Here is a 54,444-nt window from a genome sequence, read left to right as displayed (position 1 = left end):
TCGGGAGCTTGGGCTTCGCCAGGTCGATCCGGTACAGCCACGCCCACCGCTTCCCGCCGCGGCATTCGATCCGGGCGACAGGCTCGGCTCCTCCGGGGCGGAGTCCCATCTCCCGCAGCTGGCGGCGGGTCGCGAGGTTCGCGCGTCCGGCCTGCTTCCACCGGAAGACCGGCATGGAGCCGTCGCCGGGGTCATAGGGGTCGACGTCGACCAAGTCCTCGTCCTGGTCGTCCATCACCTGCTCCAGGTACCGGGCAGCCGTGCGGGCCGCTGCGGGTAGCGGGGTCCGGGGCGCTGCGGGCAGGGCCGGCCGATCCGTCGGCGCGGGCGGGGGATGAGCACGAGCGGTCTCCTCCAGTCGTCGGGCGGGCAGCGCTGCGCCCCGCCGACGTGGTGCGGGTGTCGGCGGGGCGCGGCGGGTGGTGCGGGCGGGTTATGAGGCGAGGCCGTGGGTTGTGCGGGTCGAGTGCTCACCGGGCGCGGGCGTGCTGTGGCCCGGCCGGGGCGGGGCCGGCTGCTGCTCGGGGGCGCCTGCCAGGTGGGTGCCGATCAGGTAGCCGATCAGCAGCCCGCCGATGCCGAAGACCTTGTGGCGGGTGGCTTTCCACTAGGTCGAGGCCGCGGGCTCGGTGAGCACTCCTATGACGGTCAGCGGTTTCGCCAAGACGGCGTCTCCTTCTCTCCTGGGTGTCGTGGTGGTGCGTGCGGCCGGGCGGCCTGTCCGGTCCTCGCCCAGCCCCGTGTGGGGTGGGCGAGGGCCAGGCGGGGCGTCAGGTCAGCGGGCGCGGCGGGTGCGCAGTCGGCGGGTGGTCCACTGCCGCAGCCGGTCGAGGCGGGTGGGGTGGGTGTGCCGCCAGGCGCTGGGGAACACGCCGTCCTCGGTCGGGAACGAGCCTGTGGCGCCGCAGGAGCACAGCCAGAAGTACGGCTCGTGGCGGCCATGGAAGGTGGCGATGTCCTTCAGCTGCATGGGATGTCCCTCCGGGGTTCGGTTCAGCGCTGGAGCGGGTGGACGTTGTCGGGGGCGTCGTCGCCGGGTGGGGTGGGGGCGGGCAGGGTGGCGTGCAGGTGCAGCGCGGGGCTGAACTGGGGCTGAAAGTGCGGCGGGTGGTTGTGGACGATCGGCCGCAGGCTCAGGCCGCGCAGGGCGAACATGCTGGCGAGCGCCCACATGAGGGCGGCGAGGCCGGTGGCGGCGGCGCGGCCTCCGGCCGGGGTGGCGGACCAGATCATGGCGAGGGAGCCGGTCCCGAACAGCGCCCAGGCGATGCGGGCTCCGGCGTTGCCGAGGAACCCGCCGACCAGGCCGACCAGCCCGGTCAGCTGCCAGAACGTGTACAGGGCGGCCGGGGCGACGGGAAGGTGCGCGGCCTGGTCGGCGAGGAACACCCTGATCGGGTGGTCGACCGTGCCCCACAGGCCGCTGCCGTCTCCGGCGCCGGAGGCCGGGACGTCGGACAGGCCCTTGAGCGCGGCGGAGGTGATGTCGCCGGCGGCGTCCAGCATCAGCACGATGAGGCTGAGTCCACCGAATAGGAGGGCGGCCTTGATCCAGGTGGCGATCTCGTACCAGCTGACGTTCCGGGCCTGGCCGACCTCCTCCCACCGCTGGTGGAGGAAGCCGCCCTCCTTCCAGGACGCCTTCCACGCGGCGCGCAGCCACGCGAGCCGCCCGGTGCCGTGCTGGCCGTCCAGTTCGGGGGCCGGCGGCTCGGGCGGCAACTGGTTGAACAGGTCGAGGAAGGACGGGTTGTCCTGACCGTTGATCGGCTGCTTGTCGTTGTGGGTCATGGCGTGGCTGCTCCCTCTGCCGGAAGTCGGGTGGTGGTGGGTGGGTCAGTGGATCTCGTTGCGGGTGCGGGCGAAGAACGCGCCGCGGGTGGTGCTGTTGTTGTGGATCTCGGTGTGGTGGGTGACCGGGCCCTCGTAGACGTTCTTGGTGACGGCCGCGCGGGCCTTGCTGATCGCGCCGCCGACGGCAGTGGCGGCCATGGCCAGGCCCGCGAACGGCAGGGTGACCATGAGGACCCCGGCGAGGCTGACGGAGGCCAGGCCCTGCAGGACGAGCCAGGCGCAGCAGCCGAGGCCGACGGACCCGGCGCCCACGCCGATGCTCGCGACGGCGATCCCGGCCGCCCAGGCCGGGACGATCCGCTGGTCGGGCTGCGGCACGGGCGGGGTGGTGCCGAAGGCCGGCGGCACGGTGTCGTCGCGGTAGGAGGTGGGGTGCTGCCGTACGGGCTTGCCCGCCCACTCGTCGAGCAGGCGGCGGGCTTCGGCGGCGGCTTCGGACTCGGGCAGGCCGGACTGGGTGGTGTGCAGGGGGTCCATCGGGGGGTCTCCGATCACGCGGAAAGGGGCGCGCCCTCCTGGCCGTGGTGGCGGGGAGGGCGTGGGGGAGTGGTCGCGCGCAGCGGGGAAGGGCGTCGCCGGAGTGGTGTCCGGCGGCGCCCTTCGGCGTTGTGCAGCAGGTGGTTTGTGGCTGGCGGGTGGGTAGTCACCGCCCGGCGCCCCGGGCATCCTCGATCCGGCGGCGCGGTGGAGGGATTCGGGTGGAGTTCGTCTTCGATTGCGGTTGGTGCGGCGGGGACAACTACTTCATCGGCAGGCAGGTCGGCTTCTGGGTCGACAAGTGGGAGATCCCCTCGGAGTGGGACTGCCGCTTCTGCGACGGGCTCAACTACAGGCCCGACCCGCCGTGGACCGAGGCGTAGGTCAGAAGCTGGCGAGCAGTCCGGCGATCCCGGCCAGGCCGGTGTTGATGGCCGGGGCCAGGCCGGTGGCGGCGAGGGTGAAGCCGAACAGCGTGCAGGTCAGCGCAGGGCCGAAGCGGACGTGTCCGCCCTTGACCAGGACGACGACGATGATGGCGAGCAGCGCGGCGGCGGAGATGGACAGGGCCACGGCGGGTGTACTCCTTCGTGAAGAACGGGGGGCCGGCCGCCGTTCGGGCGGGCCGGCCCCTGGGTGATGGGCGGGGTGGTTCAGGCGTCGGTGAGGCTCTTGATGGCCTCCAGCGCCTGGCGGGGGGAGGTGACCGCGTCGCGGCGCGCGGCGGACTTCCCGCCGCCACGGCGCGGGCCGCCGCCGCCCTTCTTGGGCGCACCGTCGTCCTCGCCGTCCTCGCCGTCCTCGCCGTCGTCCGGCTTGTCGCCGAACTCGCCGGGCCGGGGCGGCTCGGTCCAGTCGAACCACAGGTCCCGCGCTTCGAGCTCGCGGATCTCGTAGTCGGTCAGGGTGGCGATGACGTCGGGGAAGTAGTCGTCGAGGCTCTTCTTGAAGTCCATGAGCAAGGTGCGCAGGACCTCGGGCTGCTTGGCTTCGACGATCCAGCCGGCGCCGCCGGTGTTGGAGTTGGCGGGCGGTTCGGGCTCGCCGCGCATCACCCGCTCGATCCGGCCCGCCTCCTCGGGGGAGAAGGAGCGGGGGAGGGGGTCGGGGGTGTTCTCGGACGGGATCCCGAGGGCCTTGAACATCGCGCCGACCTTGCCGGGGGCGACCTTCAGGACGACCGGGATGCAGTTCTCGCGCAGGTTCTCGCACAGCAGCTGGGTGAAGCCGTCCTGCACGTAGATGGACTGGCCGGCCACCTTGATGCCGATGCCGTACTTGCGGCCCTTGACCGACACCTTCTCGGCAAGGTCCATGATCTCCGCGCCGTAGTCGCCGTGGCGGGCGGCGGAGAGGAACTCGTCGAGGTAGGCGGACAGCATCCGGTAGGGGCAGCCCGGCAGGTTCGGGTCCCAGTCGTAGACGCGTCCGTCCTCCCACGGCATCTCGCCGCGGATCTCCATCAGCGCGTCCAGGGCCCGCAGGAGCCGGATCATGTAGAGCGCGCCGACGCCGTAGCGGTCGGTGTACTCGCCCAGCTTGGCGGCCTTCTCGTCAGGGGCTTCCGCCGCCAGCCACACCACGGCGCCGAACAGGGCGTCGGCTGCGACGTGCAGGCCCATCAGCTGGGTCTTGCCGCCGCCGGACGGGGCGACGAACAGGCCGTGGGCGGCGCCGCGGTCGGTGTAGACGCGGTTGCGGGCGGGCTGGCCGTTGCCGAGGAAGCCGGTTACCCACCGGCCGTCCTTGTCCGGGGTGAGCAGCTCGCGGGTGGCGGGGAAGATCTGCGCCAGCGGGCTGGAGTCCCACAGGGAGACCAGGATCTGGTTGCCGTCGATGGTGACGAACAGCCGGCCTTCGTCGTACTTGGTCTTCAGCGCGGCCGCCAGGGCGTGCTGGTTGACGCGCGGCTCGCCCGCCTCGTCGGGGACCTGGGCGATGTAGTGGGTGACCCGGCGGGCGTGGTCGCGGACCTCCTTGACGAACTCCGAGCCGGGCACCGGGCCGCTCGCGATCCGGTCGGCCCACCACTCGTGGGCGGTGGGGGTCTTGCGGCGCCGGTCGTTGGCGTCGGGGGTGACGTGGACTTCCCGCCAGGCGGGGCCGCCCTCGCGCCCGGCCTGCCGGACGATCTCCTTGATGGTCACGTCGGTGACGTCGACGCTGAACGCGGCGGCGATGTCGTCCTCCTTGAGGCCGGAGATGGCCCGGCCGGCCTCGGAGGCGCGCAGCAGCAGCGTGAGGTCGTGGGGCATGCCGTCGTGCGGGGTGGCCTTGACGACGATGGTGCGGCCGGGCATGCCGCGGTTCTCCCACAGCCAGCGGACCTGCCGGGTGAAGGAGTCGGCGCCGTCGTTCGGCTGCGCCGGGGACGGCTCGGGCGCCGCGGGCTGGAGCTGCGGGGTGGGGGCCGGAGCGGCGAGCGCGGGCCGGTGGCCCCTGCGGGTGTGCCGGGAGAACGGCATCACGAGCAGGCCGGCTGCCGCCCACCCGGCCGCCAGGAGGGCGTCCAGGCAGTAGGGACCCCAGCCGATCGTGTTCCGGGCGGCGACGTCGATGGCGGCGGCGGCCACGAGCGGCGACCAGCGCAGGATCTTGCGGCCCGCGCCGGTCTCGTCGCTCTTGTAGGCGAGGAACCAGCCGCCGACGCCGGCGGCGCCCGCCAGCTGCACGACGGTGTTGACGGGGCTGTCGGGGTAGAGGTTCGGGGCCGCGGCGAGGACCGGGGCGGCCAGGGTGTAGAGGGTGCGCTCCAGGGCGACGCTGCGCGGCACGGACACGGGGTGTTCCCTTCGGGAGTTGGCGATGGGCGGCCCGCCGTCGGTGGCGGGCCGCCCATCAGGGGTTTCGGCGGTGTCGGGGGTCAGTGGGCGAAGAAGCCCGGCTTCGGGGTGCGCTCCCTGCGGCCGGAGCGGACGGTGTCCAGGCCCTCGTACAGCCGCGCGTGCGTACGCCGCGCGTCCGTGGCCAGGCCGGACACCTCCTGAGCCGTCTCGTGGAGCTTCTGGACCTCGGTGGCGGCGCCGCCCAGGGCGACGGCCACCTGGTTGGTCATCTCGATGAACTTGCGGTCGAGTTCGGCGTTGGCGATGTCGACGGCCAGGCCCTCCGTGCGCTGGGCGTTCTGCCGCATGCGGCGCAGCAGCTGCTCCAGCTCGTTGCCGGCCAGGTCCATCGCGGTGCCCAGCGTCTTGAGCTTCTGCTGGACGGCCTTGTAGCGGTTGTCGCCGTCGGTGCGGGCGGCAGCGCCGCCGCCGGTGGTGGGCGCGAGGTCGCTCACGGCGGATCTCCCTTCTCTCAGTCGTGGTGGGCGGCGGAGGAGGCGTTGGCCAGGCCCGCGTCGTCCATGGCCTGGATGTCCTGGCCGTAGACGCGGCCGACCGACATGGCGGCGATCCGGGCGGCCTCGGAGGCGATCTCGCACTCGGTGGCGCACCGTTCGGCGAGCTGCTTCATGCGGTCCGCGGCGTCGGCCAGGTCCGTGATCTGGTCGACGACTTCGGTGGCGATGTTGTGGTCGCCGACCAGGTCGGCGGCCATGTCCCGCAGGGCGTCGGCGACCTTGCCGAGCGCGACGGCCAGCTCCTGGGCGCGGTCCTTGTCGAGCGCGGCGGCGATCGCGATGTTCACGATCTCCATCAGGTACTCGCCGAAGGTGATGTCGGTGCGGTGCTGGGCGGCCATGCCGGTCTGGCCCGACGTGGGCCTGCTGACCTCCGATGCCACGGGGTCCTCCTGTGCGGTGGGTCGGGTGGTGCCGGGACGCTGGGTGTGGGGCTCCGGAGCAGGCGGCAGGCCAGCCGGACGGGAGACGTAGGCGCCGAAGGGGTCGGTCGGATCGTCGACGACGATTGCGTCAACGACGTCTTCCTCAGCCGCTTTCGGGGGGTCTGACGGCCCGTCCGGTCGGTCGGGGCGATCCATCGTGTGGCCGAGGTCCTCGGGCCTCACACTGCGTGGCGGCTCCTCCGGATCGGGGTCCGGCGCAGCGCCGGTCTTGCCGAACCGTTCCTTGAGCCGTTCCTTGAAGGAGCGCTTGTCGTCCGTGCCCGGCGGGTCCTTGACGTCGTCGGGCTTGGGGGCGTCGGACGTCCCGGTGCCGTCCTTCGGGTCCGTGTCACCGGAGCCCTCAGAGGGCTTCTCGCCGGTCTTCTTGCCGTCGTCCGGCTCCTTGGTCGCGGAGTCGTCCTTCGTGCCGTCAGCGGCCGTTTCAGGGCCGTCCTTGGGCATCTTCTTGGTGGTGGCCTCGGAGTCCTTGTCGCTGGTGGAGTCCTTGGCCTTGCCATCGTCCTTCGCGGCCTTGTCCTTCTCCGCCGCGCGGCGCTTGTCCCAGCGGCGCTGCGCCTCCTCCGCCACGGCCGCACCGAGGGTGGTGCGGTCGTCGGCGGCCTTGGCGGCCTCCCGCTTCGCCTTCCGCGCGGCCTTCCGCTCGGCTTTCGCCCGGCGGCGTTCCTCCCGCGCCGCCTGCTGGTTGGCGCGGTCCTGGTCGCGGTCCTTGCTGCGGTCGGCGAGGTTCGCGGCCTGGTCAGCGCTGCGCCGTTGCTGCCGGGCGGCCTGGCGGGCGGCGGCGCGCTCCTGGCGGCCGCGGGCCCGTTCGGCCCGGGGGCTGGAGGCCGGCGAGTTCTGCGTCCTGCCACCGTCGCCCTTCGAGCCGCCCTTGCCGCCCCCGGAGCCGCCCGAGCCGTTCTTGCCGCCGGAGCCGCTCGAACTGCCCTTGCCGGACCCGGACTTGCCGGAGCCGCCAGAGCCGTTCTGACGGCCTTTCGGCCCCCCGGACGACTCATTGCCCTTGGAAGGGCCCCCACGACCGCCAGCGGAGCGATCAGGGCCCTTCCCGGTGCCCTTGGGGGAGTTGCCGCTCCCGGTGCCGCGACCGGTGCCGCCGGACCCGTTCGTTCCCGAGCCACGGCCGCCGCCGGAGTTGCTGCCGCCTCCGCGTGAGCCGCCCCCGCCGCCGGCCTTCGAGCGGCCGCCCTTGTCGGCGCCCATGCCGGAGCTGGAGGACCGCGCCGCGTCGGCCTTGCCGCGCGCCGCCGCTTTGTCGGCCTTCGCCTTCATCTGCGCCGTGTGGAGTTTGGCGTTCTGCTCCATCATCGCGGTTTCCTGGGCGGTGCGGGCTTCCAGAAGCGCGGCCTTACGCGCTATTTCAGCCTCGCGGAAGGGCGCTTCCCCGGCGTGCCGGTCCCGCGCCACTTCCAGCCGGTATTCCAGCCAGTCACCGAGGCGATCGGCGAGAGAACGAGGCTGCTCGTATTCGCCTTCCTCGTATTCTCCGTCGTCGGAATCCGGCGCGTCGGGCATTCCCGTTTCCCGCAAAGCGGTTTCCGGGGAAATAGGGCCACGAACAGGCGGGAGTTCCATTGTCGTCTCCGCCGGTGACTCCGGCGGAACAACGCTGCCAGAGCCACTGTCGGGCGGTTCGGAATAAAAGAGATCCCCGCCGTCGGGAGCGTCCGGCATTCCGCCGGAATCGCTGCCCCGGGTGGGGAGGCTGATCACGTTGCTGTCGGTGTCGTCGGACACGCGACCCCTCCTCCTGGGCTTGACAGTCGGCACCGGCCTCGCGTACGCGCGTGCGCGGCACGCGCGGCACGCGTCACGCGTTGGGATTGCCGAAGGGCCGTCCCCGGGAGTCGGAGACGGCCCTTCGTGCGGGTTGCGGGGAGCTAGCCGTTGTGACGGCCGTAGACGTTGTGCAGGGCGAGCGCGACCTCACGGATGAAGTCCGTGTTCCCGTTGCGGTAAGCCTGCGTGCCTCGGATATTTACGAGCCGAAGCCAGTAGTAGAAGTTGCCGAGGTCGTTTCCGTGCTTGGCGATCAGCTCTCGCTTGATTTTCCGCTCATGTTCCGCACGGTTGAAATCTTTCCGCTCTGCTTTCGTGAGCGGGCGACCGGCACTCACGCCGACTCCCTGCGGTCCAGGTTGTAAATCGACGTGGGGCCACCATAGCCCATATTCGGGCTCTGCGCACCCGACTGCCCCGGGTTTTCCGGGGCCGCCTGGAGCGGCGGGTTGTTCTTACGCGCCTTGATCTGCGCCTTTTCCTTCCGGTTCTTCTTGACCTCCTTCACCTTTTCGTCGTGAGCGTGGCGCTTGTGGGCGCTCTTTTCCAGTCCCGAACTAATGCTCTTGAGGTTCTTGAGGATGTCGTTCAGGGACTTTTCCACCGGGAAGGAACGCAGGAAAGCCTGGCCCATCTTGTCGCCCTCCACGCGGGTCCCGCGGCAGTGCACGCGGGTCTCGCGCTGGAGGATCTCCAGCTTGGCCTGCATGTCCAGGACGACCCTGTTGAAGTCCGCGAGGTAGTGCGCGTAGGCGGCGGGGTTCTGCGCGATCTCGCGCAGCGCCGCGTTCGGGTCGTCGAAGAAGGGCTTGTCTTCGGTGCTCACGGGGTCCTCCGTGGGGTCGGATCTGCGTACGTGGGGGCTGGTGGTGCTCGTGCGGGCCTGGCCCGCCGTACCCGCTCGGGGGTTGCGGGTGCGGTTGAACTGGCCTGCCGGCCGTGGCCGTCACCGGTCCGCGCGAGGCGCGGTCCGGTGGCGACCATGAGCGGCAGGGCGTCGTGCGGGCGGTCCGGTCAGCGGACCGTGTGCTGCTTCAGGGCCACGGCGATCTGTCCAGCGCGGTCCGTGGCGATGGTGCCGCCCTCGGTCCGGACCGCCTTGGCGATGTTGGTCCGGTTCAGCGGCTCACCGTCGGTCCGGAGCCGGTCCAGCGCGGTCCGCTCCAGGTCCGTGAGCGTGATGACCGTGAGGTCCGGACCGCCGTCCCCGCTACGGTCCGGACCGGAGACGCCTTCCGGGCCTTCCTGGTCGGCCGGTCCGGTGCGGTCCGGCTCCTGCGGCCCGGGGGCGACGTCGTCGGTCCGGACCGTCACCCCCCGGCTGGGCGCCGGGCTCTGGGTGGCGGGCACGGTCCGGGGCCCACGGTCCGGACCGGAGTCGGTCCGCAGGTCAGCGCCCTGCGGACCGGCCGGACCGGCCTCCAGGGCGAGCGCCGGTCCGCCGGTCCGGTCCGTGGCCCCTACGGTCCGGACCGGACCGTGGACCGCGTTCCGGTCGGCCGGACCGGAGCGGACCGCGTACCCGCCGTGCTGGACCGGGCGGACCGCAGCGGGGCTTTCCAGCGGTCCGTTCCGGTCCGTGCGGGTCAGGGTGAGCACGGTGGGGATGGCTGCCGGTCCGTGGTCGTGGGCCCCGATGCGGGGGACGACGACCCGGTGCAGGGCCAGACCGGTCCGGACCGCCTTGCGGTCCGCGAGCTCCGCGCCCGCTGCGGTCCAGGCCCGGTCCAGCGTGGTCAGACGCGGGTCGGTGATCGCCAGCGACCATGCGGTGAAGGAGTGGACCGGGTAGCGCAGCCAGCGGACCGCCCCGATGGACGGGCGGGCCTTGGCGACCTTGCCGTCCTCACGGAGCTTGCGACGGTGGATCAGCGAGGCGTACAGCTCCCACAGCACCATCCCGACGATGCTCATGGCGGCGAACGCCACCGCCTTCGGGGTGAAGTGCCAGTAGGTGATCTGCTCTGTCCAGATCTCCTTCTTCGCGTCCCAGACCCGGCTGCCGGCCACCGGCTGCCCGGAGGCGTGCCAGAAGTTCATGACCGCCGCCCCCAGGGCGAAGATCCAGGTGGAGACCCGGTAGAGGGTTCCGGCGTCGCCGCTCTGGCGGGCCTGGTGGTACATCCAGCCCACGAACGCCGTCGACAGCTCCCAGGCGGCGGCGAACAGGATCGTGAAGGGGACGACCCAGCCGAGGATGTCCTCGGCGAAGCCGGCCTGGCCCGTCCACGCCACGGCCATCGGGGCGGTGATCGGACCGATCACCATCAGGCGTTCGGCGTTGACCTTCACGAACTGCTTCACGCGGTCGGTCACGGACGGCTTCCCGCTGCGGGCCGCGGCCCGCAGCTCACGGGCCTTGGCCCGGCGGGCCTCCTTCGCGTCCCTGCGCTCCCCTTTGGCCTGGAGCTTGAGGCGCTTGCGCTCCAGCGCCCGCTCGGTGCGGTCGGTGGCGCGCTTCATCCGGGCGGCGGCTTCGGCCACCATGTCGTCGGCGGCCTTCAGCGTGACCTCCGCGTCCGCTTCCCGCATCCGGGCCTGCGCCAGGGCCTCCTCGGCTGCCTTCAGCTCCGCGTCCCGCTTGGTGCGGGCCGCGGCCAGGATGCGGTCGGCTTCCTCGCGAGCGGTACGGGTCAGCCGCTCGGCGTCCTCAGCCGCCGTCGCCCGCAGCCGGCCGATGTCCTCCTGGGCGAGCGCGCGCGTACGAGCCGCATCCGCGCGGGACGCCTCCCGTTCGCGGGAGGCGTCCTCACGCAGCTCGGCGGCCGCCTTCTCCGCTTCGGTGCGCACCTGCACGGCCTGGGCGTCCGCGCTCTCGCGCAGCCGGTCGGCCTCGCCGCGCGCCCGCTGAAGGAGCTGGTCGGCGTCGGTGGTGGCCCGGGTGCGGGTTTCCGTCGCGGTGCGCTCCGCCGCCGCGAGCAGCTCGGTGCGCGCGTTCTCCGCGTCGGCGAGGGTCTGCGCGGCGGCCTGAGCGGCCTCTGTGCGGACCTGCTCCGCCTGCGCGGCCGCCGTGGTGGCGACCTCATCCGCCTGGCGGCGCGCGTCGGCGAGCAGCTGCTCGGCAGCCGCGTTGGCGTCGGCGAGGACCTTCTCGGCCTCGCCGGCCGCCGCCGCGGTGATGGTGTCGGCCTCCGCACGCGCATCGGCGAGCAGCTTCTCCGCCGTCGCTTCGGCGGCGGCACGAACGCCGTCGGCGTCGGCGGCCGCCGTGGTGGCGGCCTCCGTGCGGACCCGGTCGGCGTCCGTCGCGGCTGCGGCCAGGAGGCGGGACTGCTCCGCGGTGGCGGCCTCGGTGATCGAGGCGGCCTCGGTGTGCGCGCCGTCCAGCAGCTCGGTGCGGGCGCGCTCCGCGTCGGCGAGGATCCGCGCGACGTCGTCGGCGGCCAGGTCCCGAAGGTCGGCGGCGCGGTCGGCAGCGTCGGCCAGGACCGGGTCGGCCTCCGGGAAGACCAGCGGCACCGTCTCCTCGGGCGCGGCAGCCTGGGCGGGGACGAAGGCCGGCGACGCCGGTGCCTTGGCGCGCCCGTTGCGGGGCTTCGGGTTCGCCGCGGGGCGCCGGCGGCGGGTGGCGGGCTTGGTGGCCACGGAAAGTCCTCTCTCTTCCGGGCGCCTCCGAGAAGGGGCACCGTGGATCTACGGCGGTGGGTAAGGTCGTCACCAGGCCCTCCGGGACCCCGGCAGCTCTAATGCCGGGGACTCGGAGGGCCGGTGTGCTGGGTGGTCAGCGCCGGGCGGGCAGCGCGTCGGCGTCCGACATGAGGTACTGGCGCAGCCAGGCGACGGCGGCCGGGGTCATCGCCCCGGTGTCCGTCTCGTTCAGCGGCGCGGAGTCGATGTCGTGCATCGCGTCGGTGGCCGGGAGCAGCCGCATGTAGTCGCGGCTGGCGGCGTGGATCGGGCGGCCCGACGGGAGCGGCGTGAGGTCGTAGGTGGCGCCGCCCACGCAGATCCGGTCGATCCGGCAGACGAAGGTGTGGCGGGGCTGCCCGGTCCAGAACAGTTCCGGGTCGCGGTACAGGACGTACTGGCCCCGCTGGAACGTGACGGCGGGGGTGGTGCTCTGGGTGCTGTTGCGCACGGCAACTCCTGGCGGGTCAGGTGGTCCGGACTGTCCGGCTCCCAGTCACCGCCCGACCCGGCCGCCGAAGCGGTCGGCGCGGGCGGATCAGGCAGCCGTCAGGCCAGAGCCGCGAGCGGCCGGTGCGGGGCGATGACCTGGCCGTCGGGGAGCAGCTCGCCGGTGTCCTCGAAGACCACGACGGCGTTGCATAGCAGGCTCCAGCCCTGCTCCGGGTGAGCGGCCACGACGTGCGCGGCCTCCCGGTCCGGGCTGTCGGCGGTCGGGCACGCGGGGTTGTGTGTGCACAGCGAGTCCGGCAGCCGGGTGGTGCTGGCGGTCGTCGCGGTGTCGAGCGGGGTGCTGCTACGCATGGGCTCTCCTACGGGGGAAGCCCGAGATGGTCTCCCGGGCTGGAGGCGTGCGGAAGGCCGGCCGCCCGTCCTGCGGGCGACCGGCCTGGTCGAACAGCGCCAGGCGGGAGTGGAGTTGGACTTCCGTCCCGCCGTGCGGTCAGCCTCGCCGCTGCTTCTGCTGGGCGAGGTAGGCGTCCTGGAGCCGGGCGAACGACTCGTACAGGCCCTGGCCAGCGGCGCACCGCGCGCCGGGCGAGCACCTGGTGCAGGTCTCGCCGTGCGCGCGGCTGGCAGCCGCGGCCCTCATGTAGCGGTCGTACAGCGACTCAGCCACGCGAGCGCCGGCCGAAGTCGTGATCGGAGTTGGTCCGGCGGAGGTCGTCCTCCAAGCGCTTCTGGTCGGCGTCCGTCATGCCGCCACCTTCGCGTCCCGGGCCCGGTTCCGAGCGGCGCGACGCTTCATCGCCCGCCGCTCGTCCTCGGACAGCCCGCCCCACACGCCGTCGTCCTGGCCGGACTCCAGCGCCCACTGCAGGCACTGCTCCATGACCGGGCAGCGGCGGCACACCGACTTGGCCTCCTCGATCTGCAGCAAGGCGGGGCCGGTGTTGCCGATCGGGAAGAACAGCTCCGGGTCCTCTTCGCGGCAGACCGCGTTGTGACGCCAGTCCATGCCGGTCACCGCCCCTCGCGGACGCGGCGCAGGGCCTCGTCCATGATCGGGTCGGAGTCGCCGTCGTTCCGTGCGATGCTGGTAGGCATCAGGTCTCCAATCGGGTCCTGGACAGCCCCGGGGGTCTCAAGTCGCCGGGGCTGTCGCCGTATTGGCTGTCGTACGAGCAGCCACGGCCCCGGCCGCCCCTCGCGGGGTGGCCGGGGCCGTGGTCGTTCGTCCGGAGCAGGTCAGCTCGCGCGGCGCTCGGGGTGCAACGTCTTGAGCGGCACTGGCGGCGCTCCCAGCGGCGCGGCACCGACGGGCAGCTGCGCGCGGCGGGTGTCGGTGTCGCGAACCGCGGACTCGGCCGCCGCCCACTGTTCCTTGCGCAGCCGCCACAGGGGCCGGTCGTTGCCACGCTTGTCGTCCGTCGGTGCCTGCCTCTGCGCGGCGATCTGGCTGACGGCCGGGGCGACCGCGACCTTGGGCTTGCGCCGCACGGTGGTCCGGCGGCGGTGACCGGTCTCCGCGTGACCGTCCTCCAGGCGCTCCTGCCACTTCTTCACCGACACGTCGACCGTGACCAGGCGGTTGCTGCCCAGGCGGCAGCGGACGGCCGGAACCTCGAACGCGCGGCCGGTGTCGTGCGGCACGAGCTTGGGCTTCCTGGTCTGGAGGCCGGTGATCGGCACCCACGTCTCGCAGTCGGGGCAGACCAGCGACGCGCAGGCGGGGCGCAGGTCGTACTGGTGGGGCTTGAGGGTGGAGAGGGCGAGCGCCGGGCGGGCGCTGACGGTACGGGAGCGGGTCCGGCTCTTCCGGGGGCGGGCGGTGCGCTCAAGGGTCGAAGCAGACATCTGAACTCCTCATGGACGGAGCGGCAGGGGGAGCGTCGCGATGCTCTCTCCGCCCTCCGGGCCGCACGGCACAAGGCCGGCGTCCCGCAGGACAGACAGCGCACAGCGCTGCGACGTACAAGCAGTCGTCGTGCCGTCAGGCTCCGGGGGAGTTCGATGGTGCTCTCGCGTCCTACGGAGTGACCCGAGGACTACCCCGCCGCCCCGAAGGGCGGACGACTACTGCGGTCTTGCAGTGGCACAAGGGGCGTAACCCCTGCTCAACGGAGCGTTAGGGCTATCGCTATCGCCTAGTAGAGACCACGACGGGCTACCGAGTCAATAGCGATAGCTCTATTCGTGTCGATCGGTTGTGCTCGCACATCGCCGCCTGATAGAGCTAGCCCTAGAATCAGATCCCGCGTAGCACTCTGAAAGGTGGCTCCGATGCCCGTCTCGTATCGCGACATCGCCGCTGACCTGCGACAGCAGATCGGCGAGGGGCGATACATGCCGGGCGACAAGCTGCCGATGCTCACCGAGCTCCAAGCTCATTACGGCGCTGGCTACCAGACCGTGCGAAGCGCCATCTCGCTCCTGGAGCAAGAGGGTCTGGTCGTCGCGGTGCGCCGCCGAGGGACCATCGTGCGAGAGCGCCCTGAGAAGCGGCGCATCACCCGGTCCCGTCAGGTCTTCCGCGATGAGATCGGTTACTACTTCGATCAGACTGCCCAGCCGTGGGTGGCCTTGGCGCCGCCCACCCTGCGTTGGGACATCGTTCCGGTTGATCTCGCTGGCCTCATGGGCCTCCCCACCGGATCCGAAGTCCTCGTTCGTGACCGCGTGATGGGCGACCCCGAGAGCAGAATGCCGAAGCAGTTGGCGACCAGCTATTTGCCGGCCGACCTCGCTCGAGGAACTCGGCTCGCGGAGGCCGACACGGGGCCCGGAGGCATCTATGACCGCCTGGAGGAGATGGGCCACCGCCCCCTCCGCTGGAGCGAAGGTGTCTCCGCCCGGATGCCCTCGCCCGAAGAGGCGGAGGCGCTGAACCTCCCAGCCGACGTTGGCGTTCCGCTCCTGCGTGTCGTACGAGTCACGACCAGCGCCAACGGCGAGGTTGTCGAGCTGAACGACACCCGGATGAGCGCCGAGGAGTTCGAGATCGGCTACTCCATCCGACGCCACGCGAGTGCTCGACTCGCTGATGACGACGGAGATGGTGACGACGACCGCTGATAGCACCTCACGTGCCATGGTGTCCCTCCCGTCGGCTGATCTCGTGAGGGCCATCACACTCGGGCCAGGCAGGACGAACCATCACAGGGGCTTGTCGAAGCCTGTACGCACCGCCATTCACGCGTTTTCAACATCCGCGTATACATGCGATTTGCAGCCTGAGCCCTAGGCTCGCGGCCATGACGATGACGGAGGGGCAGAGGGTGGGGAAGCAGCGAGCTGGGTGGAGACCGGACCGGCTGCGGGAGCAGCGCGAGGCCCACGGCCTGACCTTGGAAAAGGCCGGTGAGCGCCTCCGGGCGGTTGCCGAGCAGGCCAAGCTCAAGGGCATTCCCGCTGCGAATCCCCAGACGTTGTGGCAGCACGAGCAGGGCGAGGTCTACCCGGGCCCGCACTACCGGCGCGCCTACTGTCTCCTCTACCGGGCTACCGAGCCCGACTTGGGTTTCCGGGCCGCTCTGCCTGGTGAGGAGACGTCCTTCAAGCTCACGCCGATGGACGACCGCCTCAACGGCTCACATGTTCTGGCTGTTGAGCGCGCGATTCATCGCATCGCGCCGGGCTCGGAGGAAGCCGACCACTTCGACTTGCAGCAGCGGATCATCGACGCGTGGAAGCGCCGGCACACGGGCGGCGACCCCCACCGCCCGGTGCTCATCCTGGTCGGCGGATTCGCCGGCAGCGGGAAGACCGAGCTCGCCCGCTTCTTCGTTCAGCTCACTGGCTGGCCTCTGCTCGACAAGGACCCGCTCACCCGCCCGCTCGTGGAACGCCTCCTGGTGGCACTGGGCGGCGACGCGAACGACCGGCACACCGATCTCTACCGGGAGAAGGTCCGGCCAGTGGAGTACGACTGCCTGATGCAGTCGGCCATGGCCAACATCAAGTGCGGCATCTCCACCGTGTTGACCGCCCCGTTCATCGCGGAGATGACAGACCCGGCCTGGATGCAGCGCCTGGCCAATCGCGCGGGCTCGATGGGTGTCGACGTCTTCCCGGTATGGGTGCGCTGCGACGAAGAGTCGATGCGCGAGTACATCGGATTCCGCTCTGCGGCCCGGGACGCGTGGAAACTCCAACGGTGGGACGAGTACATGGCCACCATCGACCTCGACCTTCGCCCGGCGGTGCCGCACCTGGTCGTCGACAACCGGCTGGGCACCGCAGTCACGCTCGCGGACCAAGCCCGGCAGGCGATGGGGGCGATGTACACGTGACCGGACGTCAGGGCGTGATCCTGTACGGCCCGCCGGCGTCGGGCAAGGACAGCGTCACCGCCGCGCTCACCGAGCTGAACTCGAAGTACGCGCAGTTCGCGCGGCTCAAGGTCGGGAGGGGCAAGTCGGCCGGCTACCGGATGGGCACAGCGGAGCAGCTGCACGAGCTCGAGGCCGCGGGCGACGTGGTCTACGCGAACGCGCGGTACGGCAACACGTATGTGATCGACCGGCCGGGCGTCGACGCGGCGTTCGCGGCCGGGGTACCTGTAGTGCACCTCGGGCAGATCGGCGGCATCCGAGCGCTGGTCGACGACTACCCGGCTGATTGGTCGGTGGTGCTGCTGTGGTGCCCGCGTGAGGCGACCGCGCAGCGATCGGCGGGGCGCGGTGACGCCGACACCACGGCGCGCCTGGCGGCGTGGGACGCGACCCGCGAGGACCTGGACACGCACCCGGGCATGGTCTGGGACCTGACCGTGGACACCACGGCGGCGACGCCGCAGGACGCGGCGCGGCTCATCGACCAGCTGCTGATGCGGCGGGCGGGAGCGGCGACGGCATGAGCGCGGGCTACGGCTGGGCGAGTCGGTCCAGGGCATCGGTGAGCGTGAGCTCGCCGTCGTCCTTGACGTCGTGCCACCGTGCCAGCGTGGTCGCGGCCGCGCGCAGCATCTCCGGCGGGAGGCCGGCGGCCGCGAGCGCGTCGGCGGCCTCGTCCAGCTCTGGGCCCCAGCGCCAGGCGCGCGCCGCCGTCTTGGCCACGTACTGCGGTTCGGACAGGTACGAGTCGGTGCGCCGCGAGGCGACCTCGATGAGCTCCTGGTCGACGCCGTGCTCGCGCGCCATTCCGACCGCGAGCGCCACCAGGACCCGCGACGTCTTCTGGAAGCTGGCGTACGACAGTTTCAGCGCGGACGCCTTGCCGACCTCCGTGCCCAGCACCTTCGTCCGCACTGCGGTGCCCGCGAAGAGGGCCTCGATCCGCGCGGTCGTATCGGCGGGACCGGAGACATACAGCGTTGGGGTTTTCCCGCGAACCGGCGGGGAGCCCACGACGCCGCCGTCCACGACGATCGATTCCGGTTCGAGCAGCGTGGTGATCCTCTTTGTCCGCTCGGGGTTGATGGCGTTTGCCTCTACGAACACCCCAGTGAAGCCGTACTCGGCAACGTCGTGGGCCAGGTCCTCGGCGGCGGCTGGCGGGCAAAGGCTGATGACGATGTCGCTGCGGTCCAGCAACTCGGGCAGCACGGCCACCGGCGTCAGGCCGAACTGCTCGGCGCGCGCTGCGGAGGCGGCGCTGCGCCCGGCCTCGCACCAGAGGACCTCGGACGCGTTCACCGCGGCGCAGGCGGCGACGGCGGCGCCCATGCTGCCGGGGTGGAGGATGCCGACTGTCGGCTGGTCCACGGTGCTACTCCGTCTCGTTGAGCAGGATGGTGATGGCGTCGGTGACGTCGTCGACGACGTGGTGCGCGGCGGGAAGGTCGTCCGGCCATGGACGGCCGCGAAGCCAGATTGTGCGCAGGCCGGCCTGGAGGCCGCCGCCGATGTCCCCGGCCGGGTTGTCACCAACCATCCAGCCGCCATCCAGGAGGTTCGCGCCGCAGCGAGCGGCTGCGAGTTGGAAGAGGCGCAGGTCCGGCTTGCGAATCTCCAGGTCTCCCGAGACCGCAACACCGTCGACCAGGTCGGCAAGGCCGGTCGCGGCGAGTTTGGCGCGCTGGATGTCGCCGGCCCCGTTGGTAATGATGCCGATCGTCCACGCGGCCGCGCGCAGTCGGGTCAGGCCCTCGAGGACCTCTGGTCGGCAGGTGACGATGGCAGCCATGAAGTCGACGTACTCCTGCCACAGCTGCTCGGCGGGAACCTCCAGGTCGAAGGCTTCTTTCAGCCGGGCGAAGTCGGCGGCATTCGCCCGGTCGGCCAGCTCGCTACGCAACCACTGTTCGGCGTCCGGAGCGAGGTCGTGCGTCTGGCACAGGCCGGTCACAGCGTCGCTGAACGCCGCCTGACGGTCGGCCAGCGTGCCGTCCAGATCGAAAAGCGCGAGGCGGGACATGGGCACGGACCCTACCGGGCCTGGCGTAGAACACAGTTCGCGGTAACAACGCATCCTGCTCCGAGATCACGTAGTGTATCTTTTCTCGATACGTTGCCTGAGATGGAGGCTGGAATGCCGGATCCAATGCGTCGAGTCGATGCCTTCATGGATGCCGACACGCTTCCGCCGCCTCGCGTTCGGCAGCAGCTGCGCCGCGCCGGAGGACTCACTCAGGCGGAACTCGCTGAGGCCCTGGGCGTTCAGCGTGTCGCGGTCGCACGGTGGGAGGCAGGACTTACCCAGCCCCATCGCAACAATCGCCTGAAGTACGCCGCGTTCCTTCGCCAGCTAGCCGAGGAACACCCGGCCGCTGTACAGGAGGTGCTGGGTGAGGACTAACCTCCCGCCCGGTTTCGGGTACGCCGACTCCACCTTCGATTTCGAGGGGGTCGGGGTGACGTAACCGCCACCGGCCGCGCGCGCCAGAAGGCGGACTGACAATCCACCGGCCTCGCGCGGCCCTTCATTCCCGACCGGGCTTGACACCCCAGTCGGCTGCTCAGTCCCGGTTGACGCCGGTCCTGGGCTTCGGCTCATCGAGCCACTTCTTCACCTAGCAAAACCCCGCCTGACAAGCGGGTCAGGCCCCTTTGACAAGGGCCACCGAGCAAGACCCCGGTCGCTGACAACGGCCGGCGTATCGCCCACCGCGGGGCCTCTGTGACAGGGGGCCCTGCGGTTCACCAGAACCGAGACGAGAGGAGGAATCTCCCCCCACCGCCGGCCGTGAGGCCGTGGTGGTGCTGGTCCTGTGTGTGCCCGCTCCTCACGGAGGGGGCGCGCCCACCCATCTGCTGAGACATGCACCCGGCGATACGCCGAGTGATACAGAGAGGCGGTCGTTCTCATAGTGCCCGAGAGTGGTGTCCCCTGTCAGCTTGGCCATGTCCGTTTCACCCCGGTTCAGGCGAGGTGGCCTTCCCATGTGACGGGATCGGCGTACGGTTCCTCCCTCTTCGTACGGTTCGTACCGGAAGTTGGATTTCCGGTAGGAAGCTACAAGCACGGTGCTTTCGGAGCGGTCTCGTCGGGCCCGGTCGCGGCACCCGCCGACCGGCTCGTGCACCCGCTCACGGACGTCGTCCACAACTCCGTCGAGAGGAGCGTCCTCGCAGGCGGCTTCCCGCGTGGCGGGACGCGACCTGAAGTTGTTGCCCGCCGCGCGGGAGTGACGGGGGCAATCGGGGCTCGCTGGCCTCTGTCCACAGGCCGCCTCGTGCAGGCTCGGCGGATGGATCAAGAAGCGCGCGTTTTGCCTGTTGAGGGGGGTGTCCGCTCTGGCGTGTACACCAGCCGGATGACGACACAGGCGATCTTCACCGCCACGGCCGGGACGGTGGGCCGATGAGCGGCACGGCGGCACCGGCCGTCGCGCTGATTCCTGCCCCGCGTCCGTCGCTCGACGACGCGGTCTCCGTGCTGCCCGCGACGTTGTACGTGCCGGAGGCGTTCCAGTGGCTGACGACGTCGACGGGGCGGATCGCGCTGGACGGCTACTCCTGGATGCAGGCGGTCCACTGGGTCGCCGGATCCGGGCTGTACGAGCCGCGCCGCTACCGGTCGCACGGGCCGCGCTCGTTCGGGCCGACGACGGTGCGCGTCGCCCAGGAGCTGGCGGAGCTGTTCCCGTGCCGTCCGGGGATCGAGTACCTGGTGCGCCGCACCGGGTTGTCGGAGCGGTCGGTGGAGTACCACCTGGGGATGCTGCGGGAGGCCGGGCTGCTCGCGTACGTCGTGCGAGGCACCCGGGTCCGCGGTGCGGCGGCGCAGGCGTCGGAGTTCGCGCGGATGGTGCCGGTGGAGTTCGACGTGGCGCTGGGCGTGCGTACGGCCGGTGAGGGCACCGGGCGGCGGATGACGGGGATTGCGGAGGCCGGCCGGGAGCTGATGGCGGCGCTGGCGAAGAAGGCGGCTCGCAAGGTGCGCAAGCGGCGGGCGAAGTCGTCCTCGAAGGCCCCGTCGAAGGGTGCCCGGAGGGGTGCTGGCCAGGGTGCTGTGACGGCTGTTTCGGATGAGGTCCGTTGCACCCCAATGGGGGGTAGTTCCCGCAGTGTTTCTTCTGCGGGTACTACTTCCTTCCCCTCTGAGAGCAAGCTCGCAAGCGGGCAGAGCAAGTCCCCCACCCCGAAGAAGGTCAAGCGCGGCCGCCGGAAGCTCAACAGCGTCGGGCGCCGTTTCCAGCTGGCCTCGGAGCTGATCCGTCGGGTGCCGTGGATGGGCCGTGCTGCGGTGCCCCGGATCGCCTGGATCCTCAAGGACGTTTCCGACGCGGGCTGGACGGCCGATGAGGTGATCGCGTTCCTGGACCTGGGCGAGGCCCCGGGCACCGTGCACCGGCCGTCCGGGTTCCTTGCCGGTCGGCTGAAGGGGGCGGTGGCGCTGTGGCCGCACGCCGAAGGGCGGGCCCGCGCCGTCCAGGCGTACCGGGACTCCCGCCGCGCTGAGAAGGCCCGTCACCAGGAGTGGGAGGGCGACTGGACGCCGCCACGCAGCGAGTCCGTTCGCCGCCTGGTCGCCGATGCGCTCACCCCGAAGCAGCCGCAGTACGACCTCCCGGACGACCACCAGAACGTGGGCGAGACCGGCCCCGACGTGCCCAGCGAGGAAGCGCTCACGGAGCTCCGGGCCACGGCCTGGCAGGAGTTCATGCTCGGCAGGCCCGACCAGGTCATCACGACGCTCGACACCCTCGGCCCGGCCGGCGCTGAGGAGATCTACGGCGCTGACCTGGTGCAGCGCGTACGCAAGCTGCTCAGCAGCACCAACCACATGACCGTCGCACGCCGGTAGGAGGCCGTGATGACCGAAACCCTGAACACCACCAGCAGCAGCGAGCAGCCGGCCCCGGAACTGTCGGGCGTCGACCTGGCCCGGGTCGCACTGCACCAGGCGCGCGAGGCCGCCAAGGCCCGCGGCGAGTCCGGCACCCGCAAGACGAAGCGCCGTACCGGGGCGACGGTGCGGCGCGACGGCCGGGAGCCGACCGGGTTCGCCGCCGTGCTCCAGGGCCTGATGGCCGACCGGGCCTGGGACATCCCGGCCGCCGGCGGAAGCATCCTGGACCAGTGGCCGGACATCGCGGCCGGCCTCTCCCCGAAGCTGGCCGCGCACGTCCAGGCGGTCGCCTTCCACGCGGAGACCGGCCAGCTGGACCTGCGCCCGGACTCACCCGCGTACGCCACCCAGCTGCGCCTGATCACCTCCCGGATCGTCGCCGCGGCGAACGACGCGGTCGGCACCCAGGCGGTCCGCACCGTCCGCGTCCTGGCCGCCGGCGCCACGGCCCCGGCGCCGCGCGAGACAGCCACCGCACCGACGCCCGCGGCCGCCCCCGAGATGCCGGTGAAGACCCGGGAGAAGGCATCGCCCGGCTACCACCAGGCGCTCGCCGCCCACCAGGCCGTCACGCCTGCCCGGCGGGTCGACCCGGCCATCTCCGAGGCGGTTGAACGGCAGACCCGGGCGATGCGCGAACTCAGCCGCCGCGCCTTCCCGGATCCCGAGCCGGACCCGGACGGCGGCCCGAGCCAGCTCGAGACAGCCCGTGCCCAGCGGCGGCGGGAAGCCGACGCCTCCCATGCGGCCGCGCTGCGCATGGCGCGCCAGGAGCGGGCGGCCAGGGCCGCGGGCCATGAGACGCCGGTGGTCCGGAAGTCGGCATGAGGAAGATCAAAGGGGTGCCGATGCGTAGGCTCTCGGGGATGAGCGGTCGGTCGCAGGAGTGGCAGGCATGATCAGCCGTCTGCACCTGGCTCCGGGCCCAAACCGGGTGGGGTGCTGGGACGAAGGAGGGACTTCGGTGGTCGAGCAGACGCCCTACGGGACCGAACCGGGTGGGGACGATCTGGCGCTGATCGCCTTGCACCATGCGAAGCGTGCCGCCCGGGCGCATAGGGGCCGCACGGCTCGCAGAGGGTGGCGGCCTCAGCTTCGGGCGGGAAGTCCGCGCCCCGTCTCCCTCGCCGTCACGATGGCGGAGGTGGCCGAGCTCTACGGCTGGCCTCCACCGGAGGACACGACGATCATCAGGCGGTGGCCCACACTCGGTGGAGTCCTCGCCGACAAGCTGATCGCTGTGAGCTTCGATGCGGCCTCCGGAACTCTGAGCCTGCGCGGGAAGTCCGTGGCCTGGTCCACCCACGGCCGCCTGATGGCGGACCGGATCGTGCAGGACGTGAACGAGGCCCTCGGACGCAACGCCGTGTCCAAGGTCGTCATCCTGCCGCCCGAGCCCGCAGGCTCGCCCGCGCCGGTGCCGGCCCCGGCATGGGTGCCGCACGCCTTCGCGGCCGCCGCTCGGGCCCCGCACGAGGACGCGCGGCTCGCCGACATCGTCCGCCAGCTGGCCGGGTCGGCTCCGCATGAGCCCATGCACCTCTTCCCGGTCGGCAGCGAACAGCCCGACGCTCCGCCCCTGGCCGACGTCGTGCGGGCCAAGGCGGCGGCAAGGGCCCGAGCCGACCGTAACCGGCTGTCCTGAAGTCGCACGGCAGCTCCCTGCGCCGTCGCTACGCTGGACGCCGCTGAGCATCAGGACCCGCTGGCCGGGCCGACGTGGAGGAGACCCGTGACCACCGACGACACCCCGACCTCGCAGCCTCCCCACGACCTGGAAGCAGAAGCGACCGTCCTGCGCGCGATGCTGCGCTCCACCGAGGCCATCGCCGACGTCGTCGAACTTCTCCATCCCGAGGACTTCTACCGCCGCGCCCACGGCCGGATCTACCTGGCGATCCTGGAGGTCTACGTCCGCGACGAGGACCCGGACATGCGCAGCGTCGCCGACCAGCTCGCCAAGCGCGACGAGCTCGCCGACGTCGGCGGCCACGTCTACCTGCAGAAGCTGGCCGGCACTCCCACGGCGAAGGACTCCTGGGTGAAGGCGGCCAGCACCGTCCAGGGCATGGCGGTGCTGCGCCGCATGATGGTGGCCGCCGCCCGCATCGAGGACCTCACCACCGATGTCACCGCCGAGACCGTCGACCGCCTCATCGACACCGCCGAGGCCGAGATCTTCGCCGCCACCAACCGCAGCCGCTTCCGGATCCCGCAGTCCCGCCCGCTGGGCGACGTCATGGAAGGTGCCCTGGACGAGATCGAGGCCATCGGCCGGCGTCCCGGCGAGACCGCCGGGATCCCCACCGGCTTCAGCGACCTCGACGCCCTGACCGGCGGCCTCTACCCTGGCCAGCTCATCGTCATCGCCGGCCGCCCGACCATGGGCACCTCCACCCTCGCTCTGAACCTGCTGCGCTCCGCGGCCGTCAAGCACAACCTGCCCGCCGCCTACTTCGCGCTGGAGTCCCGCCGCACCGACATCACCATGCGGCTCCTGGCCGCCGAGGCCCGCGTCGCCCTGCACCACATGCGCTCCGGCACCATGACCGACGACGACTGGACCCGCCTCGCCAAGCGGATGCCCGCGGTCTCCGGAGCCCCGCTCTACCTCCAGGACGACCCCTACGCCAACTTCACCGAGATGCGCGCGCACTGCCGACGCCTGCACCGCCAGCACGGCCTGAAGCTCATCGCCGTCGACGACCTGCAGCTGCTCAACTACGGCACCCGCCCCCTCGGATCCCGCTACCAAGAGGTCTCCGAGATCGCCCGCAGCCTGAAGAACCTGGCCAAGGAACTCGAGATCCCCGTCATCGCCGTCTCCACCCTCAACCGCGGGCCCGAACAGCGCACCGACAAGATGCCCTACCTCAGCGACCTGCGCGATTCCGGCGCCCTGGAGGACAACGCCGACCTCGTCATCCTCATCCACCGCGAAGAGATGTGGGAGAAGGACTCACCCCGCGCCGGCGAAGCCGACCTGATCGTCGCGAAGCACAGGTACGGGCCCACCGCGACCATCATCACGGCCTTCCAAGGCCACTATGGGCGCTTCGTCGACATGGCACAGGACTGACCCTGCTCCAGGCGGCGTCGCCGAGCCAACGTGGCGCTGTGCCGTTTCCAGTGGAACCGGTTCGCCGGGGGAGTCCCTCTTTACGGCGTAAAGAATCTGATGGCCGGGCACCCAGGGGCACGTGGCTATCCCCAGTCGCGCAGGTTCCGTTTCAGCTCGTTGAACCGTGCGGCCCGGCGAGGGGTTCCGCTCGCGTCCGGTGCGCTTCCGAGGGCGAGGACGGGATCGGTGACCTGGTAGGTCACCCGGTAGGACAGGACGTCCAAGGCGGTCTCCAGCCATTCCTCCGCGCGGCGAGGCGGTGCCATGGGCCCGAGCGCCGTCGTGAACCACACGGGCAGGAGGTCGGTGCCGGTGAGCGCGTCGGACAGCCGGCTGCGCAGGCGTACCCGTAGCTGGGTCCGCGCACGTTGGCCGGCCTCGATGACAGCGGCCGACTGTGCACGGCGGGCGTTGTCCGCGGCCTGCTCGGCTTGGGCGCCCCGAGCGCTCTCAGCCAGTCGCCCGATCCGTTCCTGACCCTTGTGGGCCTCGACGGCGGCCTTGGTGAACGCCTGCTCGGCCTTCTTGCGGCGCGGGTCGCCGGCCTCCGTGGAGGCCAGGACGGCCGCGGCTTCACGGACGGTGGAGCGGTGCCCGGCCAGCGCCTGCCGCGCCTGCTGGTAGTGGGTGATCCGTAGCTGGAGGACGTTGCGCTGGTGCGCCGACAGGAGCGCTTCCTCGGCGGCGAGCCCCTCCTCGACGGCGAGACCGAGCCCTCTCAGCTTCCCTCCGCGGTCGACGTCCAGGTCGACGACGACGGCGCCCTCGGCCTGCCGCAGGTGCCGCTCCAGCGCGCTCACCCGCGTGGCCAGCCTCTCCAGCCCCGTCTCCGTCTCGGAGATCGACTCCTCCAGCTCCTCAGAGCGGGCTTCGGCCGTCTCCTTGGCTTCCTGCAGATCCGACTCAAGGGTCTCCAGGCGCCGCGTGGTGCTGCGCTCACCATCCTCCAGGCGTTCCACCGTCTCCTCGATGTCGGACAGCTTCGACGTGAGGTTCGAGATGGCGTAGTCGGTGTTGCGTTCGAAGGTGTCCTGGCTGCGCTTGAGCGCATCGATGCGGCAGCGCTGCTCCTCGCCCAGGTCCAGTGAGTTGTAGCCGCTCACGCCTTCGCCTTCCCCGCGCCGTCCCCGCCCGCTTCGCTGGCCAGGCCGTAGGCGCCGGCCCAGCACAGCAGAGGCAGAAGCCACACCCACCATGGCAGCACTCCGAAGGCGAGCAGAGGCACCGCGACGCTGGCGATGCCCAGCACGGCGGCGGCGTGCCGCAGCTGCCGGTGCTTGCCCGGCAGGGGCTTGTGCCCGGCCGTGTAGAACGCGGAGGTCCCGATCAGCTGCACCACCGCAAGGAGGCTCCACCCGCCGCTGATCCAGCCGACTCCGGCGGCCACGCACAGCAGCACCGCACACGCCGCGTGGGCCCACAACGCCACCGTGAACGACTTGGTGCTCACCTCAAGGTGAGGCTGCTCCAACCGGGCCGGCACCTGCGCCTCGTACTCGAGCAGCGCGTTGCCCGCCTGCACCAGGCGTGCGAAGGCGGCTGGGTACTGCGGGTCGTCCTCGTCCAAGCGGTCGAGACCCTGGAGAGCCGAAGTGATCTCGGCCTGCAGCCCCGTGACCTCCTGGGCTATCTCCTCGTGAAGCTCGGCCACCGGTCCCCCTCCTCTGCGCCTACGGGACATCTCCCGCCTGCCGGCCGCGAAACCGGTTGACCGTACCGGCCGCCACCCGCCCCGCGCCGCGACTTCACCGGAGGTGGCCGGATTGCAGCGCTCGATGACTGACCTCCCGTTTGGCGCCGGGCTCGCGCTGGGGAGTTGGTCGGCTGGCTGGGATGCCGCGCGCCCCCGGCGACCACCGGCACGCGCAGCCCGAGCACGCACCGGCTCTTTCGGCATTCCGCTGGATCTGATCACGGACGGCGGCTGACTCGGCTTGGATGGTGCTCGGTATGGAGTCGCCGGGTGGAGTCAAGGGGGCCGAGGTTCGTGGTGTTCAAACGTTCCGGGAGCGCGACGCGGCTGTTGTGGAACGCGGTGGCGAGCAGGCCGTCCCGGTTCCTTGGAGCGCAGCGGCGCCGGGACTGGGTGCTGTACCGGTGGGAGACGGAGTTCGGGATCGTCGTGCTCGCCCACGGGGTTGGCGATGAGGTGGGGATGACGTTCCCGGGCCTGGCCCTGCTGCGCGAGCTGGCCGAGGACGCCGTGGCCCTGGCCGTGGTCGAAGCCGACTACGGTCCTCCTGACGGACCGAGCCTGGAGGCGATCGACGCCGCCGGCCCGGACAAGCACTACGGCACCACCTGGCACCGCCTGGAGCGGGTGCTCGGCATGCCCGCCCCCTACTGGCATTCGAATCTGCGCGACCCCGAGCTGATGATGGCCTGGAAGCCCGGCGCGCCCGCCGTGCAGATGCCGGCCGTCGTCACTCCGGACCCGGCGCCGCTGCTGCGCCTGGCCGCGGAGGAACCCGACGGCTCCCATCCGGCCGCGGCCGCGCTCGAGACCGCACGGCGCGCCCTGTGGGACTGCGCGGACTCCGCACACAGGGAGATCACCGAGTACGTCGATGCCAGCGACAACGTCGCGTCCATCGCGGTGGCCGCCCGCCCCGTCATGCCGCACCCGCCCCAGCCCATCGCCGAGGAGATCTTGCGGGATGGCTGGAGGAGCATCCTGCACCGCACCGACGTCCTCGCCACCCAATGCGCCCGCCTGGGACACGTCCTGGGCGCCACCCGGTACTTCCCCGGCTCGTGCAAGGTCACCGTGGACCCGTCCTCCTGCGTCCAGGCCGGTCAGTGGGCGTCCCGACTGCAGGCCAGCCCTCGTACCGCGCTCGCCCCGTACCTCGGCGACGACCAGGAGCAGGACATCCTCGTCGACCCGGTGACCGACATGCCCGCCGTGCGGACCGGCGACGTCATCGAGACCATCACCCCGCACCGCCTGCCGGCCCACTCACCGCTCGCCACTCTGACCATCGGCCCCGGCCACAACTCGGTATGGGTGACCACCCAAGACGGCACGGTGTTCCCCGCACCGCAGATCGGCGGCGGCTACACCTACGGGTACGCAGGCGGCGGCCCGGTCGCACTGGCCAGGCTCATCGGCCTGCTCCTGGACGACATCACCCATACCGCCCCCGGCCACGACGGACAACTGCCGCCGGACCGTCTGCGGCACGCCGTCGAACAGGACTGGAAAGGCCGCACTCCTCCTTTCACACTGACCCGGGCAGAACTCCAAGCACTACGCGACGGGTGATCCACGAGAGCTGACACGCCGGAGCCGATGACGGGGAATGACTCCGTCGGCTCACTCGCCGAGCTGCTGTGCCTCACGCCGGAGAGGGCAGGTGAGCGGGAGAACGCGTTCGGTCAGCTGCCCGGCGAGGTGGGTGTCGGTGAGGGCGGCATCGGTGAGCCAGTCCGCTGCGGTGAGCTGGTCGACCATCTGCTGCAGCTCCCCGGAATTGACGGGAACCCAGGCGGCGAGAGCGGTCAGGGCGATGCCCTGGCCGCCGGCACCGAGGCGTCCCGAGGCGTCGGTCTGGGTGGCCAGCGTCAGGGCGAGCAGCCGGGTTGCGGCGCGTCACTGCCTGGTCGCCATCCGTGGAACGACCGTACGGCGCGCCCGGGCCCGAGCGGGCGCGATCCGTGAAGTCCCGCCACCCCAACCGTGATGGCGGCGGCCGCCGATAGACACTGACCTTGTAGGTTCCTTCGGCGTAGCGTGACGGGTACACGCCTGGTACACCGTGCATCGCGGTGCGTACCGACAAGGGGGAATCGTGCAGGCAGGGACCGTGCTGGACGGCCGCTACCGGTTGATCGAACCGATCGGCGCAGGCGGATTCGGGCAGGTCTGGAAAGCGCACGACCCCAAGGTCGACCGTCATGTGGCGGTCAAAGTCCTCACCGAGGACGGCAGTGAGGGCAACGAACGGCAAGCGGCCCGCTTCGCCCGCGAGGCCGCGGTCGCCGGCGGCTTGTCCCACCCGCACATCGTCACCGTGCACGACTTCGGCTCCGCGATGCACGACGGGCGCCTGTACGCCTACCTTGTCATGCAGCTGCTCCCCGGCAAGCCCCTCAGTGCCGTCCTGGAAGCCGGACGGCTGCCACTCCCTGACGCTCTGCGTACGGCGGCCTGTGTCGCCGACGCCCTGGGCACCGCGCACGAGACGGGCCTGACCCACCGGGACATCAAGCCCTCCAACATCATCGTCCACCCCAACGGCACAGCTACAGTCGTGGACTTCGGTATCACCAAGGGCAGCGACGAGCGGCACGACATCACCACCAGTGGCGTCCTGATCGGAACCCCGGCCTACATGGCACCTGAGTGCTTCAGCGGCAACTTCGACCACCGCTCCGACCTGTACTCGCTCGGGTGCGTGCTCTACGAGATGATCACCGGGCAGCGGCCCTTCACCGGAACCTCCTGGCACCTGATCAACCAGCATCTCAACGAACAGCCGGCTCCCCTGCTCAAACTGCGACCGGCCATCCCGCCGGAACTGGCGAAGCTCGTCACGAGACTCCTGGCCAAGAACCCCGACGACCGCCCAGCCGATGCCTTCGCGGCCATGCTGGCCCTCCGCGGAATCGAACGGCGGTACTACGACGGGGACTCACCCAGCCGCGGCCCCGACAGATACGTCCGATCCGCCGTGACCCCCTGGCTCGCAGCCCACGGCGCGATCAAAGGGCTTCGTCTCACCGACCCGAGACCCTGCCCGGCCTGTGCCTCCATGCGCAGTGCGCACGGCGCCGCAGACTGCGATGCCTGCCAAGGGGTTGGCGAGGTCTTTGTTGAGACCACTCACCGGGTCCGGTTTCCCCCAGGAGTCCGGGCGGGGCAGCGACTGCGCCTCAGAGGACTGGGATGGCCTGGAAGGAATGGTGGGGAGACGGGCGACCTCTTCGTCGTCGTGCGGATCGAGGTGTAGCCGCACCTGTTACGGCGTCGACGCAGGCACCGCGGCTATCAGGACGTTTGCACTTTCACGGGCGTGGGTTCCAAGGAGTCGAGGAGCTGGCCGAAGGTGATCTTCTCGTCGTCGTAGCCGAAGGTCATGGCGGCGGCGAGTGCCTCCCATCGGTCGGTGCTGCGCCCACAGTGGTCCAGCAGGATCTTCAGGGCGACGTCGGGTTCGTGGTTGGCGAGGACTTCGTCGGCGGGAATCTGGCGTAGGTGTTCCAGGGTGCGGTAGCGGGACTTGATGACAGCGCGGTAGACCTCGGAGCGGGAGAGGATCTCCCCAGTGGCGGGGGAGTCGAGCCAGGACTGCAGGACGGCCGCAGGGTCGGGGTGCTTGCCGAGTTCGTCGTCGTCCACCAGCCGCACCACACCGTCGTCCTCGTCTTCGGGTACCGGGACGGCGGCCGCCGCGGCCAGGAACCAGTCGGGGCCGCCGGCCTTCTCGGCGATCCAGGCCAGTTCGGCGGGGTGCAGCCCGTTCAAGACGTCCGCGACGGCGGTGTGCGGGGTGTGCGGGTTGGCGGCGAGGACGGTCAGGGCCTGGACCCGGCGGTGCTCGGAGTGGCGTTCCAGGAGCCGGGCCGGGCGGTCGTGGTCGGGGTCGGTGTTGTCGAGGACGCGGATCAGGGTCCGGCTCGGCTTGGGGGAAATGACGGCCGGCGGATCCAGCCGGGCGAGCTGGGCGCAGGCCCCGGCGAGGTGGTCGGGGTTGGCGCTGAGGAGGGCCAGGTCCTCGGCGAGACGCAGGACGCGGCCGTCGAACTCGTAGTCGCTCTCCTGCTTCTCGGACCAGGTGAGCAGCTGGCCACGGGTGACGAGAGCGTCGGCGGCAGCGTGCAGCTGGTCGGCGGCGAGGTCGGCCAGGCGCGGGTTGTTGCGGACGCGGTCGACGATGTGGTGCAGGGTCCGACGGGCGGTCACCTGCGGGTTGGGCAGGTCGGCCAGTTCCGGCAGGCACAGGGCCGGAAGGCAGGCGCGCAGCAGGTCCTCGCTGAGCGCGGGCGCCGGGTCGACGGGCAGTTCCTCACCATCAGGGTCGGCGGCGCGGAGGCGGGCGTCCTCGAGGGCCTGCGTCTCGGCCTGGTCCAGCAGCAGGTGCTGGACAGCCGCCCCGAAATCGGGGTGCGCGGTGAGCTGCGCCCACCGCTGGGGGCAGCGGGCCAGCATCGCCCAGCAGGCGCGGCCCCCCAGCTCCAGCGACCAGTCCTTCGAGAACGCGGACACCGCCTCCCAGCCCTCTTCGGGCTCCGGGTGAAGGAGGTACGCGGCGAGCGGGGTGAGGCAGGCTTCCAGGACGGCGTCGAACAGTTCCGGCGGCACGGGCGGGGCCGGCGCAGTGTCCTTGGTGCGGGTGTAGCGGTCGGGATCCCAGTCCCGGACGACCTGTTCCACCTCATGGTCGGGCAGGCGGGGCAGGAGCGCGATGGCCGCCTCGACCTGGCCGGGGTGCCGTGCCAGCGCGGAGATCAGCCCGGCCCAGGCCCGGCGGTGCCGCAGGATGGCGGGCACGTCGGCGGCGGTCACCGTGCCGTCGGATGCCAGGGCGGCCAGCGTCTTCTCGTCGGCGTGCACCAGGAGCCGGCCGCGCAGCCGCTTGGCAGAGGTCCGGGCCAGTAGCGCGGGCAGCGCGGCCTTGAGGGCTTCCTCCCGCCACCGGTCGGCCTGGGCGTCGAAGCCGTCCGGCGTCGTCGTCGGAGTACACAGGGCTTCGATCACCGTCTTGAGGGCTTCCTTGGGCAGGTCCTCGCTCATCGCGAGCTCCCGCCACAGCGGGTACGTACGGGCGTTGACCATCCTCGGATCCCCTCCCACACCTGACCCGGCGTCACTGCCTGGTCGCCATCCGTAGAAGCGACCGTACGGCGCACCCGGGCCCGAGCGGGGCGTGATCCACGAAGTCGCCTCGCCCTCATGCGCTGCGCCCGGCCCCTGCGAGGGCGCGGCGGGTCAGGAGCGCGGAATGAGTTCGGGCATCGAGGAGGCGGCCGTCTGGGGCCACATCACCGCGTCGGGGACCCGGCTGTGACCGGCATGGCCGTGTTCTGCCTGGTGGGCGGCCTGGACGCGGTCCAGGAGTGCGGTCAGGGCAGGCGGCTCGAAGGTCGCTCGGCTGCCTCCGGTGAGTTCGTGGATCAGGGCACTGAGGCCGTCGCAGCCGAAGGTGCGGTGGGCGTAGTCGATCGCGGCGAGCACCAGGGCCTGGCAGGCGGTCATGTTGGCGGCCGCCACGGCGCTCAGGGCCCGGCGGGTGAGGTCGTCGTCGTCCAGGGTGAGGCGGCCGCAGTCGCAGAACCCCATGCGCTGGGCCAGAGCGAGGGATTCCTCCTGGGGGAGCAGATCGGCGATGGCGTCGACGGCGACGAGACCGAAGTCGAGCGCGACCTGGTAGGCGTGATGGCACACGGCCGGGTCGGCAGCGAACTCGCCGGTCAGCGGAGCGTGCGGGCGGGTGACAACCGGCGGCCGCGGTGCGCGGCGGCGAGAGCGTGAGGACGGCATACCGCGTTCAACAGATCCGACGTGCGGACCGACACCGTTGCTTCCCCCGCTTGGCCCACCGCACACACCCCGCCCGTCTCGTTGAGTAGCTGGACGGGCCTGGCGCGGGTCCTGGGAAAGGAAGTGGTGACGTGGCAGTCAGCCGTACGAGGAAAAAGAAGAAGAACCAGAATCGGGCCACCCCTGTGTGGGAGGGCCGCAGCGTCTACGCCTTGGGGGAGGAAGCAGCCGCGGCCGGTGGCCCGTCGCGCAGGAATGTGGCGGTGGGACATCGGGCAGCCGAGGCCGACCGCGTGTGGTTCGAGCGGAACGCCGGCGCCTCGGTGCGCGTACGTGAGGCCCTGCCCGGCGAGTGCGACCACCGCGCGTTCGGCCCCGAGCCCCTCGCCCCGAATCAGAAGATCGCCGTAGTGGTGGTGCAGGCCGTCCCCGGGCGCCGCACCCGCATCCCGTTCACGGTCGTCACCACCCCGACGGCCGGTGCTGCGATCTCCCCTCAGCAACTCGAGGAAGTCCGGGCCGAGTGGGAGAGCGGCGACCAGACTGCACCCGTGATGAATCAGGACGGCCGGCTTGTCGACATGCTCGCTCTGATGCGAGCCCTCCCGGCAAGGGGCTGACACCTCGCGCGGCAACAGCGTCGTTCGGCTGGGTCCCGCTCTCCTGACCAGCGCCCCTGCAGGGCGGCCTGATGGGGCCGTGCGACGACGGCCGCCGGCTCATCCTGCATCGGCTGTATGTGCTGCGCCGCCAGGGATCACGATGTGCGCGGAGCTCTTCGGTCTGATCACAACTGTGGGTGGTCACCGATATCCTCACCGTCATGGGCCTCGACGATGCGATAGATGCCGCCCGGCGTAGGGCTGAATTCATGGACATCCAGCAACGCCAGGAAGCTGACCGGCAGGATCGGGAACGTAAGGAAGCCGCCGAGCTCTTGGCCGAGGCAGTCCGGAGGCTGGCTCCCTACGGGAGCGGAACCTACGCCAGGATGCGCCGTTCCGCGTTCGGTCGATACCGCGGTCCTGGCGGCCACCGCTACACCGAAGCCCAGCGGCAGCGCTGCTGGCTCCTGGTCTCCCGCGAGAGCACACACCCGCAGACCGGGCAGTGGTACGACTCGCCGATCCTGCTTCTGGAGAACGCCACCGCCGTGCAGGTGTGGCTGGACTTCCAGAGCACGGAGCCCGATCAGTACATCTCCTCGCTGGAACCGATGGCTGTCGGCCGCGACGGCGCCTTCCTGACGCTGGGGGAAACGAATGGGAAGGGGTGGGTGGACGAGCTCAAGGATCGCCTGGCCCGGGCCGTAGTCCGTTACGAACGCGGCCAGTGACACGTTCTGCCCTGATTGTCTTCCCCACGCGGCGGGCGTTCAGAGTGAGGCCGTCCGCGCGTCACCGCCGAAGGGACGCGGACAGGCGTCGGCCCTCCCGTGGGGAGGTCGGGAGGGACGGCGCGCAAGGTGACCTGGGGCGCCAGGTCGGCGACCTCAGCTCGAGGATCACCGCTGGTGGCAGCATTGCACTGGTTTCAGCCACACAACAGCGTCATGACTGAATTCGGCGCCCCGCAATAGAATGGGTACGGGTACGTACCCGTACCCTGCCTGCGTGAGGGAGTCCGATGATGCCTGACGCCAATGTCCGCATTCCCGAAGAAGCCCGCGACCGGCTCGCCGCCATAGCCGCAGCGGAGGGCATGTCGCTGCGCGCCTACCTGGCCCGGCTCGCCGAAACCCTCCTCACCCCGGACGAGCGTGCCGCGCGGGCCGAGCAGGCCCGGGCCGCGTTGAAGGAGTGGAACGGCTACGCGCCCACCCGAGCTGAGGAGCAGGACCTCGACAACGAGCTGGACCGCCGCCTGGCCCAGGCGGCCGCCCGGTGAGCGACGCCATGCACATCGTCCTGGACGACATCGCGATGGCCGCGGCCGGCCAGGGCAACGTCCTCGCCTCCCGCCTCATCCACCGTGCCCACGCCCAGGCCGGCTGGTACCTGTACGCCCCCACGTGCGCGCTCGTCGAAGCCGACCGTGCCCGAGCGGGCACCGCGGAGCACCTGGCCGCGCTGCCGGGCATCATCGTGCTCGACCTGGACCTCCCGGCCGCCCTGGCCGTGGCCCGGCATGAGACCTGGACGGCGGCACACTGCCAGTACGCAGCCCAGCCGACTCCGGACCGCCCCGACGGAGCGATCATCGCCACCACCGTCCCCGACCGGTGGACCGGCGAGCCGGTCCGCGTCCTCGACCTGACACCCTGACCCTGCAGCCGGATTACCCGCCGGCGCCAAGGCGGGCCCGGCGGGTCTGGACAAGGCGGTGCCAGCGGGCGCGGACGGCGTCGGCCCCGTCGAGCCACTGCGCCGTGGAAAGGCCGGGCAGGGGGAGGCGGCCCATGTAATGGGCGATGTCGGCGTAGTAGGCGTAGTCGCCGGTTCGGGCGAGTTCGTGCAGGCGGTCGATGACGGCACGGACCTTGTCCTGCTCGCCGAGGACGGAGTGGTGGAACGCGAGCGCAAGACGGGCCAGGCGGCTGATGGCAGCCTGGCCCAAACCCATGCCGGAGTCCTGAGCACGAACCCGTGGTGTGAGCCAAGGCTGAGCTGCTACATCGCGGGCTCGTAGGTGACGGTCGTGCCTGGGCATGCGGCAGCGAGGCGGAGAAGCGCCGCCTTCTCCGCAGGATCGACCGCAAGGTTCCAGCGGGCCTTGGTACCCGTCCATTCCGCGGCGTACCGGCAGTGCACCTCGCTGCTGAGCGGCAGCCACTCCCGCGGGTCCTGGTCGGCCTTCTGACGGTTCTGCTGGGCGGTGACCGCCACGAGCGAGGCGTCGGCGCCCAGGTCGTTGGCGTAGGCCTCGCGGCGCTTGGTCGTCCAGGCTGAGGCTCCGCTGTCCCAGGCTTCGGCGAGCGGGACCATGTGGTCGATGTCGAGTCCAGCTGGTCCCGAGACTTCCTTGGCGTCGTAGTACGACAACCACGTGCCGCCGGTGAGCTTGCAGCCAGCGCCGACGGTGGGCGGCTGGATGGCCTCGGCGAGGAGTACCTCGTTGCGGGTGTTGCAACCGTCGCTCGGGTTCGCGCCGCTGTTCCAGTGCTTGAACTTGTCGCGGGTGTAGCCCTCCCTGGATTCGTCGGCGACCGGGAGCTGCGTGACGGCGGCACTCAGCGGAAGTGTCTCCGCGGCGTGGACGGGCGGCACGACGATCAGGGGCAGGGTGGCGAGTGCGGCAACCGTAGCGGCACGCATCAAAGTGTTGATCACCCAGCGAGAGATAGCGGTCCTTCGAAGCCCCCGTGGCGCAGACGCCGTACCGCTCACCCGGGCGGGCGTCGCGGTTCACCGGAAAAACGATCCGTCACGAGTCAGGTGACCGGCTCCGGAGAAGGGGTGGGGCACGGCCAGTCGACTGCAAGCGGTCGGGATGGCGTGTCACCCGCCAGGCGGAATCGAACAGGCGTATGATTCAGGCCATGGCCGGAACCGATTTCCCCGATGATCTTCGAGCTGCGCAGACCCGTCTCCACCAGGCGACCACCGAGCTGGCTGTGCTGTGCCGGAAGCTGCCCTGGAGCGTCGAGCCGATGTCAGGCTGGCCCGGAATCCAGCACCCGCACACCGGCGAGATCACCGGAGGCCGCCAGGACAGCCCTGGCTGGACCGAGGAGGAAAAGGAAGCGGTCACTCGCCTGCGAAACGAATGCCTCGACCTGTCCCTCCAGGTCAGCACCCACCCCTACTGGTACAAGCTCGAGGCCGAGAAGCGAGCGCAGGCCCGCTCGGAACTGAAAACCCTCACCCGGAAGGCGCCAACGCCGGCCATCACCGAAGCCGCCTGACCAACACCGACGAGGTCCCCAGGCTGAACCGTGTCCACCCCACTACCGCCCCCGTACCCGCCCGACGACGAGCGGCTCGCCGCCATCGAGGCCTACCTGACCGTGCAGCTCCTGCACGTCAAGCAGCAGCGCGCGGAGAAGGCCCGGCGGAAGGAGATCCAGCAGCGAACCGCTCCGCCCCCTCCGCCGCCCTACCAGCTCCAGCGCGGCCTGGACGCCACCCGGACACCAGTCAGGGTGCACATCGGGACGTGCGCGCTGGCTGGGAAAGGGGCGGTCAGCGCGACGGAGGAGACAGCGCGGCAGGCGCTGGCGCAGCAGGTGGAGGCGTGCCCGGTGTGCCGCCCCGATACCGAGCTGGGAATGATCGAGGGCTAAGCCGTCTTCCTCGAGCCCGTGGCTGCGGCCCCCGCCGATGGACGGGGGCCGCAGTCGGTGACTAGGGGCGCGTGTCGCTATCGGTTGTGCCAGTTGGCGAACGCCTGCTGGACGTCGGCCTCGATCGGGGAACGAAGACGGCGCGGGGTACGGGCGCGATATCGTGGAGTCCTCTTATCTGCGGTTGTTGTGATCTGGCAGGAGTGCCCGCGTGCCTGAGGACCCCATCGCTCACAGCGAGCTCGCTGCCCTGACCCGGCGGTTCGAAGAGGTCGCGGAGAAGCATGACCGTGAGTTCGGGATCATCAAGTCCGACCTCACCGCGGTGCGCCTCCAGATCGGCAACCTGGATCAGAAGGTCGAGGCGCTCAGCGAGAAGCTCGACCGGAACCAGGCCCAGATCATCGAGCTGCTCACGCAGCTGGTCGGCCAGCGGCCCGACGCCAGCTGATTCCCCGGGCCCGGTGCCCGGTCTGTCCGTACGCACGGCGGCCCCGAACCAGAGACACCTTGGTTCGGGGCCGCCGTGCGTGCCAGGTCCTACTTCTCACCGAGGTTTTCACGGCGGCCGGCCCGCGTTCGTTCTCAGAATCTACCGACTGGCGTTCCTGGTTCTGACCTACGAAGCCACACGGCTGACGGCGAACACCGCAAGGCCGGGCGATGGCAGGTGAAGCCGTCCCGCGCCAAAGCAGCCTGTCAGGATGTCGGCGCACCGGCAGATGCGGGGTCCAGAGAGTCGAGGAGCTCTCCGAAGGTGATCTTCTCTTCGTCGTAGTCGCCATCCATGGAACGACCGTACGGCCCGGCGCCGCCGAGGCCGCTCCTGGGTCTGGGGACGGCAGCAGCGCCGCGCCGCCGCCTCGGCGCTTCGTCCGTGGCCTCGCCTGCGGCGGTCGGCCTCACCGCCGCGAGCCTCGCCGGCTACCGGACCCCGCAGCTTCTGTGACCGCCCCAGCGCAGCCGTACCGCCTGGACGGCTTCCCGGTGACAAGCCAGCTGCGTCGTTCCGAGTGAACGTTTACTTACCAAAAGCCCCAGTTAGCAGAGGGATGCAACTAAATGGTCTTAAAAAAGATTGGCGTTCACAGTCAAGAGTATGGCACGGATTCAACACGTCCAGGTGCGGGGCTCGCTATACGATCAGGCAGTCGGTTTGGGAATGCTTTACGCAATCGCTGGGAGAATACCCAATGGCTCACACATCGAGGATCAAGAAAAGCGCCGTCCTTTCTGTCGCCGCTGCCTCGCTGACCGCATCCTTCGCTATGGTCACCCCCGCGCACGCGGCGCCGGTGCCCATCACTTGCACCACGAACACCACGAGTTCGGACACCACGGCCAGCTGCACACGAAACGTCGACGACGGTGACGCCGGCGGCGTCAGTGGTGCCGTCCGTATGACGAGCACAACCGGGGAGTACGCCCGCATCGAATTCCAGGCCAACGGCGAAATCTTCGTCACGAAGAACACCTATAGGCTGCTTTCGGCGCACTACGAAGTGTGGACCTACTCGTCCACGAAGGGATGGACCAAGCTCACGAACTGGACGCTCCGCCCAGGTTCGAATCTCAACGTGAACTACTCCATTGCTGAAGGTGTCCGCGTCTCCATCAAGGTGTGCGTAGACCATGGACTTGGCTGCGCAGGCAACAACCGACTCGTTGCGTGAGGACAGCACGGCGTTCCTGACGCGCGCATCTGCTACCCCACGAGTTCACCCCGATGCTCTACGCCGGACTCCGCACAAGCCCTGCTGGAACGCGGGCCGCTGAACAGCACCTTCGCTGAGCTCCTCGACTCCTGCGGCTGGCGCTGAACCGCGCGGCCCGCGCGCTCGTACGACGGACGTCTCCGGACACCCGGAGGCATCCGCCATGAGCACGGCTCGGCTATGGCTGGGCGGGACTACAGCGTGGTGTGCAACAGGTTGCGGCGTGTGGTGACCAGGGCCCGCCACCGGGCACGGGTGGTCCCCTCGCCGTCCAGCCAGCGGGGCGGTGTGTGGTCGTCAGGCAGGGGGAGGCCGGCCATGAAGTGCGCGATGTCGGCGTAGTAGGCGTAGTCGCCGGTTCGGGCGAGTTCACGCAGGCGGTCGATGACGGCGCGGACCTTGTCTCGCTCGCCGAGGACGGAGTGGTGGAACGCGAGCGCAAGTTCCAGGACGGCTTCGGCCGCGGTGATGCCGGCGTCGCGGGTCTCGGCGCGCAGGTCGCGGGCGGCTTCGAGGCCTCGCAGGGTGCCGGCGTCGCGGACGAGCGCGGCGATCCGCACGGTGAGGCTGGTGGCGCGCAGGTCGAGGCCGGTGAGGAGCTGCTCGGCGAGGTGGAGCTCGTCGTCCGCGGTGTTGGGGTCGGTGAAGGCCAGAACGAGGGCGCGCTGGGCTTGGCTGGTGGCGCGTTCCCCGGCGACGCTGTGCTGTTCGGCTTGGTTGCGGGCGGCGGCGTAGGCGGCGGCCGCGCGGTCCATGTCGGCGTGGGGCCAAAGGATGTCGCCTTCGACGCGGTGCTGGCGTCCGGCCCAGCCGAGGGTGCGGGCGGTGTCGTACGCGGTGGGGAAGTCGCCGGCGAGGCGGGCGAGGTGGGCAAGTCCGCGGCGGGCGGCGGGGGCGAGGCGGCCGCCGCCGTCGGCCACGACCTGCATGCCCTGGCGGGAGGCGGCGGAGTGGCCGAGGTCGCGGTGGGCCTTGGCGAGGTAGTAGACGCCCATCTCGTACAGGTCGGCGGGGAGCAGTCCGCTGCCGGTGACGGCGGCGAGGCGGGAAGCGGTGAGGGAGCGGTGCTCGTGCTGGCGGCGGGCGAGGGCGGCGAGGAGTTCGACGAGGGCGTCCGCCGCGGTCTCCAGGCCGTCGCTGCCCGGCCGTGCGGGCGGGGCGATGGGCTCCCAGACGGAGTCGCTGATGTAGGCCCAGGCGGCGTCGCTGAGCCAGTCCAGTTCGAGGCCGAAGTCCCGGGCCAGGGTGAGGCCCTGGCGCAGACAGCCGACCAGCAGCATCCGGCCCTGGCCGGTGGTGCCGGCGCCGGTCCACTGGGTGCCGAGGGCTGCCAGGGCACGCTCGGCGGCCCGCTGCCAGTCACCGTCCGTCCAGCGGTCGTCGGTGGCGTCGTCGGCGCTGCGGATGGTGGAGCGGATCAGACCGTGCAGGTGGTAGGGCCACAGCCCGAAGACGTTCTCGCAGACGAACGGCCGCTCGATCAACCGCTGGGCCGGCGCCTCGTGCGGCAGGCCGGCCGCGGCGGTGGCGAGGGTGAGGTCGAAGGCGTCCAGCAAGGACACCGACCGCAGGACGTGGCGTTCGTCGGGGGTGAGGTCGGAAAGGGTGCGGGCGATCAGGGCGCCGAAGTCGTGGTCGAAGTCGGCCGGGACCGGCTCGCGGGTGCGGCGGATCTCGAGGAAGCGGAGCACCGACAGGTCGAGGTAGAGGGGCAGGCCGTGGGACCGGCTGGTGATGACCTGGCGGATCTCGCTGCTGATGAGGGGCTGGCCGTCGCGGGAGAGCCGGCGGGCGAGGTAGTCGTCGCAGTCCTCAGGGGAGAAGTCCCCGACTAGTACCTGCCGCCCACGCCCTCGCGTGGCGCCTGCTGCCCGCGCGGGCGGGATCGCGGAGGCAGGCGCGGCCAGGCCCGGCCAGGCGATCGCCCCGGTGTAGTCGAGCTGCCCCTGCAAGGCCGGGTCGGCCCACTGCAGGCGCGAGCGGCCGGTGACGATGAACAACGCGTTCGGCATCAACCACACCACCCGCTGGATGAGGCGCTCCAGGTCGCGGTGGGTGCGGTCGCCGACGTCCTCGAAGGTGTCCAGCAGGATCACCGGCGTGACGCGCTTGTCGGCCGGGAGCTGGGCGAGCTCCCACGCCAGCAGGTGCGGATAGAAGGACAGCGCCTCCACGTCGGGCTCGGCCTCCAGCAGGTCGGCGAGCCGCGCGCAGCGGGCGAGCGCGCGTACGGTCTGCCGCCGCTCCCGCAGCGCCCGTACGAGGGAGCCGGTCACCTGTCCGACGGCGGTGCCGATGCTGCCGGGCAGGAGGAGGGCCTGGGCGACGTCGGCCATGGCGGACTGCATCTGCTGCGGCATGGTCTTGCCGAACCGGCCGACCAGGCCGCCGCGGCGTAGGTATTCCTCCAGACTCTCGCCGGGGTGTTGCTCCTCCCAGTAGCGGCGCAGCGCCACGTCGAAGGCGGGCAGTGGGCGGCCGAGCGTGCTGAGCGCGGCCCGGATCGTCAGCACGAGCTGCTCGAAGTCGGTGCCGGCTGAGCGGGAGAGGTCGATGCGTACGGGCAGGATCCGCTCGCCGGCCCAGGTGGGTTCGCCCCACTGCGCGGGCCGGTCGGCGCTGGCCAGTGCGGCTTCCAGCTTGCGGGACAGCGTGCTCTTGCCGATGCCGCCGACCCCGTGGAACGCGAGCACGTTGTCGCGCGGCGCCTCGAGGTCCTCCACGTCGAAGGCCGCCTCGGCGGTGTGCCGCAGGTGCTCGCTGAGCACGGCTGCGACGAGCTCCCACTGCACCTGGCGGTTGGTGAACGCTTCTCCGGCTTCCAGGCCGCGGTCGTTTGTGCTGAACAGCGCCCTGAGATCCCGACCTGCCACGTCCAACCCCCGATTCGATGATCACCTCGGGCCAACCTATGCCGGTAAGCGGCCCCTTGGGGAAGCATCCCCCGGACGCCGGAGAGCGCGAAGGCATTCCGGACGCGGACGCGGCGCGTAGCGGCACTGTGCCACCGGAATCGGCCAGGGAGACAATGACCGTTTCCCAGCAAAATCAACACGAAGGTGGTACCCATGCCCAGCAGCCCCAACTCCTCCGGTCTGGACGGCGGCGAAGAGCAGGACGCGGCTGACACCGTCCGCGACGTGGTGACCTGGTACAGCACCCAGATCGCCGCCGAGCGCAGGGCGCCGGTGCCCGACGAGGAGCGGATCGAGGAACTGACCGCCGGCCGTCAGTCGGCGCTCGCCGACCAGGCGCAGCTGGCGACCGCCGACCCGGAGGACGCCGAGCGGATCGCCACGGTCTACGCGGCCCGGCTGAAGGAGCTCAAGGAGTCGTAGCCGGAGGGCGCGCGCCGTACTGGCAGGGGCCAGGGGTGCGGGTGCGGCCGGTCGATGCGGGCCAGCTGCATCCGCGCGGGCATCATCGGTCGCGCGAGGTCGACGATCTCGTCCAGTTCCCGCTGGTGTTGGGGCAGCGCCCGGCACAGTGCCTGATGGAGCCGGAGGAACTGGGCGGCCTCTTCCTCGGTGTACGGCCGCATGCGCTCTGCGGCGAGCGCCCAGGTCGCCCGCCGGCCCCCGCTCTCCTGTCGGAGCAGGGCCTCGCCGTCCCGCCGGATCACGGTCACGGCCGTGATCGCCGGATGCCGCTGCGCGGCGTCGACGACGTCGGCCAGGGCGCGGAAGCACGCGTCATGTCCCGCTCGTGAGGTGAAGCGTGGGTAGCCGCCCCTCTGCAGGGAGCGGGCGTAGCGCAGCGCCGTGGACAACAGACTGTCCGCCTGCCGCACGGCCAGGACCACGAGTTCGACCGGGTAGCCGTCGGCCGCGAACGGCAGCGCGCTGGCGAGGAACTCCTCCACGCTGCCTGGCGCGCCCTCGATCAGTGCGTCGCCGCGGTGTCGGCGCACATACGCTTCGGCCTTGGCGAACCAGGCGCGGTAGTCGGCCCGGATCGCGGCTCCGGCGTTGCGGGGGTCCTCCTCCAGCAGGCGCAGGTAGTCAGGGTGCTGTGCTTTGAAGTCGTCGCCGACCAGCTGCGTCGTCCCCGGCCGCATGGCACGCTTCACCATCCTGGCTGCCAGCAGTTTTCCCGCCCCGGGCTGGCCCAGCACGTAGACCGCGCGCGGATCGTCCCGGGGGACGATGGCGTTCAGGTACGACGGCGCGATCAGCTCGTCGAACACCCACGTGTGCTCCTCGGCCGACAGCCGGTGGTAGTCCACGCCTGGGGCCCGCCGGCGCGGCTGGGCGATGCGGCGGACCGGCTCGGCGAGCGCAGCAGCGCGCTCGGCATCCCGCTGGACGGCCAGGCGCCGATCCTCGCAGGTGAGGTCGCGGTGCAGCCGCTGATCGGTCCGCGCGAGCTCCCGGCGGAAGATGGCGGTCTCCTGAGCGCTCCAGGGCCGGGAGCGTTCGTACGCCACCGCCTTCTCGGCCGCTGGCCGACGGCGCCACACCCCATCCGTGAGCTCGTTGTCGTACAGTACTTGGCCGTCGCGCCGCACCACCGTGACGCGGTCGGCGAGCTGCTCGGCCTCGATGACCGCCAGCGTCGCCAGCAGTTGGCGGGCGCAGGTGTCGTGGTTCTCCCACGACACGTACCGGCCCCTGCCCTCGATCGCCTCGGACAGGAAACGGTCCAGAACCCCGAGCTGGCTCCACGCCTCCGCCGTCGCCACTACTACGACTTCGACCCGGTGACCGGCCCGCCGGTATGCGTACGATGACGTCCGGAGCTCCTCGACGTTGGCGAGGGCGGACTCGACCACCGCGTCGAACCCGTGCATGCGAACGTGATCTTCGGCCGCAGCCTGCCATCGGCGGGTGTCCGGCCGGACCCTCGCTCCCGCGGTGCGGACGTCGTCGGTCAGGAGCTCGCCGTACTGGTGATGCGCGGTCTTGTAAAGGTCGCTGCAGATCCGCACCGCACCCCCACGGCGGTCCAGCGCAGCCTTGATCAGTTCGGCGACTGTGGTCTTTCCGGCGCCGGGCTGGCCGCCGACGATCACAACGACCGGCCGGTTTTGGCGCACTGCCTCCTTCATCGCCGCAGGAAGGATCACTTGGTGCAGCACGTGCCGGTGCACTTCCTCGCTCAGCACCGCTGGGGTGATGCGCTCCAACTGACAGTCCTCGCAAGGGTGTTGTGATCCTTCAACGGTCTACTGATGACACGTTAGCATAGGCTCGAGAGGGTTAAATGTTCGAGTTAAATGAAGAGCTAAAGTCTGCTACTGTTCAACTTGGAGGTAGTGACATGGCATCCGAGGAAGAGCTGTTCGCGAACATCGACGCCCTGCTGCACGAGGAGCCGCAGCTCCCACCCCCGGCCGAGCGCGCCCGACTCCGTGAGGCCGCTGGCATCACCCAGGCCCGCCTCGCGCAGGCCTTGGAGCTGAAGTCGACGCAGAGCATCAAGAACTGGGAGAACGGCCGCAGCGAGCCGACAGGATCGCGCCTGGCGGCGTACCAGCGGCTACTGAAGGGCTGGGCGGCGAAGTACCCGCCTCACGGCGCACCCGCCGCGCTCCCTCTGGGCCCGGTCGCCGCGCCGCAGCCGCAGGTGCCAGCAACGTTCACCGGCCCGGCCGCGCCCGTGGCGGAGGCCGCTGCGCCGGTGGAGGATCCCGCCGCCCCGGCCGCGCCCGAGCGCCCCGCCCGCCCGGCCACGCGCCCCGCGTCGACGTCGCGGCGTCCGGCGGCCAAGAAGGCTGCCGCCCCCGCAGCGGACCCGCGCTTCCCGCACGGCCCGCTGGCGGTGTTGGACGGTGACGGCTCCGCGTACGGCGTCGGCGGGATCGTGCTGGACTGCCCGGCCACCAGCGTGGTGGAGCTGGTGGAGTGGACGCTGCGCGAGTCCGGCCTCGGTGCGGCGAAGCTCAACCGGTACGGCAAGGACAGCGATCCGCTGATCGTGCTCACCGCGTCTGCGGCCGTGAAGCTGGGGCTGCCCGAGCGTCTGGAGGGCCACGAGCAGCGCCGCTCCCTGCGCCTGCCGGAGGACCACCCGGTGGTCAAGCAGGTACTCAAGGCGCGGTGGCAGCTCACGCAGCGCGGGTTCGGCCCGTGGGCGCGGATCTACCGCAAGGCCCAGGGCCGTGAGCGGCAGTGCGTGCAGCTGGCGATTCTGTCGTGGGACGCCCTCGATGAGCGGTCCTGGCCCGGCGTCGCCGAGATGGAGCCGGCCGACATCGCCCGCGTCCTCGGCGTATACGCCCAGCGCGTCATCACCCCGCGCGGCTCCACCGCCGTCTCCGGGCTGGAGCTGATGACGGCGCTGCGCCCGCCGACGAAGCCGGAACGCGATGAGGAGACCGGCAACTGGGTGTCCGCCTGCAACCCGGGGTCGCTGGGGACGGAGCCGATGGACCCTGCGCCGCCGGAGGCCACCCCGGAGCACCCCGTCGTCGTTCAGTCCGGCTGGACCGGCGGGTTCCTCAACGAGGAGGCGTACCAGTGGGTGCGGTCGGTGGACTCGCTCAGCGATGAGGAGTGCATGATGCCCTTCGCGGTCGGCCTGGACCTCAACACCGCGTTCCTCGCCGCCGCAGCCCGCCTGGTCGTCGGTCTCAGTGCTCCCGACCACTTCCACGCCCCGAAGTTCAACCCGAAGATCCCCGGCTCCTGGCTGGTCGACCTGAGCCACATCGAGCTGGACCCGCGCCTGCCCTCGCCGTTCACGCCGGACGGCTCCCGCCCGACGGGCCCGGCCTGGTACCAGACGCACACCGTCGCCTACGCCCAAGAGCTCGGCTACGACGTCCACCCGATCGAGGCGTACCTGCGCCGCGAGACCGGCGCGTACCTGGACCCGTGGCACGACCGCCTCAAGAACGCCTACGTCGACACCCTCGCCGACCTCGGCGTCACCAAGGACCTGGACGACCGCGCCTTCCTCGCCGCGATGGAGCAGCACAAGCAGGTCGATCCGGCTCTGGCCGCCGTCCTCGCGGCCATCAAGGCCACGGTAAAGGGCGGCGTCGGCAAGCTCCGCGAGCGTCCGCAGGGCAAGCACTACAAGGAGGGCGAGCGGTGGCCGGCCCTGGAGCGGCCGACCTGGCGCCCCGACATTCGGGCCGCTGTCATCAGCAAGGCCCGGGTCAACATGCACCGCAAGCTCAACAACATGGCGAAGATGACCGGGCTGTTCCCGCTCGCCGTGCTCTCCGACTGCGTCGTCTACCCCTCGTCGGGCGCGAGCCCGCTGGACTTCCTCCCCTACGCGGCGTCCGGCAAGCCGCAGCCGGGCGGCTTCCGCCTCGGGCCCACGCCGGGCCTGGCGAAGCTGGAGGGCGTCCAGCCGATGCTGTGGGCGGTGGAGCTGATGGAGAAGGGCCTCAACCCGGCCCGCCACATCAAGGGCGGCGACGCCGTCCTGGACGAGGGCGAGTAGCCGCCGTGGCCACCGACACCAGCGGCACACGGTCCCTGGAGGCCGACGCGGAGCGGGAACGGACGCTGGACCGCCTGGAGGCGCGCATGGAGGCTCTGCAGTTCTCCCTGCGCGCTCGCCGGGCCTCGCCACGGTTCGAGCTGCGGCGGCATGACCTGCGCGAGACCTGGTTCCGGCTGGTCGACCCCGACGGCCAGGACCCCACCCCCGAAGGGAGCTGACCGTGCCCGGAGAGATCGAGGACGCCATCGAGCGGGCCGACCGGGAGTCGTTCACCAAGGAGCCGCCCAAGACCCTCAAGGGTCAGATCGGGTTCCTGATCAAGCAGTTCGGCAGCGCGAAGGCCGTCGCGGCGGAGCTCGGGGTCACCGCCGACTCCGTGAACCGCTACCGGCGCGGCGCCCGCAAGCACGCCCGCGCCGACGTCGCCGCGAAGATCGATGACGCGGTGCGGGCCCGCTGGCAGCCGCTGGTGCGCAAGCGTCGGCAGAAGCAGGCCGCCACCACCGGCGGGATCACGGTGGAGACCCGGGCCCGGTTCGGCTACACCGCGCCGGTCGGCACGACCGACGACGGACGGTTCCGGCGACTCACCGTGCACCTTCCCCCGGAGTACGCGCAGCGCCTCTTCGACGCCCGCGACGCGGGGGACAGCGACCAGCAGATGCGCGGAATCATCGCCGAAGGGTTTAAGGAAGTGTATTTCCAGGACGGTGGCGGTCGCGCTATGGGACTGTCGGATGTGGAAATCAACGACATCGACTACCTCGATCTGGATTACTGACTAGGAGCGAAAAGCGTGACCACCGAATTCCCGCCCATCGACCGCGACAAGAGCCCCCTGCTCGATGCCGACCACGACGCTGTCCGCATCGCCGACGCGCTGCGCTCCAGCCCGCACATCACCTTCGTCGCCCCGGCCGCGTCCGGCGACGAGACGGTCTGGTTCCGCGACGCCGACGGCACCGGCTTCGAGCTGTCCCTTGCCACCGTGGAGCCGGACCCCGACGGTGAGCGGGTGGCCTACGCCTGGGACGCCGTGGCCGCCGCGATCGGCAACCACCATCACTTCATCCGTGCCGCCCTCGAACAGCCGTCCTTCGGGCCGCTCAACCTCAACACCATCACCGCGCTCACCCGCACCGGCAACGAGTACACCCTCACGCTGACCGCCTGCCACCGCCCCGTCGACGACCAGGAGCACGCCACCCCGGCCGCCGACGTGGCCTACGCCGCCGACCGGCTGCTGATCAGCGACCCGAGCGACTCGGAGCGGGCGACGGCCGAACTCCTCAACTACGTGGCTGCCACCTGGGACAAGCAGGACCTGCCGCTGCGCGAGCACGCCCAGGCCGTCGCCCGCGCCCTGCACACCCAGTAGGAGGGGATCCGTCCATGACCGCATCCACGGCCACCTGGCGCGCGTACCGTGAGGAGAGGACCCGCCGGGAGGACCAGATGAGCGCGCAGCCCGACCACGCACCCGTCACGCCGTACGCCCCCGCTCCGGGAGCTCCGGCCGAACTTCTCGCCCAACTGCGCGCCGACCGGCGCGCCGACACCTGGGTGCCGGCCTTCGAGCGGGAGTGGGCGGCGGCGCTGGAGGAGTCCCGCCGGACGTTCTCTCTCGCCGGGCTGTACGAGGTCGTCCAGGACTGGCAGGGCCGACTCGCCTCCGCCCCGGCCGTCGACGCGTTCGTCGTCTCCGGCTACGACGACAGCCAGTTCATCGACATGACGGAGCTCCGTGGGCGACGCCGGTGACCGGACAGCAGCCGTACGCGGTCCGCTTCTCCGCCCCGGCCGCCAAGGCCCTCGCCACCCTGCCCGAGCACGTCGAAGACACGGTGTGGGACGTCCTGGACGCCGCCGCCGGCGACCCGTAGGGCTTCGACCAGTGGAACGCCGGCGACCCCGAGGGCGAAGACGTCCGCCACGCCTCCGTCGGCCAGCTCTCCCTCACCTACTGGGTGAACCGGCCCCTGCGCCGCCTGTCCGTCCTCACCATCACCTGGCTCAGATAGCCACTCGGCGACAACGCCTCGTAGTCCCAAGGCATTAAGCATCTGCCCCGATTGTCCGAGCAGCGTCCTATGGTGAAGCGTGTGGTGAGAGTTCCGTGGGAGAGACTGGCCGAGAGCCCAAAGGCGTCCGAAGCCTTGGTGACGATGCTGATACTGCGGCTGCACTCGGAGGCACGAGCCGTGGACGGTACTGGCGGCGACGAAGGCCGCGATCTATACGAATACACCGATGGCAACGAGCTCATCGTCTACGAAGCGAAGTCGTTTACCGGGCGCATGGACCAAGGACGCCGAGCTCAAGTGGTGAAGTCGCTGAAGTCTGCGGCCCGTCACCAGCCCGACCACTGGGACCTCCTAGTCCCGATCGACCCCAATCCAACGGAGCAGCGCTGGTTTGACTCACTCAGGAATAGGTTCCCCTTTGTCCGAACATGGCATGGGCGTAGCTGGCTGGATACTCAACTCGCGGCCCACCCGGATCTCGTCCGCTACGCACTCCAGGAATCCAGCGACTACATCCTCGAACGCATCGTGGAGGCCCGCGCAGAGCGTGACGTTCTGCTGAGTGTGCCGGACTACCTCGACCGTGCCCGCGCCTTGCATCAGAGGGGCCAGGAGATCTCGCCTCACTACGCGCTGCACACCGAGCTCGACGCTCACGGAAAGAGCACCGTCCGTCTCACCCCCAAGGTGCCGGGCAAGGGCCAGGAAGTGATCCGCGTCTCCGGGAACCTCCGGTTCCGTGCCGATGACCAAGGAGAGGCCCAACGCCGTCGGTTCGAACAGACGATGCGCTTCGGCGGCGAGGTAGAACTCACGGGCGAGAATGTGGCTGGGGTCTCCCTGTCAGGACCAAAGGAACTCGGTTTGGACACCTTTCCTCTGGGAGGCATGCGCGTCATCTCTCCACGAGAAGAGCTTTCGCCGCCGTTGCGTGCCCAGCTGGCCGTTCAGCACGACTCCGGTGTGCCGCTGATATCGCTGCCCCTGGAATTCACACGACGCGAGTCCGGCCTTGCCGGCGCTACTCTGCATGGCCGAGACATCGGAGGCTTCCTCGAAGTACGACTGCGCGGTGAACCCGGCAGTGGCAGATGCTCGCTCACCTTCTCGGCCGATCCGCCCTCGCGCTCATTGCCGCAGACCCTGGTGCCGGTGCTCCGCTTGATCAGCAGTATGCACCCTGGCCGCACGGTGGCACTCTCCTTTGCCGGTGACACCCGTGGGCGGCTCCACGCGCAGGTAGGGGACAGCATGGTGTTTGACCACTGGTCGCCCGATGACGCGACGTGGTGGGCCGACGCGTTCGAGGACCTCGTTCGGCTCCAGAGCCGGACCGGGCACTTCTTCCCTGTTCCTGACGACTTCACCAAAGCCGACGCCATCGACGTCAAGGAGGTCCTGGCACTCCTCTCCGGAGACGAAGTCACACTTCAGGGGAGGACCATGAGCGTGGACGTCACTAGCTCCGAGGCTCTTGAGCAGCTGGCAGCACCCCCTGGCCAAATGTGCAGGCTGCAGGCCGAGTACGAGGGCATGACCTTCCGGATCGGGGAGCACGAGATCGAGTTGGGGCCCGGCGTTGACACCTACACGATGGACAAGGTGCTCAATCTTGACGAGGCGCAGCGCGAACTCAGCCAGAGCGGACAGGCCACTGTCCGCCTGCGCATTGCCGCGAGGTTCCCGGCCACGCGGCGCCTGCGCATCGACCCACTGGCCTCGTCTTGACAGATCCTGCTGATCGACAACCTGCCCGCTACGACATGCCGTCCACCTGCAGGTTGCTGCGCCCGAGTTGCCACCGACCGGGTTTGGCCTGGTGGAACGCGGGGAAGCGGTGCAGGAGTCGGCCGAGCCCGTCCATCTGCCGCCGGTGTGGCTCCGCCGGCGGCGAGGACAGCTTCTGGAGGATCGCGGTCCGGGTCAGCGGCGCCGGCGACCGGGCGAGCGTACGGGCGACCTGGGAGAGCAGGTCTTCAGCCGGCGCACCGTGTTCGACGTCCTTCCACGCCGCCTCGTGCTTCTGGTGCTCGACGAAGGGCATACCGAACGCCGTCGTCAGGGTCTTGCCGGCCTCCGCCCACGCCGCGCGGGTCTCCGGCTTGAGCCGCCCTCGGAGGCGGTGCGCACCGATACCGACCGCGGCCGCGGCGACCGCCGCAGCAACGGGGTGCGCCCGGGCGAGGCGGGCCAGCTGGGCCACTCCGCCACCGGCGTGCAGGGTGAGCGTGATGTTGACCCGGACCTTGCTCTCGGCGCCGCCGAGCTTGCCCAGCCCGGCGCGCACCTTCCTCCAGTCCTGGGCTGCGATGCCGTGCCGGACCAGGTCCCGGTCCTCGGCGAGCAGCACCACGGGCCCGATCAGGCCCGTGAGCTGGGCGGCGCCGATGTCGCTGAGGTCCTCGTGGGCGATCCTGTCGGCGGCCGGGGTCATCGGAAGGCCGGTGGTGGGCACGACGTGCAGCAGCGGTATGTACTCCCGCCACCACAGGTCCTCGGCGGCCCGGAAGTCGAACGCCCCGCCTTCCTTCTTCCGGTCGGCAAGCACGCGGGGCACCTCCGCCCAGACGTAGTGCGGGATGAAGCCGCGCAGCGTGCCATGCTGCATCCCGGCCAGGATCGAGGACGGCTCGCTCCGGCCGAGGGCCGAGATGACATCGGAGGTGAGGACCGAGGTGTCGAAGACGCCCAGCCGGAACGATCCAGTGAGAGGCGGGGTGACCTGGCTGTTCATGACCGGAGACTAGGACCTTGGTGAGCCCGGTGGTGAGCGTTTTCTACCGTCTCGGCGCGACGGCCGCCATCCCGCTGTCCAGCTTCCTCAGCTCCGGGCCGGAGAGTCGGCGGTCAGAGTTCCGGGGTGAGCGCGTCGACCAGCACGCGCAGCTGCAGCACAACGTCCCGGTCGACATCACCTCGGTCCAGGACATCAGCGGCGGGGGCGAGGACATCGACGAGCCGCCCGGACCGTACCGCCGGCGGCACATCGCGCAGACAGGCCCGGAAGAACGCCCCGCTCCACTGGCCGCGGGCGAGACCTTCGGCGAGTTCCCGTTCGGCCTGCTCCTGCGCCCAGCGCCCGTCCTCGTACTGCTCCAGAAGCGCGGCGGCATCCTGGCGCACCGCATCGGCAAGCACCATCGTCGTCACGCCCTGCCCAACGACTCGACCGCCATGATCGGCACGCAACAACGCGTTTACCATCCGACTCACCAAACGCGGCAGAACGGCACCCAGCCTGTAAGCCACACACCCCATTTCCCCTGGTAGACGGCGTGAGCTATGAGGGTGTGAGCCTGTGAGGCGGAGCTCGCGCCCGGCCCCGTGCGCCCTGGTGCGGCCCGCCGGCCTGGAGGACGACCCTGGTGCCGCCCGCCCGGCCCGGAGGACGATGGAGTCGTGGGCAAGCACGATGAGGACCAGGAGCACGGCGCCGAACCGGCGCGGCCGCCGCTTACTGCGGCCCGCGCCCGGGAGATGACGGCCGGGCTGCGCGAGGCGATGGACGACGTCCGGCGCTCCGTGGCGGTGCTCGCCGCCCGGGTCCGCGACGCGCACGCCGCCCGCGTCTGGCTCCCTCTCGGGCACAGCAGCTGGGAGTCGTACTGCGCCGCGGAGTCGGCATCAGCCGCGCCCAGGCGTACCGGCTCCTGGACGTCGCCCGCTCCCTCGCCGCGATCCACGAAGCCGTAACCGCCGGCACGGAGACGTCTCGCACGCGAGACACCGGCCCGGCCGCCACGGCCGCGCTCGACTACGGCCTGTCCCAGCGCGCCCTCATCGCCGTCTCTGCCCGTTCCGGAGACATCGCGGAGCTTGACTCACCCGCCGCCTCGCCACACTCGGCCACAGCGGCCTCCAGGCCCTCGACGCGGACACGGTACGCGCTGTGGTTCGCCAAGCCGTCCGCGACGTCCGCACCGCCCCACCGCCACCGCCCGCCGAACCGCCGCCGGACCCGGCCGTCGCCTCGCTGCGCCGCGCCGTCGACGAACTCGCCGCCAGCACCCACGCGATCGGGGAGCTGATGCTCGAAGTCGCCCCGGCCTACCTCTCCGACATCGAGGCCGCCGACGTCCTGGCGCTGCTGTGCGACCAGATCGGCGAACCCCTCGAACACGGCCTCGCCGCCCGCCGCTACGCCATGTCCGGCGACCGCCGCGCCCTGCACGGCACCGTCCTGTAGACCTTCCACCCCGGCTGCTCCTGTGAGACTCACAGCCCGTTTCCCCAGGTGGGCGCGGCGCGTGTGAGGGTGTGAGGTGTGAGGCGAGGGCCTGCGGCGGCGGGATGCTGCTGCGCCTGGTCGTGCTGCTCGCCGTGGTGTGCAGCAGGTCGCTACCCGATGGGCAGCAGCGCTGTCGCCGGGGTGCTGCTCGTGGTCCTGGTGGTGGTCCTCAGACTGCAGCAGGGCGGTGTCGCGGGTGCAGCGCAGGATTTGCATGGGTCAGGCGGCACACGGGTGCTGCACGGGTAGCAGGCCAGCCCCGGCCGGTGCAGCACGGCCAACTGCTGCACGCTGCTGCTCTGGTCTGCTGCAACTGGTCCGCGTCTGCTGCTCCAGGGCCGGGAAGCGGGCTAAGGGCGCGTCGCAGCGGCTGCATAACATCGCAGATCTGCGATATTCGGACGAGATCTATGCGCGGCTGCTGCATACAGCGCCGTACGTCAGATCTGCTGACCTACGGCGCTGTTCGGTGGCGCTGCTGCCACGAAACGGTGGCACCAGCGCCACCCTGCGGTACGGCTGCCTGTGTGTTTCCCACAGAGGGGAACGATGTACGCGCGAGCCGGGGCAGCCGCGGTTTGTTCTGGAGAACCAGAACAAACCGGTTTACCTGGTGCTACCGACTGCCTGCGCCACACGCCCTTGAGCTGCTGCTTTCCCCTATAGGGGAACGATGCACGCACCGGGTGCTCGTCGCTCGGAGCAGACGGATGTGCCCCCGGTGCACATTCCTGTGCGTCGGGGGCACATTCCGCGGTCGGCTAACACCCGGGGTGATGGCGGGCGGCATCAGCCGGCGGCGCGCACGGCCCGGAGCGGTTGGGCCTGGCGCTTGGGCGGGGCGGTCTCGTACAGCGGGGCGGTGATCTCGGGCAGTTCGCCGGCCTCGATGCGCTCGGCGGCGTCCTCGATCGCTTCCTCCAGCTCCTCCTGCGAGGCGTAGGAGGCGACGTAGGGGTGGAGGTAGTAGGTCCGGTACTTGCGGTCCTTGGGCCGCAGCACGAGGTTCCGGCTCTCCAGCAGCGCCATCGCGGTGTTCGCGGAGTTCCTGGACAGGCCCACGCGGGCCCCCAGCTCGGCCTGGGAGGCGTTCACCTCGCCGCCGGGCTCCTGGCGCTCGATGAGGGCGCTCAGCAGCTCCATGGCGGCCTTGGTGAGGTCCAGCCGGTACAGCATTCCGAAACCGGCGCTCGCCTGGATCAGCATGCCTGCCCCTCCTCGTTGACGACTCCATCTTCCCCGTCTTCGACACCGAGCTCCAGCTGCACGCTGCGCGGCGGCGGCGGGGCGTTGAGAGCGGGGAAGACGTCCTCGGGCAGCTTCCCCGTCTCCTTGTCGCGCAGCGCGTCCAGGATCTCGCGCTGGACGTCGCCGTTGCCCTCGAACCCGAGCATTGGGTTCACGAAGATCAGCCCGTTGTCGACGCGCTGGATCATGTGCCAGTGCTCCAGGCGGCCGATGGCCCGGGTGACGTTCGACCGCTCCACGCCCAGCTTGTCGGCGATTTTCTTGTGCGTGGCGCGCAGCCACCCCTCGCGCTGCCGGCCGATGCACCACAGGAGCACCGCGGACTGGATCGGCGACATGCCGTGCTGCGCGATGAGCACCGCCAGGACGTCGGCGAGGAAGTCGTTGGAGACCACGCTGTAGCCAGACCGGCCGTACATGTCATGGGGCGCGCGATACGTGTACCGGACGCTGACGTCCATCTGCTGAACGGCCCGCTTGCGGGTCGGCGGCTTGATGTCCTTGCCCAGCCTGGAGGACAGGGTCTCGCGGAAGGCGCTGTCACCACCGGGCGGAACGGCAGCGATGCGGCCCTTGCCGCGGCCGGCGGAGGGGCGCTTGGGCTGGGGAGGCATCGACGGAGGGTCCTGTCCTCGATCTTGTGGGGTACGCGCCGGACACTAGCAGTTGTTCAAGCTCAGTTGGCAGATTTGTACACGCTGGCGTGGCGCTTTGGTGTCGACGCCGACACAGCGGATTCGGGCCGTGTTTCCTGGAAACCCGGCCCCACCAGCACCGTTCCACACTTGTACAAGCTGGGTTGGCAAATACGGGTGTCGCTGTGGCACCACGGACACATTTCCGCAGGTCAATGTGTTGCCGCTGACACATCCCTCTCAGGAGAAGCCCAGGTCAGGGCGCGTTTCCGCAAGGCCCCCTCTTTTCCCTAAGACGCACGCGCGCGCGAGGCTGTACCAGGGCCTCGGGTCGTCCCGGCACCCCGCCACCGACGGCACCAGCAGGCAAAGCACCCAGGTGCGCGCGCGCCGGGCGCCCCGGCCCGCGGCCGACACCCGGCACGCGCTGGCTTCCCGCTCCTGCGCACGCGGCCCTCCGTGGCTGAGGCGGCTTCGCGTGCAGCCTGCCGGCTTGGTGCGGATCGTGGAGGGCACCAGGTGAGTGGTTTCGCTCAATGTCCTTGGGAGCCATTCAGCTCCGGTACCTCCGCATGTCGAATTTCGGCACTCCCCATATCGGGCTTCCGTTCTGTGGCTGAGCTATTCCACACCGCGCGATTCTGAATCCTTCCGGTGAATTGTGGCCGGGGTCAGGGGTGGGGCGGCTGGACCCAAACCCTACACAGCCATCGACCGTGATGCATCATGCTGGCGATGCGTTCGCCCACTCGGGTGATGCGTCGACGGATTCCGGCGCATCATGGCGAGTTCGTGTGTATGCTGACAAAGTATTGATGAACGTTGGCGGCCGGTTTCGAGGATGGGGGAGGAATTCGGGTGGAGCGCAGCGGAGCCCGTCACTGCGGTGGGGCCGGCACCTCGTCAGGCCGATGGTCCGTCACTTTCCTTGCGGGGGTGGTGACTGGGATTCCCAAGCCCTACACAGTTCCGCACCTGATGCACGCTCCCCCGTAGCCAGCCCGGGTGACCGCGCTTGCGCGGTCACCTCCAATTCGCGCTTGCGCGAATTGCATTCCGTTCGGAATTCCGCTTGCGGAATTCCATTCCGGCGCTTGCGCCGGAATCCGAATTGCGCTTGCGCAATTCGCGCTCTATGCCCCGGCTTGCCGGGGCATATCCCGCTCCGCGGG

60 protein-coding genes (1 of these 60 only partly in view) are annotated in these 54,444 nt (G+C 70.6%); 28 read left to right on the top strand and 32 right to left on the bottom strand.

Annotated features, from left to right (window positions below; translation table 11 throughout):
- The 4 genes from ACGF5U_RS30750 to ACGF5U_RS30735 all read right to left on the bottom strand — a co-directional run.
- A protein-coding gene (locus ACGF5U_RS30750; RefSeq protein ID WP_392718032.1) for an RRQRL motif-containing zinc-binding protein crosses the window boundary here: on the bottom strand, nt 1-235 show its 5' portion. 191 nt of this gene lie to the left of the window's left edge; only the first 235 of its 426 coding nucleotides appear in the window; its start codon is at nt 233-235; the stop codon falls past the left edge of the window.
- A gap of 540 nt (nt 236-775) precedes the next feature.
- On the bottom strand, nt 776-970 hold the full coding sequence (locus ACGF5U_RS30745; RefSeq protein WP_392718034.1) for a hypothetical protein: 195 nt from the start codon (nt 968-970) through the stop codon (nt 776-778).
- Between the two features lie 23 nt (nt 971-993).
- Complete coding sequence (locus ACGF5U_RS30740) at nt 994-1,791, bottom strand: hypothetical protein (RefSeq protein WP_392718036.1); 798 nt, start codon at nt 1,789-1,791, stop codon at nt 994-996.
- Between the two features lie 45 nt (nt 1,792-1,836).
- Complete coding sequence (locus ACGF5U_RS30735) at nt 1,837-2,331, bottom strand: hypothetical protein (protein ID WP_392718038.1); 495 nt, start codon at nt 2,329-2,331, stop codon at nt 1,837-1,839.
- A gap of 221 nt (nt 2,332-2,552) precedes the next feature.
- Between ACGF5U_RS30735 and ACGF5U_RS30730 the strand changes: the two genes are divergently transcribed.
- Nucleotides 2,553-2,714, top strand: coding sequence for a hypothetical protein (locus tag ACGF5U_RS30730; RefSeq protein WP_392718040.1), 162 nt, complete (start codon nt 2,553-2,555; stop codon nt 2,712-2,714).
- Between the two features lies 1 nt (nt 2,715).
- Here the strand turns inward: ACGF5U_RS30730 and ACGF5U_RS30725 are convergent, their stop codons facing one another.
- From ACGF5U_RS30725 to ACGF5U_RS30670, 12 genes are all read right to left on the bottom strand, one after another.
- The gene (locus ACGF5U_RS30725; protein WP_071908349.1) at nt 2,716-2,904 is read right to left on the bottom strand and encodes a hypothetical protein; all 189 of its coding nucleotides are present in this window, start codon (nt 2,902-2,904) and stop codon (nt 2,716-2,718) included.
- A gap of 80 nt (nt 2,905-2,984) precedes the next feature.
- Nucleotides 2,985-5,111 carry a chromosome segregation protein ParM gene (locus tag ACGF5U_RS30720; RefSeq protein ID WP_392718042.1) on the bottom strand — a complete coding sequence of 709 codons (2,127 nt, stop codon included), beginning with the start codon at nt 5,109-5,111 and terminating at the stop codon, nt 2,985-2,987.
- An 83-nt stretch (nt 5,112-5,194) separates the two neighbouring features.
- Nucleotides 5,195-5,611, bottom strand: coding sequence for a conjugal transfer protein TraB (locus ACGF5U_RS30715; protein WP_392718044.1), 417 nt, complete (start codon nt 5,609-5,611; stop codon nt 5,195-5,197).
- 17 nt (nt 5,612-5,628) lie between these two features.
- Nucleotides 5,629-7,854: an ATP/GTP-binding protein gene (locus tag ACGF5U_RS30710; RefSeq protein ID WP_392818954.1), complete on the bottom strand. Its 2,226-nt coding sequence runs from the start codon at nt 7,852-7,854 to the stop codon at nt 5,629-5,631.
- A gap of 143 nt (nt 7,855-7,997) precedes the next feature.
- Nucleotides 7,998-8,234: a hypothetical protein gene (locus tag ACGF5U_RS30705; protein WP_392718048.1), complete on the bottom strand. Its 237-nt coding sequence runs from the start codon at nt 8,232-8,234 to the stop codon at nt 7,998-8,000.
- Nucleotides 8,231-8,722, bottom strand: coding sequence for a hypothetical protein (locus ACGF5U_RS30700; protein ID WP_392718050.1), 492 nt, complete (start codon nt 8,720-8,722; stop codon nt 8,231-8,233). The genes ACGF5U_RS30705 and ACGF5U_RS30700 overlap by 4 nt, the downstream gene beginning before the upstream one ends.
- Before the next feature lie 188 nt (nt 8,723-8,910).
- A complete protein-coding gene (locus tag ACGF5U_RS30695) occupies nt 8,911-11,481 on the bottom strand; it encodes a hypothetical protein (protein WP_392718052.1) in 2,571 nt (856 codons plus the stop codon).
- Between the two features lie 136 nt (nt 11,482-11,617).
- Nucleotides 11,618-11,974, bottom strand: coding sequence for a hypothetical protein (locus ACGF5U_RS30690; RefSeq protein ID WP_392718054.1), 357 nt, complete (start codon nt 11,972-11,974; stop codon nt 11,618-11,620).
- A 98-nt stretch (nt 11,975-12,072) separates the two neighbouring features.
- A complete protein-coding gene (locus ACGF5U_RS30685) occupies nt 12,073-12,264 on the bottom strand; it encodes a DUF5999 family protein (RefSeq protein WP_392718135.1) in 192 nt (63 codons plus the stop codon).
- Between the two features lie 202 nt (nt 12,265-12,466).
- Nucleotides 12,467-12,616 carry a hypothetical protein gene (locus ACGF5U_RS30680; protein WP_392818952.1) on the bottom strand — a complete coding sequence of 50 codons (150 nt, stop codon included), beginning with the start codon at nt 12,614-12,616 and terminating at the stop codon, nt 12,467-12,469.
- A 102-nt stretch (nt 12,617-12,718) separates the two neighbouring features.
- Nucleotides 12,719-12,982 (bottom strand): WhiB family transcriptional regulator, encoded by a 264-nt coding sequence (locus ACGF5U_RS30675; protein WP_392718058.1) that lies wholly within the window; start codon nt 12,980-12,982, stop codon nt 12,719-12,721.
- Nucleotides 12,983-13,212: 230 nt separating this feature from the next.
- Nucleotides 13,213-13,821 (bottom strand): hypothetical protein, encoded by a 609-nt coding sequence (locus ACGF5U_RS30670; RefSeq protein ID WP_392718060.1) that lies wholly within the window; start codon nt 13,819-13,821, stop codon nt 13,213-13,215.
- 426 nt (nt 13,822-14,247) lie between these two features.
- Here ACGF5U_RS30670 and ACGF5U_RS30665 point away from each other — a divergent pair, with 426 nt between their 5' ends.
- The 3 genes from ACGF5U_RS30665 to ACGF5U_RS30655 all read left to right on the top strand — a co-directional run bounded on the left by ACGF5U_RS30665 (nt 14,248) and on the right by ACGF5U_RS30655 (nt 16,822).
- Nucleotides 14,248-15,039 (top strand): GntR family transcriptional regulator, encoded by a 792-nt coding sequence (locus ACGF5U_RS30665; protein ID WP_392718062.1) that lies wholly within the window; start codon nt 14,248-14,250, stop codon nt 15,037-15,039.
- 179 nt (nt 15,040-15,218) lie between these two features.
- On the top strand, nt 15,219-16,256 hold the full coding sequence (locus tag ACGF5U_RS30660; protein ID WP_392718064.1) for an AAA family ATPase: 1,038 nt from the start codon (nt 15,219-15,221) through the stop codon (nt 16,254-16,256).
- Nucleotides 16,253-16,822 carry a guanylate kinase gene (locus ACGF5U_RS30655; RefSeq protein WP_392718066.1) on the top strand — a complete coding sequence of 190 codons (570 nt, stop codon included), beginning with the start codon at nt 16,253-16,255 and terminating at the stop codon, nt 16,820-16,822. Before ACGF5U_RS30660 ends, ACGF5U_RS30655 begins: the two co-directional genes overlap by 4 nt.
- Before the next feature lie 7 nt (nt 16,823-16,829).
- Here the strand turns inward: ACGF5U_RS30655 and ACGF5U_RS30650 are convergent, their stop codons facing one another.
- Both ACGF5U_RS30650 and ACGF5U_RS30645 read right to left on the bottom strand, forming a co-directional pair.
- Nucleotides 16,830-17,669 (bottom strand): DUF1932 domain-containing protein, encoded by an 840-nt coding sequence (locus ACGF5U_RS30650; protein ID WP_392718068.1) that lies wholly within the window; start codon nt 17,667-17,669, stop codon nt 16,830-16,832.
- 4 nt (nt 17,670-17,673) lie between these two features.
- A complete protein-coding gene (locus ACGF5U_RS30645; RefSeq protein WP_392718070.1) occupies nt 17,674-18,321 on the bottom strand; it encodes an HAD family hydrolase in 648 nt (215 codons plus the stop codon).
- A gap of 102 nt (nt 18,322-18,423) precedes the next feature.
- On the opposite strand from ACGF5U_RS30645, the gene ACGF5U_RS30640 reads away from it, so the two are divergent.
- From ACGF5U_RS30640 to dnaB, 5 genes are all read left to right on the top strand, one after another.
- Complete coding sequence (locus tag ACGF5U_RS30640; protein WP_392818950.1) at nt 18,424-18,702, top strand: helix-turn-helix domain-containing protein; 279 nt, start codon at nt 18,424-18,426, stop codon at nt 18,700-18,702.
- Between the two features lie 1,005 nt (nt 18,703-19,707).
- Entirely contained in the window at nt 19,708-21,153 is a 1,446-nt protein-coding gene (locus ACGF5U_RS30635) for a winged helix-turn-helix domain-containing protein (RefSeq protein ID WP_392718072.1), read from the top strand.
- Nucleotides 21,154-21,162: 9 nt separating this feature from the next.
- Entirely contained in the window at nt 21,163-22,026 is an 864-nt protein-coding gene (locus ACGF5U_RS30630; protein ID WP_392718074.1) for a DciA family protein, read from the top strand.
- Nucleotides 22,027-22,342: 316 nt separating this feature from the next.
- Nucleotides 22,343-22,843 carry a hypothetical protein gene (locus ACGF5U_RS30625; RefSeq protein ID WP_392718076.1) on the top strand — a complete coding sequence of 167 codons (501 nt, stop codon included), beginning with the start codon at nt 22,343-22,345 and terminating at the stop codon, nt 22,841-22,843.
- An 87-nt stretch (nt 22,844-22,930) separates the two neighbouring features.
- The gene (gene dnaB, locus ACGF5U_RS30620; protein ID WP_392718078.1) at nt 22,931-24,277 is read left to right on the top strand and encodes a replicative DNA helicase; all 1,347 of its coding nucleotides are present in this window, start codon (nt 22,931-22,933) and stop codon (nt 24,275-24,277) included.
- Nucleotides 24,278-24,402: 125 nt separating this feature from the next.
- Here the strand turns inward: dnaB and ACGF5U_RS30615 are convergent, their stop codons facing one another.
- Nucleotides 24,403-25,422, bottom strand: coding sequence for a CopG family transcriptional regulator (locus ACGF5U_RS30615; RefSeq protein WP_392718080.1), 1,020 nt, complete (start codon nt 25,420-25,422; stop codon nt 24,403-24,405).
- Nucleotides 25,419-25,970 (bottom strand): hypothetical protein, encoded by a 552-nt coding sequence (locus tag ACGF5U_RS30610; protein ID WP_392718082.1) that lies wholly within the window; start codon nt 25,968-25,970, stop codon nt 25,419-25,421. Before ACGF5U_RS30610 ends, ACGF5U_RS30615 begins: the two co-directional genes overlap by 4 nt.
- A 336-nt stretch (nt 25,971-26,306) precedes the next feature.
- Here ACGF5U_RS30610 and ACGF5U_RS30605 point away from each other — a divergent pair, with 336 nt between their 5' ends.
- On the top strand, nt 26,307-27,584 hold the full coding sequence (locus tag ACGF5U_RS30605; RefSeq protein WP_392718084.1) for a hypothetical protein: 1,278 nt from the start codon (nt 26,307-26,309) through the stop codon (nt 27,582-27,584).
- A gap of 51 nt (nt 27,585-27,635) precedes the next feature.
- Here the strand turns inward: ACGF5U_RS30605 and ACGF5U_RS30600 are convergent, their stop codons facing one another.
- Complete coding sequence (locus tag ACGF5U_RS30600) at nt 27,636-27,773, bottom strand: hypothetical protein (RefSeq protein ID WP_392718086.1); 138 nt, start codon at nt 27,771-27,773, stop codon at nt 27,636-27,638.
- Nucleotides 27,774-28,110: 337 nt separating this feature from the next.
- Between ACGF5U_RS30600 and ACGF5U_RS30595 the strand changes: the two genes are divergently transcribed.
- Nucleotides 28,111-29,271, top strand: a complete 1,161-nt coding sequence (locus tag ACGF5U_RS30595) for a protein kinase (protein ID WP_392718088.1) — start codon at nt 28,111-28,113, stop codon at nt 29,269-29,271.
- Nucleotides 29,272-29,309: 38 nt separating this feature from the next.
- Here ACGF5U_RS30595 and ACGF5U_RS30590 read toward each other — a convergent pair whose 3' ends face one another.
- Entirely contained in the window at nt 29,310-31,097 is a 1,788-nt protein-coding gene (locus tag ACGF5U_RS30590; protein ID WP_392718090.1) for a hypothetical protein, read from the bottom strand.
- A gap of 153 nt (nt 31,098-31,250) precedes the next feature.
- The gene (locus ACGF5U_RS30585; protein ID WP_392718092.1) at nt 31,251-31,706 is read right to left on the bottom strand and encodes a hypothetical protein; all 456 of its coding nucleotides are present in this window, start codon (nt 31,704-31,706) and stop codon (nt 31,251-31,253) included.
- A gap of 227 nt (nt 31,707-31,933) precedes the next feature.
- Here ACGF5U_RS30585 and ACGF5U_RS30580 point away from each other — a divergent pair, with 227 nt between their 5' ends.
- The 4 genes from ACGF5U_RS30580 (at nt 31,934) to ACGF5U_RS30565 (ending at nt 34,066) form a co-directional block, all read left to right on the top strand.
- Nucleotides 31,934-32,422, top strand: a complete 489-nt coding sequence (locus ACGF5U_RS30580) for a hypothetical protein (protein WP_392718094.1) — start codon at nt 31,934-31,936, stop codon at nt 32,420-32,422.
- A 179-nt stretch (nt 32,423-32,601) separates the two neighbouring features.
- On the top strand, nt 32,602-33,138 hold the full coding sequence (locus ACGF5U_RS30575; protein ID WP_392818948.1) for a hypothetical protein: 537 nt from the start codon (nt 32,602-32,604) through the stop codon (nt 33,136-33,138).
- A gap of 293 nt (nt 33,139-33,431) precedes the next feature.
- Nucleotides 33,432-33,689 (top strand): hypothetical protein, encoded by a 258-nt coding sequence (locus ACGF5U_RS30570; RefSeq protein WP_369181019.1) that lies wholly within the window; start codon nt 33,432-33,434, stop codon nt 33,687-33,689.
- Between the two features lie 8 nt (nt 33,690-33,697).
- Nucleotides 33,698-34,066: a hypothetical protein gene (locus tag ACGF5U_RS30565; RefSeq protein WP_392718139.1), complete on the top strand. Its 369-nt coding sequence runs from the start codon at nt 33,698-33,700 to the stop codon at nt 34,064-34,066.
- A 13-nt stretch (nt 34,067-34,079) separates the two neighbouring features.
- On the opposite strand, the gene ACGF5U_RS30560 is transcribed toward ACGF5U_RS30565, so the two are convergent.
- Nucleotides 34,080-34,364: a hypothetical protein gene (locus ACGF5U_RS30560; protein ID WP_392718098.1), complete on the bottom strand. Its 285-nt coding sequence runs from the start codon at nt 34,362-34,364 to the stop codon at nt 34,080-34,082.
- A gap of 47 nt (nt 34,365-34,411) precedes the next feature.
- Entirely contained in the window at nt 34,412-35,056 is a 645-nt protein-coding gene (locus ACGF5U_RS30555) for an HNH endonuclease family protein (protein ID WP_392718100.1), read from the bottom strand.
- Nucleotides 35,057-35,280: 224 nt separating this feature from the next.
- On the opposite strand from ACGF5U_RS30555, the gene ACGF5U_RS30550 reads away from it, so the two are divergent.
- The 3 genes from ACGF5U_RS30550 to ACGF5U_RS30540 all read left to right on the top strand — a co-directional run bounded on the left by ACGF5U_RS30550 (nt 35,281) and on the right by ACGF5U_RS30540 (nt 36,475).
- Complete coding sequence (locus ACGF5U_RS30550; protein WP_392718102.1) at nt 35,281-35,646, top strand: hypothetical protein; 366 nt, start codon at nt 35,281-35,283, stop codon at nt 35,644-35,646.
- A 30-nt stretch (nt 35,647-35,676) separates the two neighbouring features.
- A complete protein-coding gene (locus ACGF5U_RS30545) occupies nt 35,677-36,024 on the top strand; it encodes a DUF6233 domain-containing protein (protein WP_392718104.1) in 348 nt (115 codons plus the stop codon).
- A 211-nt stretch (nt 36,025-36,235) separates the two neighbouring features.
- Nucleotides 36,236-36,475, top strand: a complete 240-nt coding sequence (locus tag ACGF5U_RS30540; protein ID WP_392718106.1) for a hypothetical protein — start codon at nt 36,236-36,238, stop codon at nt 36,473-36,475.
- A 747-nt stretch (nt 36,476-37,222) separates the two neighbouring features.
- On the opposite strand, the gene ACGF5U_RS30535 is transcribed toward ACGF5U_RS30540, so the two are convergent.
- Nucleotides 37,223-37,489, bottom strand: a complete 267-nt coding sequence (locus tag ACGF5U_RS30535; RefSeq protein ID WP_392818947.1) for a hypothetical protein — start codon at nt 37,487-37,489, stop codon at nt 37,223-37,225.
- 444 nt (nt 37,490-37,933) lie between these two features.
- Nucleotides 37,934-40,612, bottom strand: a complete 2,679-nt coding sequence (locus ACGF5U_RS30530; protein ID WP_392718112.1) for an ATP/GTP-binding protein — start codon at nt 40,610-40,612, stop codon at nt 37,934-37,936.
- 195 nt (nt 40,613-40,807) lie between these two features.
- Here ACGF5U_RS30530 and ACGF5U_RS30525 point away from each other — a divergent pair, with 195 nt between their 5' ends.
- On the top strand, nt 40,808-41,077 hold the full coding sequence (locus tag ACGF5U_RS30525) for a hypothetical protein (protein WP_392718114.1): 270 nt from the start codon (nt 40,808-40,810) through the stop codon (nt 41,075-41,077).
- Here ACGF5U_RS30525 and ACGF5U_RS30520 read toward each other — a convergent pair.
- The gene (locus ACGF5U_RS30520) at nt 41,041-42,786 is read right to left on the bottom strand and encodes a zeta toxin family protein (protein ID WP_392718141.1); all 1,746 of its coding nucleotides are present in this window, start codon (nt 42,784-42,786) and stop codon (nt 41,041-41,043) included. The genes ACGF5U_RS30525 and ACGF5U_RS30520 overlap by 37 nt on opposite strands.
- Nucleotides 42,787-42,998: 212 nt before the next feature.
- Between ACGF5U_RS30520 and tap the strand changes: the two genes are divergently transcribed.
- The 7 genes from tap (at nt 42,999) to ACGF5U_RS30485 (ending at nt 48,889) form a co-directional block, all read left to right on the top strand.
- Nucleotides 42,999-45,134, top strand: a complete 2,136-nt coding sequence (gene tap / locus ACGF5U_RS30515) for a telomere-associated protein Tap (RefSeq protein WP_392718116.1) — start codon at nt 42,999-43,001, stop codon at nt 45,132-45,134.
- A gap of 5 nt (nt 45,135-45,139) precedes the next feature.
- Nucleotides 45,140-45,355 carry a hypothetical protein gene (locus ACGF5U_RS30510; RefSeq protein WP_392718118.1) on the top strand — a complete coding sequence of 72 codons (216 nt, stop codon included), beginning with the start codon at nt 45,140-45,142 and terminating at the stop codon, nt 45,353-45,355.
- A gap of 2 nt (nt 45,356-45,357) precedes the next feature.
- A complete protein-coding gene (gene tpg, locus ACGF5U_RS30505) occupies nt 45,358-45,918 on the top strand; it encodes a telomere-protecting terminal protein Tpg (RefSeq protein WP_392718120.1) in 561 nt (186 codons plus the stop codon).
- Between the two features lie 15 nt (nt 45,919-45,933).
- Nucleotides 45,934-46,515: a hypothetical protein gene (locus ACGF5U_RS30500; protein WP_392718122.1), complete on the top strand. Its 582-nt coding sequence runs from the start codon at nt 45,934-45,936 to the stop codon at nt 46,513-46,515.
- A gap of 77 nt (nt 46,516-46,592) precedes the next feature.
- On the top strand, nt 46,593-46,898 hold the full coding sequence (locus tag ACGF5U_RS30495) for a DUF6247 family protein (RefSeq protein WP_392718143.1): 306 nt from the start codon (nt 46,593-46,595) through the stop codon (nt 46,896-46,898).
- Entirely contained in the window at nt 46,895-47,020 is a 126-nt protein-coding gene (locus tag ACGF5U_RS30490) for a hypothetical protein (protein ID WP_392718124.1), read from the top strand. The genes ACGF5U_RS30495 and ACGF5U_RS30490 overlap by 4 nt, the downstream gene beginning before the upstream one ends.
- Nucleotides 47,021-47,302: 282 nt before the next feature.
- The gene (locus tag ACGF5U_RS30485) at nt 47,303-48,889 is read left to right on the top strand and encodes a hypothetical protein (protein WP_392718145.1); all 1,587 of its coding nucleotides are present in this window, start codon (nt 47,303-47,305) and stop codon (nt 48,887-48,889) included.
- Between the two features lie 28 nt (nt 48,890-48,917).
- Here the strand turns inward: ACGF5U_RS30485 and ACGF5U_RS30480 are convergent, their stop codons facing one another.
- Nucleotides 48,918-49,895 carry a PIN domain-containing protein gene (locus ACGF5U_RS30480; RefSeq protein WP_392718126.1) on the bottom strand — a complete coding sequence of 326 codons (978 nt, stop codon included), beginning with the start codon at nt 49,893-49,895 and terminating at the stop codon, nt 48,918-48,920.
- A gap of 113 nt (nt 49,896-50,008) precedes the next feature.
- Nucleotides 50,009-50,302 (bottom strand): hypothetical protein, encoded by a 294-nt coding sequence (locus ACGF5U_RS30475; RefSeq protein WP_392718128.1) that lies wholly within the window; start codon nt 50,300-50,302, stop codon nt 50,009-50,011.
- A gap of 258 nt (nt 50,303-50,560) precedes the next feature.
- On the opposite strand from ACGF5U_RS30475, the gene ACGF5U_RS30470 reads away from it, so the two are divergent.
- Both ACGF5U_RS30470 and ACGF5U_RS30465 read left to right on the top strand, forming a co-directional pair.
- Nucleotides 50,561-50,854: a hypothetical protein gene (locus tag ACGF5U_RS30470; protein ID WP_392718130.1), complete on the top strand. Its 294-nt coding sequence runs from the start codon at nt 50,561-50,563 to the stop codon at nt 50,852-50,854.
- 196 nt (nt 50,855-51,050) lie between these two features.
- Entirely contained in the window at nt 51,051-51,347 is a 297-nt protein-coding gene (locus ACGF5U_RS30465; RefSeq protein WP_392718132.1) for a hypothetical protein, read from the top strand.
- 831 nt (nt 51,348-52,178) lie between these two features.
- Here the strand turns inward: ACGF5U_RS30465 and ACGF5U_RS30460 are convergent.
- Both ACGF5U_RS30460 and ACGF5U_RS30455 read right to left on the bottom strand, forming a co-directional pair.
- A complete protein-coding gene (locus ACGF5U_RS30460; RefSeq protein WP_355273911.1) occupies nt 52,179-52,595 on the bottom strand; it encodes a hypothetical protein in 417 nt (138 codons plus the stop codon).
- Nucleotides 52,589-53,251 (bottom strand): replication/maintenance protein RepL, encoded by a 663-nt coding sequence (locus ACGF5U_RS30455; RefSeq protein ID WP_361975541.1) that lies wholly within the window; start codon nt 53,249-53,251, stop codon nt 52,589-52,591. The genes ACGF5U_RS30460 and ACGF5U_RS30455 overlap by 7 nt, the downstream gene beginning before the upstream one ends.
- Between the last annotated feature and the right edge of the window lie 1,193 nt (nt 53,252-54,444).

The sequence above is a fragment of the Streptomyces sp. NPDC047886 genome, assembly GCF_043204435.1.
Classification (GTDB): domain Bacteria; phylum Actinomycetota; class Actinomycetes; order Streptomycetales; family Streptomycetaceae; genus Streptomyces.
Note: the sequence above shows the minus strand (reverse complement) of the source record. Positions and strands in the feature narration are given on the sequence as shown.

What these genes read in the sequence shown, in the direction of transcription:
- ACGF5U_RS30745 (WP_392718034.1), bottom strand. Translation starts at nt 970, where the DNA reads ATGCAGCTGAAGGACATCGCCACCTTCCATGGCCGCCACGAGCCGTAC.
- ACGF5U_RS30740 (WP_392718036.1), bottom strand. Translation starts at nt 1,791, where the DNA reads ATGACCCACAACGACAAGCAGCCGATCAACGGTCAGGACAACCCGTCC.
- ACGF5U_RS30735 (WP_392718038.1), bottom strand. Translation starts at nt 2,331, where the DNA reads ATGGACCCCCTGCACACCACCCAGTCCGGCCTGCCCGAGTCCGAAGCC.
- ACGF5U_RS30680 (WP_392818952.1), bottom strand. Translation starts at nt 12,616, where the DNA reads ATGAGGGCCGCGGCTGCCAGCCGCGCGCACGGCGAGACCTGCACCAGG.
- ACGF5U_RS30675 (WP_392718058.1), bottom strand. Translation starts at nt 12,982, where the DNA reads ATGGACTGGCGTCACAACGCGGTCTGCCGCGAAGAGGACCCGGAGCTG.
- ACGF5U_RS30670 (WP_392718060.1), bottom strand. Translation starts at nt 13,821, where the DNA reads ATGTCTGCTTCGACCCTTGAGCGCACCGCCCGCCCCCGGAAGAGCCGG.
- ACGF5U_RS30665 (WP_392718062.1), top strand. Translation starts at nt 14,248, where the DNA reads ATGCCCGTCTCGTATCGCGACATCGCCGCTGACCTGCGACAGCAGATC.
- ACGF5U_RS30660 (WP_392718064.1), top strand. Translation starts at nt 15,219, where the DNA reads ATGACGATGACGGAGGGGCAGAGGGTGGGGAAGCAGCGAGCTGGGTGG.
- ACGF5U_RS30645 (WP_392718070.1), bottom strand. Translation starts at nt 18,321, where the DNA reads ATGTCCCGCCTCGCGCTTTTCGATCTGGACGGCACGCTGGCCGACCGT.
- ACGF5U_RS30640 (WP_392818950.1), top strand. Translation starts at nt 18,424, where the DNA reads ATGGAGGCTGGAATGCCGGATCCAATGCGTCGAGTCGATGCCTTCATG.
- ACGF5U_RS30635 (WP_392718072.1), top strand. Translation starts at nt 19,708, where the DNA reads ATGAGCGGCACGGCGGCACCGGCCGTCGCGCTGATTCCTGCCCCGCGT.
- ACGF5U_RS30630 (WP_392718074.1), top strand. Translation starts at nt 21,163, where the DNA reads ATGACCGAAACCCTGAACACCACCAGCAGCAGCGAGCAGCCGGCCCCG.
- ACGF5U_RS30600 (WP_392718086.1), bottom strand. Translation starts at nt 27,773, where the DNA reads ATGGTCGACCAGCTCACCGCAGCGGACTGGCTCACCGATGCCGCCCTC.
- ACGF5U_RS30590 (WP_392718090.1), bottom strand. Translation starts at nt 31,097, where the DNA reads ATGGTCAACGCCCGTACGTACCCGCTGTGGCGGGAGCTCGCGATGAGC.
- ACGF5U_RS30570 (WP_369181019.1), top strand. Translation starts at nt 33,432, where the DNA reads ATGCCTGACGCCAATGTCCGCATTCCCGAAGAAGCCCGCGACCGGCTC.
- ACGF5U_RS30565 (WP_392718139.1), top strand. Translation starts at nt 33,698, where the DNA reads ATGCACATCGTCCTGGACGACATCGCGATGGCCGCGGCCGGCCAGGGC.
- ACGF5U_RS30560 (WP_392718098.1), bottom strand. Translation starts at nt 34,364, where the DNA reads ATGGGTTTGGGCCAGGCTGCCATCAGCCGCCTGGCCCGTCTTGCGCTC.
- ACGF5U_RS30555 (WP_392718100.1), bottom strand. Translation starts at nt 35,056, where the DNA reads ATGCGTGCCGCTACGGTTGCCGCACTCGCCACCCTGCCCCTGATCGTC.
- ACGF5U_RS30550 (WP_392718102.1), top strand. Translation starts at nt 35,281, where the DNA reads ATGGCCGGAACCGATTTCCCCGATGATCTTCGAGCTGCGCAGACCCGT.
- ACGF5U_RS30525 (WP_392718114.1), top strand. Translation starts at nt 40,808, where the DNA reads ATGCCCAGCAGCCCCAACTCCTCCGGTCTGGACGGCGGCGAAGAGCAG.
- ACGF5U_RS30520 (WP_392718141.1), bottom strand. Translation starts at nt 42,786, where the DNA reads ATGAAGGAGGCAGTGCGCCAAAACCGGCCGGTCGTTGTGATCGTCGGC.
- tap (WP_392718116.1), top strand. Translation starts at nt 42,999, where the DNA reads ATGGCATCCGAGGAAGAGCTGTTCGCGAACATCGACGCCCTGCTGCAC.
- ACGF5U_RS30495 (WP_392718143.1), top strand. Translation starts at nt 46,593, where the DNA reads ATGAGCGCGCAGCCCGACCACGCACCCGTCACGCCGTACGCCCCCGCT.
- ACGF5U_RS30485 (WP_392718145.1), top strand. Translation starts at nt 47,303, where the DNA reads ATGCTGATACTGCGGCTGCACTCGGAGGCACGAGCCGTGGACGGTACT.
- ACGF5U_RS30480 (WP_392718126.1), bottom strand. Translation starts at nt 49,895, where the DNA reads ATGAACAGCCAGGTCACCCCGCCTCTCACTGGATCGTTCCGGCTGGGC.
- ACGF5U_RS30475 (WP_392718128.1), bottom strand. Translation starts at nt 50,302, where the DNA reads ATGGTGCTTGCCGATGCGGTGCGCCAGGATGCCGCCGCGCTTCTGGAG.
- ACGF5U_RS30460 (WP_355273911.1), bottom strand. Translation starts at nt 52,595, where the DNA reads ATGCTGATCCAGGCGAGCGCCGGTTTCGGAATGCTGTACCGGCTGGAC.
- ACGF5U_RS30455 (WP_361975541.1), bottom strand. Translation starts at nt 53,251, where the DNA reads ATGCCTCCCCAGCCCAAGCGCCCCTCCGCCGGCCGCGGCAAGGGCCGC.